At 53.0% G+C, this 57,671-nt stretch carries 54 protein-coding genes (2 of these 54 running past the window's edge); 45 read left to right on the plus strand and 9 right to left on the minus strand.

Translation table 11 applies throughout. From position 1 onward, the window contains the following. The 8 genes from citZ to coaE form a co-directional block, all read left to right on the plus strand. Positions 1–511, plus strand: partial view of a citrate synthase gene (gene citZ, locus KNP79_RS03435; protein WP_215191304.1) — the 3' end only. 602 nt of this gene lie to the left of the window's left edge; 511 of the gene's 1,113 nt are visible here — the last part of the coding sequence; its start codon lies off the left edge, out of view; its stop codon occupies positions 509–511. A 118-nt stretch (positions 512–629) separates the two neighbouring features. Beyond that, positions 630–1,898, plus strand: coding sequence for an NADP-dependent isocitrate dehydrogenase (gene icd / locus KNP79_RS03440; protein ID WP_215191430.1), 1,269 nt, complete (start codon positions 630–632; stop codon positions 1,896–1,898). Positions 1,899–1,928: 30 nt separating this feature from the next. Next, positions 1,929–2,864, plus strand: coding sequence for a malate dehydrogenase (mdh, locus tag KNP79_RS03445; RefSeq protein WP_215189953.1), 936 nt, complete (start codon positions 1,929–1,931; stop codon positions 2,862–2,864). Between the two features lie 195 nt (positions 2,865–3,059). After that, positions 3,060–3,764 carry a response regulator transcription factor gene (locus tag KNP79_RS03450; RefSeq protein ID WP_034778217.1) on the plus strand — a complete coding sequence of 235 codons (705 nt, stop codon included), beginning with the start codon at positions 3,060–3,062 and terminating at the stop codon, positions 3,762–3,764. Further along, positions 3,761–5,488, plus strand: coding sequence for a two-component system histidine kinase PnpS (pnpS, locus tag KNP79_RS03455; protein WP_215191305.1), 1,728 nt, complete (start codon positions 3,761–3,763; stop codon positions 5,486–5,488). The genes KNP79_RS03450 and pnpS overlap by 4 nt, the downstream gene beginning before the upstream one ends. A gap of 207 nt (positions 5,489–5,695) precedes the next feature. Beyond that, the gene (polA, locus tag KNP79_RS03460; protein ID WP_215191307.1) at positions 5,696–8,293 is read left to right on the plus strand and encodes a DNA polymerase I; all 2,598 of its coding nucleotides are present in this window, start codon (positions 5,696–5,698) and stop codon (positions 8,291–8,293) included. A 20-nt stretch (positions 8,294–8,313) separates the two neighbouring features. After that, positions 8,314–9,138 carry a DNA-formamidopyrimidine glycosylase gene (mutM, locus tag KNP79_RS03465; protein WP_215191309.1) on the plus strand — a complete coding sequence of 275 codons (825 nt, stop codon included), beginning with the start codon at positions 8,314–8,316 and terminating at the stop codon, positions 9,136–9,138. Between the two features lie 12 nt (positions 9,139–9,150). Continuing rightward, positions 9,151–9,756, plus strand: coding sequence for a dephospho-CoA kinase (coaE, locus tag KNP79_RS03470; protein ID WP_138859200.1), 606 nt, complete (start codon positions 9,151–9,153; stop codon positions 9,754–9,756). Positions 9,757–9,776: 20 nt separating this feature from the next. Here coaE and KNP79_RS03475 read toward each other — a convergent pair whose 3' ends face one another. Continuing rightward, positions 9,777–10,259, minus strand: coding sequence for a site-2 protease family protein (locus tag KNP79_RS03475; protein ID WP_138859201.1), 483 nt, complete (start codon positions 10,257–10,259; stop codon positions 9,777–9,779). Positions 10,260–10,415: 156 nt separating this feature from the next. Here KNP79_RS03475 and KNP79_RS03480 point away from each other — a divergent pair, with 156 nt between their 5' ends. From KNP79_RS03480 to KNP79_RS03515, 8 genes are all read left to right on the plus strand, one after another. Beyond that, entirely contained in the window at positions 10,416–11,447 is a 1,032-nt protein-coding gene (locus KNP79_RS03480; RefSeq protein ID WP_138859202.1) for a glyceraldehyde-3-phosphate dehydrogenase, read from the plus strand. A gap of 231 nt (positions 11,448–11,678) precedes the next feature. Beyond that, on the plus strand, positions 11,679–12,065 hold the full coding sequence (speD, locus tag KNP79_RS03485) for an adenosylmethionine decarboxylase (protein ID WP_029595188.1): 387 nt from the start codon (positions 11,679–11,681) through the stop codon (positions 12,063–12,065). 111 nt (positions 12,066–12,176) lie between these two features. After that, a complete protein-coding gene (locus KNP79_RS03490) occupies positions 12,177–12,548 on the plus strand; it encodes a hypothetical protein (protein ID WP_034778204.1) in 372 nt (123 codons plus the stop codon). Between the two features lie 12 nt (positions 12,549–12,560). Continuing rightward, positions 12,561–13,028, plus strand: a complete 468-nt coding sequence (nrdR, locus tag KNP79_RS03495; RefSeq protein WP_021065634.1) for a transcriptional regulator NrdR — start codon at positions 12,561–12,563, stop codon at positions 13,026–13,028. 42 nt (positions 13,029–13,070) lie between these two features. Then, positions 13,071–14,423 carry a DnaD domain protein gene (locus KNP79_RS03500; protein WP_215191311.1) on the plus strand — a complete coding sequence of 451 codons (1,353 nt, stop codon included), beginning with the start codon at positions 13,071–13,073 and terminating at the stop codon, positions 14,421–14,423. Between the two features lie 5 nt (positions 14,424–14,428). Continuing rightward, positions 14,429–15,343, plus strand: coding sequence for a primosomal protein DnaI (gene dnaI / locus KNP79_RS03505; RefSeq protein ID WP_021065636.1), 915 nt, complete (start codon positions 14,429–14,431; stop codon positions 15,341–15,343). A 312-nt stretch (positions 15,344–15,655) separates the two neighbouring features. After that, on the plus strand, positions 15,656–17,593 hold the full coding sequence (thrS, locus tag KNP79_RS03510) for a threonine--tRNA ligase (protein ID WP_215191313.1): 1,938 nt from the start codon (positions 15,656–15,658) through the stop codon (positions 17,591–17,593). Positions 17,594–17,706: 113 nt separating this feature from the next. Then, the gene (locus tag KNP79_RS03515) at positions 17,707–18,570 is read left to right on the plus strand and encodes a DUF1002 domain-containing protein (RefSeq protein ID WP_034779979.1); all 864 of its coding nucleotides are present in this window, start codon (positions 17,707–17,709) and stop codon (positions 18,568–18,570) included. Between the two features lie 53 nt (positions 18,571–18,623). Here KNP79_RS03515 and KNP79_RS03520 read toward each other — a convergent pair whose 3' ends face one another. Further along, positions 18,624–18,833 carry a hypothetical protein gene (locus tag KNP79_RS03520; protein ID WP_034778198.1) on the minus strand — a complete coding sequence of 70 codons (210 nt, stop codon included), beginning with the start codon at positions 18,831–18,833 and terminating at the stop codon, positions 18,624–18,626. Between the two features lie 338 nt (positions 18,834–19,171). Between KNP79_RS03520 and infC the strand changes: the two genes are divergently transcribed. From infC to pheT, 9 genes are all read left to right on the plus strand, one after another. Next, complete coding sequence (infC, locus tag KNP79_RS03525) at positions 19,172–19,702, plus strand: translation initiation factor IF-3 (RefSeq protein WP_021065640.1); 531 nt, start codon at positions 19,172–19,174, stop codon at positions 19,700–19,702. 30 nt (positions 19,703–19,732) lie between these two features. Next, a complete protein-coding gene (gene rpmI, locus KNP79_RS03530) occupies positions 19,733–19,927 on the plus strand; it encodes a 50S ribosomal protein L35 (RefSeq protein ID WP_021065641.1) in 195 nt (64 codons plus the stop codon). A 28-nt stretch (positions 19,928–19,955) separates the two neighbouring features. Further along, positions 19,956–20,315, plus strand: a complete 360-nt coding sequence (rplT, locus tag KNP79_RS03535) for a 50S ribosomal protein L20 (RefSeq protein ID WP_021065642.1) — start codon at positions 19,956–19,958, stop codon at positions 20,313–20,315. A gap of 86 nt (positions 20,316–20,401) precedes the next feature. Beyond that, positions 20,402–20,656 carry a hypothetical protein gene (locus KNP79_RS03540; protein ID WP_034778195.1) on the plus strand — a complete coding sequence of 85 codons (255 nt, stop codon included), beginning with the start codon at positions 20,402–20,404 and terminating at the stop codon, positions 20,654–20,656. Positions 20,657–20,679: 23 nt separating this feature from the next. Beyond that, entirely contained in the window at positions 20,680–21,162 is a 483-nt protein-coding gene (locus KNP79_RS03545; protein WP_138859204.1) for a dUTP diphosphatase, read from the plus strand. 25 nt (positions 21,163–21,187) lie between these two features. Continuing rightward, a complete protein-coding gene (locus KNP79_RS03550; protein WP_034778191.1) occupies positions 21,188–22,267 on the plus strand; it encodes a M42 family metallopeptidase in 1,080 nt (359 codons plus the stop codon). 1 nt (position 22,268) lies between these two features. Next, complete coding sequence (locus tag KNP79_RS03555; protein WP_214712737.1) at positions 22,269–23,015, plus strand: TrmH family RNA methyltransferase; 747 nt, start codon at positions 22,269–22,271, stop codon at positions 23,013–23,015. 301 nt (positions 23,016–23,316) lie between these two features. Continuing rightward, positions 23,317–24,339 carry a phenylalanine--tRNA ligase subunit alpha gene (gene pheS, locus KNP79_RS03560; protein ID WP_034778187.1) on the plus strand — a complete coding sequence of 341 codons (1,023 nt, stop codon included), beginning with the start codon at positions 23,317–23,319 and terminating at the stop codon, positions 24,337–24,339. A 12-nt stretch (positions 24,340–24,351) separates the two neighbouring features. Beyond that, complete coding sequence (pheT, locus tag KNP79_RS03565) at positions 24,352–26,727, plus strand: phenylalanine--tRNA ligase subunit beta (RefSeq protein ID WP_214763246.1); 2,376 nt, start codon at positions 24,352–24,354, stop codon at positions 26,725–26,727. A 42-nt stretch (positions 26,728–26,769) separates the two neighbouring features. Here the strand turns inward: pheT and KNP79_RS03570 are convergent, their stop codons facing one another. The 3 genes from KNP79_RS03570 to rnhC form a co-directional block, all read right to left on the minus strand. Next, entirely contained in the window at positions 26,770–27,792 is a 1,023-nt protein-coding gene (locus KNP79_RS03570; protein WP_034778182.1) for a PTS sugar transporter subunit IIC, read from the minus strand. 326 nt (positions 27,793–28,118) lie between these two features. Beyond that, entirely contained in the window at positions 28,119–28,931 is an 813-nt protein-coding gene (locus KNP79_RS03575; protein WP_138859206.1) for an alpha/beta fold hydrolase, read from the minus strand. Positions 28,932–29,003: 72 nt separating this feature from the next. Beyond that, positions 29,004–29,915 (minus strand): ribonuclease HIII, encoded by a 912-nt coding sequence (gene rnhC, locus KNP79_RS03580; RefSeq protein WP_138859207.1) that lies wholly within the window; start codon positions 29,913–29,915, stop codon positions 29,004–29,006. A 123-nt stretch (positions 29,916–30,038) separates the two neighbouring features. Between rnhC and KNP79_RS03585 the strand changes: the two genes are divergently transcribed. From KNP79_RS03585 to KNP79_RS03615, 7 genes are all read left to right on the plus strand, one after another. Then, positions 30,039–30,440, plus strand: a complete 402-nt coding sequence (locus tag KNP79_RS03585; protein ID WP_034778175.1) for a hypothetical protein — start codon at positions 30,039–30,041, stop codon at positions 30,438–30,440. Continuing rightward, positions 30,440–30,961: an NfeD family protein gene (locus tag KNP79_RS03590; RefSeq protein WP_034778172.1), complete on the plus strand. Its 522-nt coding sequence runs from the start codon at positions 30,440–30,442 to the stop codon at positions 30,959–30,961. The genes KNP79_RS03585 and KNP79_RS03590 overlap by 1 nt, the downstream gene beginning before the upstream one ends. A 3-nt stretch (positions 30,962–30,964) precedes the next feature. Further along, a complete protein-coding gene (locus KNP79_RS03595; protein ID WP_034778170.1) occupies positions 30,965–32,479 on the plus strand; it encodes a flotillin lipid rafts scaffold protein FloT in 1,515 nt (504 codons plus the stop codon). 138 nt (positions 32,480–32,617) lie between these two features. Continuing rightward, entirely contained in the window at positions 32,618–33,589 is a 972-nt protein-coding gene (locus tag KNP79_RS03600; RefSeq protein WP_034778167.1) for a BMP family lipoprotein, read from the plus strand. Beyond that, a complete protein-coding gene (locus KNP79_RS03605) occupies positions 33,586–35,229 on the plus strand; it encodes a methyl-accepting chemotaxis protein (protein WP_214712729.1) in 1,644 nt (547 codons plus the stop codon). The genes KNP79_RS03600 and KNP79_RS03605 overlap by 4 nt, the downstream gene beginning before the upstream one ends. A 155-nt stretch (positions 35,230–35,384) precedes the next feature. Beyond that, positions 35,385–35,954: a helix-hairpin-helix domain-containing protein gene (locus tag KNP79_RS03610; RefSeq protein WP_034778163.1), complete on the plus strand. Its 570-nt coding sequence runs from the start codon at positions 35,385–35,387 to the stop codon at positions 35,952–35,954. A gap of 1 nt (position 35,955) precedes the next feature. After that, entirely contained in the window at positions 35,956–38,106 is a 2,151-nt protein-coding gene (locus tag KNP79_RS03615; RefSeq protein ID WP_215191315.1) for a ComEC/Rec2 family competence protein, read from the plus strand. Between the two features lie 41 nt (positions 38,107–38,147). Here KNP79_RS03615 and KNP79_RS03620 read toward each other — a convergent pair whose 3' ends face one another. Further along, positions 38,148–38,312 (minus strand): YqzM family protein, encoded by a 165-nt coding sequence (locus tag KNP79_RS03620; protein ID WP_016508105.1) that lies wholly within the window; start codon positions 38,310–38,312, stop codon positions 38,148–38,150. Positions 38,313–38,402: 90 nt separating this feature from the next. On the opposite strand from KNP79_RS03620, the gene holA reads away from it, so the two are divergent. Next, positions 38,403–39,413 carry a DNA polymerase III subunit delta gene (gene holA / locus KNP79_RS03625; RefSeq protein WP_371743414.1) on the plus strand — a complete coding sequence of 337 codons (1,011 nt, stop codon included), beginning with the start codon at positions 38,403–38,405 and terminating at the stop codon, positions 39,411–39,413. Between the two features lie 9 nt (positions 39,414–39,422). Further along, positions 39,423–39,857, plus strand: coding sequence for a GNAT family N-acetyltransferase (locus KNP79_RS03630; protein WP_034778154.1), 435 nt, complete (start codon positions 39,423–39,425; stop codon positions 39,855–39,857). Between the two features lie 30 nt (positions 39,858–39,887). Here KNP79_RS03630 and rpsT read toward each other — a convergent pair whose 3' ends face one another. Further along, on the minus strand, positions 39,888–40,148 hold the full coding sequence (gene rpsT, locus KNP79_RS03635) for a 30S ribosomal protein S20 (protein ID WP_034778152.1): 261 nt from the start codon (positions 40,146–40,148) through the stop codon (positions 39,888–39,890). Positions 40,149–40,367: 219 nt separating this feature from the next. On the opposite strand from rpsT, the gene lepA reads away from it, so the two are divergent. From lepA to hemW, 5 genes are all read left to right on the plus strand, one after another. After that, entirely contained in the window at positions 40,368–42,191 is a 1,824-nt protein-coding gene (gene lepA / locus KNP79_RS03640) for a translation elongation factor 4 (RefSeq protein ID WP_215191319.1), read from the plus strand. Between the two features lie 108 nt (positions 42,192–42,299). Further along, positions 42,300–43,373, plus strand: a complete 1,074-nt coding sequence (gene serC / locus KNP79_RS03645; protein ID WP_214712723.1) for a 3-phosphoserine/phosphohydroxythreonine transaminase — start codon at positions 42,300–42,302, stop codon at positions 43,371–43,373. Beyond that, positions 43,351–44,514 carry a 3-phosphoglycerate dehydrogenase family protein gene (locus KNP79_RS03650; protein ID WP_214712722.1) on the plus strand — a complete coding sequence of 388 codons (1,164 nt, stop codon included), beginning with the start codon at positions 43,351–43,353 and terminating at the stop codon, positions 44,512–44,514. Before serC ends, KNP79_RS03650 begins: the two co-directional genes overlap by 23 nt. A 12-nt stretch (positions 44,515–44,526) precedes the next feature. Continuing rightward, positions 44,527–45,711 (plus strand): DUF1015 domain-containing protein, encoded by a 1,185-nt coding sequence (locus tag KNP79_RS03655; RefSeq protein WP_215191321.1) that lies wholly within the window; start codon positions 44,527–44,529, stop codon positions 45,709–45,711. Positions 45,712–45,776: 65 nt separating this feature from the next. After that, positions 45,777–46,946, plus strand: a complete 1,170-nt coding sequence (gene hemW, locus KNP79_RS03660) for a radical SAM family heme chaperone HemW (RefSeq protein WP_214753068.1) — start codon at positions 45,777–45,779, stop codon at positions 46,944–46,946. 41 nt (positions 46,947–46,987) lie between these two features. On the opposite strand, the gene KNP79_RS03665 is transcribed toward hemW, so the two are convergent. Further along, positions 46,988–47,593 (minus strand): DUF1054 domain-containing protein, encoded by a 606-nt coding sequence (locus KNP79_RS03665; protein WP_034778142.1) that lies wholly within the window; start codon positions 47,591–47,593, stop codon positions 46,988–46,990. Positions 47,594–47,784: 191 nt separating this feature from the next. Here KNP79_RS03665 and hrcA point away from each other — a divergent pair, with 191 nt between their 5' ends. The 6 genes from hrcA to KNP79_RS03695 all read left to right on the plus strand — a co-directional run bounded on the left by hrcA (position 47,785) and on the right by KNP79_RS03695 (position 54,172). Then, on the plus strand, positions 47,785–48,807 hold the full coding sequence (hrcA, locus tag KNP79_RS03670; RefSeq protein ID WP_034778141.1) for a heat-inducible transcriptional repressor HrcA: 1,023 nt from the start codon (positions 47,785–47,787) through the stop codon (positions 48,805–48,807). Positions 48,808–48,824: 17 nt separating this feature from the next. Then, complete coding sequence (gene grpE / locus KNP79_RS03675) at positions 48,825–49,397, plus strand: nucleotide exchange factor GrpE (RefSeq protein WP_214753070.1); 573 nt, start codon at positions 48,825–48,827, stop codon at positions 49,395–49,397. Positions 49,398–49,426: 29 nt separating this feature from the next. Continuing rightward, the gene (dnaK, locus tag KNP79_RS03680) at positions 49,427–51,250 is read left to right on the plus strand and encodes a molecular chaperone DnaK (RefSeq protein ID WP_138859216.1); all 1,824 of its coding nucleotides are present in this window, start codon (positions 49,427–49,429) and stop codon (positions 51,248–51,250) included. A 109-nt stretch (positions 51,251–51,359) separates the two neighbouring features. Beyond that, positions 51,360–52,466: a molecular chaperone DnaJ gene (dnaJ, locus tag KNP79_RS03685; RefSeq protein WP_034778138.1), complete on the plus strand. Its 1,107-nt coding sequence runs from the start codon at positions 51,360–51,362 to the stop codon at positions 52,464–52,466. A 17-nt stretch (positions 52,467–52,483) separates the two neighbouring features. Beyond that, positions 52,484–53,422: a 50S ribosomal protein L11 methyltransferase gene (prmA, locus tag KNP79_RS03690; protein WP_034778137.1), complete on the plus strand. Its 939-nt coding sequence runs from the start codon at positions 52,484–52,486 to the stop codon at positions 53,420–53,422. Between the two features lie 3 nt (positions 53,423–53,425). Then, positions 53,426–54,172: a 16S rRNA (uracil(1498)-N(3))-methyltransferase gene (locus KNP79_RS03695; protein ID WP_215191323.1), complete on the plus strand. Its 747-nt coding sequence runs from the start codon at positions 53,426–53,428 to the stop codon at positions 54,170–54,172. A gap of 87 nt (positions 54,173–54,259) precedes the next feature. On the opposite strand, the gene KNP79_RS03700 is transcribed toward KNP79_RS03695, so the two are convergent. Further along, positions 54,260–57,671 carry the 3' portion of a S8 family serine peptidase gene (locus KNP79_RS03700; RefSeq protein ID WP_215191325.1) on the minus strand. It continues 254 nt past the right edge of the window, so the window shows 3,412 of its 3,666 coding nt (coding positions 255–3,666); its start codon lies off the right edge, out of view; its stop codon occupies positions 54,260–54,262.

A 57,671-nucleotide genomic window follows, 5' to 3' on the forward strand; every position in this document is an offset into this window, starting at 1 on the left:
TTACTCAGGCGTGACGGCAGCGATGGGAGCGCTCAAAGGCCCGCTTCACGGCGGTGCGAATGAGGCGGTCATGAAAATGCTCCACGAGATTGGTTCGGTCGACAAAGCCGAAGACTACGTTCGCGGCAAGTTCGAGCGTCGTGAGAAAATCATGGGCTTCGGTCACCGTGTCTATAAGGACGGCGACCCGCGTGCGAAACATTTGAAAGAGATGAGCCGCCAACTGACGGCCCAAATCGGCGAGCCGGAATGGTACGAGATGTCTGAGAAGATCGATCACCTCGTCGAGACAGAGAAAGGCTTGAAGCCGAACGTTGATTTCTATTCAGCATCGACTTATTATGCGCTCGGTCTCGATGAAGAGTTGTTCACACCGATTTTCGCCGTCTCACGCATGTCAGGCTGGATCGCCCACATTCTCGAACAGTATGCGGACAACCGCTTGATTCGTCCGCGCGCCGAGTACGTTGGCGAGACGAACCGGTCATACGTCCCTGTGAATGAGCGTTAATTGACGCGACACGAGAAGATCGAGTCACAATTTAGACATAAACTTTGGTAAACTAACAATTGACGTAGGTCGGCGTTCGCGTCGGCCTACATAAATGTACTTAGGGGGATTCATTATGTTGACACAAAACGAAAAAATCACAGTTGAAAACGGTGTATTAAACGTACCGAACGTACCGACGATTCCATTTATCATCGGTGACGGCACAGGACCAGACATCTGGAACGCATCGGTGCGCGTCTTTGATGCGGCTGTCGAAAAAGCATACGGCGGCGAGAAGAAAATCGAATGGATGGAAGTGTACGCTGGGGAGAAGGCATTCAACCAAAAAGGCGAATGGCTTCCAAACGAGACACTCGATCAAATCCGTGAATATTTGATTGCCATCAAAGGTCCATTGACGACACCGGTCGGCGGCGGAATCCGTTCACTCAACGTAGCACTCCGTCAAGAACTTGACTTGTACACGTGCTTGCGTCCGGTCCGTTACTTCACAGGCGTCCCATCACCGGTCAAGCGCCCAGAAGATACAGACATGGTCATTTTCCGTGAGAACACAGAAGATATCTACGCTGGGATTGAGTACGCGTCAGGCAGCGACGAAGTGAAAAAACTGATCTCATTCTTAAAAGACGAGATGAACGTCAACAAAATCCGTTTCCCAGAAACGTCTGGAATCGGCATCAAACCGATCTCGTCTGAAGGAACAAAACGCCTTGTTCGCGCGGCTCTCGAGTACGCGATTGCGAACAACCGTAAATCGCTCACGCTCGTCCATAAAGGGAACATCATGAAGTTCACAGAAGGCGCCTTCAAAAACTGGGGTTATGAGCTCGCAGAAGAAGAATACGGCGACAAAGTCTTCACATGGGCACAGTACGACCGCATCAAAGAAGAGTCAGGCGAAGCGGCTGCAAACGAAGCTCAATCGAAAGCAGAAGCGGAAGGCAAAATCATCGTAAAAGATTCGATCGCCGATATCTTCTTGCAACAGATTTTGACACGTCCACGTGAATTCGATGTCGTGGCAACGATGAACTTGAACGGGGACTACATCTCGGATGCACTCGCTGCCCAAGTCGGCGGAATCGGGATCGCGCCAGGAGCGAACATCAACTACGTGACGGGCCATGCGATCTTTGAAGCGACACACGGTACGGCACCAAAATATGCAGGTCTTGACAAGGTCAACCCGTCATCAGTCATCTTGTCAGGTGAGATGATGCTTCGTCATATGAACTGGAACGAAGCGGCTGACCTCATCATCAACTCGATGGAGAAGACGATTGCCTCGAAAGTCGTCACATACGATTTCGCTCGCCTTATGGACGGCGCGACAGAAGTGAAGTGTTCAGAGTTTGCAGATGAACTAATCAAAAACATGTAATTCATCAGTTAAACCAAGGGGGAGAGCACAATGATTCGTCGCAATAAAATTTCGGTGATCGGTAGCGGATTCACGGGAGCCACGACTGCACTGTATCTGGCTCAAAAAGAGCTCGGTAACGTCGTCCTGCTCGATATCAAAGAAAACGAGAGCCCGACGAAAGGGAAAGCGCTCGATATGCAAGAGACGGCGCCGATTCAAGGGTTTGACTCGTGGATCACGGGGACGTCGGATTACGCCGACACGGCGGATTCGGATATCGTCGTTATCACGGCCGGGATTGCCCGGAAACCTGGCATGAGCCGGGACGACCTCGTCTCGACGAACGCCAAAGTGATGCGGGCCGTCACGAAAGAAGTGGCCCGCTATTCACCCGATGCGATTTTAATCGTCTTGACGAACCCGGTCGATGCGATGACATATGCCGCCTTCAAAGAGTCAGGCTTCCCGAAAGAGCGCGTGATCGGTCAATCCGGTGTGCTCGATACGGCTCGGTTCCGGACGTTCGTCGCTGCGGAGTTGAATATCTCCGTGAAGGACGTCTCTGGATTCGTGCTCGGCGGGCACGGGGATGACATGGTCCCGCTCATTCGTTACTCGTACGCGGGAGGCATCCCACTCGAGAAGCTATTGCCGAGCGACCGAATCGATGCGATCGTCAATCGGACCCGTAAAGGTGGCGGCGAAATCGTCCAGCTGCTCGGGAACGGATCGGCCTACTATGCGCCGGCAGCGGCCATCGTCGAGATGGTCGAAGCGATCTTGAAAGATCAACGACGTATTTTACCGGCCATCGCGTATCTCGACGGTGAGTACGGCTTCCACGACTTGTATCTCGGTGTCCCGACGATACTTGGCGCGAACGGGATTGAACGTGTGCTCGAACTTGAATTGACGGAAGAGGAGACGGCCGCGCTTGAGCGCTCGGCTGAATCGGTCCGCTCCGTCTTGAACGTCCTTAACTGATTCGTCACCTCGTCTGCTGAGCAGGCGAGGTTTTTTGTACGCTTGGTTTTTGAGGGTCGCGTGCTACACTGAAAGAAGAACGTGGATTTGTTTTGTTTTTGTAAAGATTTGCTTTGATGTTGGTCGGACGTGGCATTGATTTGTAAAATAGGTAGTGTACGTGACAGAACAGATAGATTAGAGGAGGAACTAAGCGTGGCCGAAAAAGTGATTGTTGTCGATGACGAGGTGTCGATTGCGACGTTATTGAAATTCAATTTGGAGCAAGCCGGTTTTGAGGTTGAGACGGCCCATGATGGGAAGACCGGTCTCGAACTCGCCGAGAAGCAGGATGCGGTATTGATCGTCCTCGATTTGATGTTGCCCGAGATGGATGGTCTCGAAGTTTGTAAGCGACTCCGCCAACAGAAAGTGAACACGCCGATCCTGATGTTGACGGCAAAAGACGATGAGTTCGATAAAGTGCTCGGTCTCGAACTAGGGGCGGATGATTATTTGACGAAACCGTTCAGTCCGCGTGAAGTCGTGGCCCGGGTCAAAGCAATCTTACGGCGTTCAGCTCCACAAGAGGTGCCGGCGGTGGACGCGGACGTCATTGAAATCGGTGACGTGAAAATTATCGCTTCGAACTATGAAGTGTTCAAAAACGGGGAGCGGCTTGAGTTGACCCCAAAAGAGTTCGAACTGTTGGCTTATCTTGCTAAAAACAAAGGCCGTGTCTTGACGCGTGATCAACTCTTATCGGCTATTTGGAATTACGATTTCGTCGGCGATACGCGCATCGTCGATGTCCATATTAGCCACCTTCGGGAAAAGATTGAACCGGTGACGAAAAAACCGACATATATCAAAACGATTCGCGGTCTCGGCTATAAGATGGAAGAGCCGATGCCCGAATGAAGACGTACCGCTCGCGTTTTTTGACGACGCTCATCCTGCTCGTGACGGGCGTCTTGTTGACCCTCGGGATCGTGCTTGGTCAATTGTTCAAAGACTTCTATTTGGACTCCGAACGCGATCGTTTGAAAGAGGACACGGAGCTCGCCGCCTTATATTTAGAAGGGGGCGACCTCGAGGCGATTCAAGACTATGTCCGGCAAATCGATGACGAGAGTAGTTTCGACATTCTGCTCCTCAATCGCCGGATGGAAGTGATTGCCGGGACACCGTTTCGGGTCGGTTCGTTCGATTTTCGGATGGACGCTGCTTCAATCCCAGACGACGGGACGTTTGGGAACGAGACGCGTGAGGATTTGATTCAGTTCACAAAACCGATCGAACTCTCCTCGGGTGATACGGTGTATCTCAGTTTCATCCGCTACGTCTCCGATCTAGAAGGGGTGTATGACCGGATTTGGCTGACGATTGCCTTGGCCTTGATTTTCTCATTCTTCTTGATTTTGTTCGTGTTGCATAATTTGACGAATCAGTTTATCCGACCGATCGATGAGGCGACAATCGTGTTACGTGAACTTGCCGACGGAAACTATCGGGCCCGTGTGTACGAATTGCGCAATGATGAAGAAACGGGCAGTCTGGCCGGGTCGATCAACGTTCTCGCCCGTAACTTGGAGACGATCTCACTTGGTGAATCCGTGCAACGGGCAAGGCTCGAGTCACTCATCGAATACATGGGGGCAGGGTTGCTTTTGGTCGACGAACGTGGCATCGTGACGCTCGTCAACCGCTCATATCGTGACATGTTCCAATACGACGACTTGATGATTGGTCAATTTTATCACGGCATTTTACCGAGTCCGGACGTCGAGACGTTGATCGAGGACGTCTATTTGACCGAAGAGCCCCACCGCCGTCAATTGTCGATTCGAACTGGATTCAACCAAAAGACGTATATGGTGTCGGCCGCACCAATCTTCAGTGATACAGGCATGTTGCGCGGGACGACGCTCCTGTTTAACGATATTTCTGAATTGAAACGACTCGAGAAGATGCGGAAAGATTTCGTCGCGAACGTCAGCCATGAGTTGAAGACGCCGCTCACATCGATCCGAGGTTTCAGTGAGACACTCCTTGACGGGGCAAAAGAAGTGCCCGAGTTGCGCGATCAATTTTTGGATATCATTCAAAAAGAAGCGACGCGCATGCAAATGCTCGTTGAGGACTTACTCGAGCTGTCACGGCTTGAACGTGAAGATTTCCATTTGGACTTCACCCCGGTCCAGCTCAATCATCTCGTTGAGGAAGTGTGTCTCGTGTTGAGCCAGAAAGCGGAGCAGAAATCGATTCATTTGGAGTCGCGCCACGACGGGGAAGTCATCTTGCAGGCGGACATGAACCGAATCAAGCAAGTCATCTTGAACCTTGTCGCCAACGCCATCAACTACTCGCCGGAAGACAGCCGTGTCGAAATCGCGGTCGAAAAGAGAACGGACGGATCATATTTGATTGTCAAAGACAACGGGATTGGCATCGCGCCGAAAGAAGTGAGCCGAATCTTTGAACGATTCTACCGGGTCGATAAAGCGCGGAGCCGGAACTCCGGCGGGACAGGTCTCGGTCTTGCCATCGTCAAACATATCATCGACCTTCATCACGCGACGATTCACGTGGATAGTGTCGAAGGTGCTGGGACAACGTTCACAATCAAATTCCCAATCGCTTAACATGGAATTCATGTCGGGTTCATACCGACTTTACAAAGCGATGCTACTCTATAGATGAGACCTCTTCATCATCTCGTGTCCCGGCCGGTGCTCATCTCCACTCGGTCAGGAAGATTGACCCTTTTCTAGCTACTAGAAAAGGGTCTTTTTTTTCGAACGCATGTGCCCGTATGATATGATGGAATCAGATAGAATGGAGGTTGACCAATGAATAAACTACTACTTCTTGATGGAAACTCACTCACATATCGTGCGTTTTTCGCGCTGCCTCCGATGACGGATGCGAGCGGTCGAAATACGAATGCCGTGTACGGGTTCACCATGATGTTGTTAAAACTGATGGAAGATGAGCAACCGACGCATTTCGCGGTCGCATTTGATGCGTCGAAGAAGACGTTCCGGCACGACACGTATGCTGACTATAAGGGGGGACGGCAGAAGACCCCAGGGGAACTCCGCGAGCAATTCCCGATTGTCCGCGAGGTTTGTGAGGCGTTCGGGATCAAAGTGCTCGAACTCGACCAGTACGAGGCCGACGATATTATCGGGACGCTCTCAAAAAATGAGGCGTTCGATCAAGTGACGGTCGTCACTGGGGATAAAGATTTACTGCAACTGATTGACGATCGCGTCACCGTCTATTTGACGAAGCGTGGGATCACCGATGTGGAGACGATGGACGCGAAGGCGTTCAAAGAGCGCTATGACGGTCTCACCCCGCTCCAAATGATCGATTTGAAAGGCTTAATGGGGGATAAGTCCGATAATATCCCCGGAATCCCGGGGGTTGGTGAGAAGACGGCGCTTAAACTGCTCACGGCTTACGGATCTGTCGAAGGACTATATGAACATACGCATGAATTAAAAGGGAAACAAAAAGAGAAAGTCGAGGCGAACGAGCGGGAAGCACTCATGTCGAAACAATTGGCGACGATCTATACGGATGTCCCAATCGATATAAGCACGGACGACCTTACGTTCCATCCGTATGACGCTGGAAAAGTGAAGTCGTTGTTCATGAGCCTTCAGTTCAAATCGCTTCTGAGCAAACTGAACCTTGAAGCGTCGAGCGAGGAAGCGGTCGAAGCGCGTGAGGTGAATCATATCGCGATCGACAAGCAAGATTTGACAGAAGCGGTCCTCATCCTCGAGCAACTCCGTGACGACTATTTCGAAGAACCGGTCATCGGTGTGGCCATCGCCTCGAAAGCCGGCGTGACGGTCGGCGATGTGTCGCTTTTAGACGTCCCGGCAGTACGAGACTGGTTGGCCGACGAGAACCGAGCCACGATTTGTCTCGATGCGAAACAGACGATCGTCCAATTGAAGCGACATGCTGTGACGCTCCGAGGCTATGACGATTTGCTCGTCGCCGGATATTTGCTGAACCTGTCGGGCGGGACGACACTCGATTCGATTGCCGCTCATTTCGATTACACGTTACCGGAAGACGAGGCGGTTTATGGCAAGGGTGCGAAGCTGCACGTCCCGGAACAGGACGTGCTCGAGCAACATCTCGGCGAGAAGGCGATGGCGATCTTGACGCTGTTCGTAAACGTCGGCAAAGAACTCGACCAAAACGAACAGACGTCGCTCTATGAAGATTTGGAACGTCCGCTCGCCTCGGTGCTTGCAGAGATGGAGTGGGCCGGGATTCACGTCGACGTGGCGACGCTGAAAGTGATGGAAGACGATTTGCGGGAACGGTTGCTTCAACTCGAGGCGGAGATTCATAGTCTCGCCGGTGAGACGTTCAATATCAACTCGCCGAAACAGCTCGGCGTCATTCTATTCGAGAAGTTGGCGTTGCCACCGGTCAAAAAGACGAAGACCGGTTACTCGACGGCAGCGGACGTGCTCGAGAAACTCGCGCCGCTGCATCCGATCGTCGAACATATTATGCATTACCGTGAGCTCGGCAAGTTGCAATCGACATATGTCGAAGGCTTGCAAAAAGTCATCAAAGACGACGGGAAGATCCATACCCGCTATACGCAGACGTTGACGCAGACCGGACGGTTGTCCTCGGTCAACCCGAACTTACAGAACATCCCGATCCGCTTGGAAGAAGGGCGGCGCATTCGCAAGGCGTTCACCGCGAGTGAGGCCGACTGGATGCTGTATGCGGTCGACTATTCGCAAATCGAGCTTCGGATCATGGCCCACATGTCGCAAGATGAGAAGATGCTCGAGGCGTTCCTCCATGATGAGGATATCCATACGTCGACGGCTGCCAACGTGTTCCGAGTCGCGAAAGAAGAAGTGACATCGCTCATGCGTCGCCAAGCCAAGGCCGTCAACTTCGGCATCATTTACGGCATTAGCGACTATGGGCTGTCGCAAAACCTCGGCATTAGCCGAAAAGAAGCACAGACGTTCATCGATACGTATTTCGAGCAGTTCCCGGGTGTGAAACGGTTCATGGATGCCGCGATCGAACGAGCGCGGGAACACGGCTATGTTGAAACGATGCTGAAGCGTCGCCGCAATATCCCGGACATCCATTCTCGAAACTTCAACTTGCGCGGTTTTGCGGAACGCACAGCGATCAACACGCCGATTCAAGGGACGGCCGCCGATATTATCAAAAAAGCGATGATTGATGTCGACGTGGCACTCCGTGAGTCAGGACTTCAGTCGAAGTTATTGCTTCAAGTCCACGACGAACTTATCTTTGAAGGACCTAAAGAAGAAATGGACTCGCTCGAGACGATCGTCAAACAAGCGATGGAACACACGGTCACCTTGGACGTGCCGCTTCGCGCGGACGGTTCGTTCGGTGAGACATGGTTTGATACGAAATAAAGACGAGAAAGGAACTTGATATGCCAGAATTACCAGAAGTGGAGACGGTCTGTCGCCGATTGCGGCCATTCGTCTCGGGAAAAACAATTGCAAATGTCGAGGTGCTCGACGCAAAAATCATTCGAGGTCACGAACCGGAGATTTTGAAACAACAGTTGCTCGACGAGACGATTCAAGACGTGGAGCGACGCGGCAAGTTCATTTTGTTCAAATTGACGAACTGCTATCTCGTTTCGCATCTGCGAATGGAAGGAAAATTCTTCCCGCATGACGAAATGGTCAGTCCGGTCAAGCATACGCATGTCGTCTTCACCTTCACGGACGGGACTACGCTTCATTATAACGATGTCAGGAAGTTCGGGACGATGGAGTTGAAGACGAATGAAGAGTTGTTTGTGACACCGCCATTGTCGCTGCTCGCCCTCGAACCGTTCGATCCTGAAGTGACAGCGGAGACGCTTCACAGCCGTCTGAAGCGGATGAACGTTCGTGCAATCAAGACGGCGCTGCTCGATCAATCGATTTTCGTCGGGCTCGGCAATATTTATGTCGATGAGACGTTATATCGGTCCGGTGTCCATCCGACCCGTCCGGCAGCGACACTCTCGCTTGACGAGGTCCGTCGGGTGCATCAAGAGGCTGTGGCCGTATTGACGGAAGCGATTGAACGAGGCGGAAGCACGATTCGGAGCTATACGAATCCGGATGGGGCGAGCGGGACGTATCAAGAGACACTGTACGTATATGGACAGACCGGGGAGCCGTGTAAGCGATGCGGCCGACCGATTGAAAAGATGAAATTAGGCGGACGGGGCACACATTACTGTCCGCACTGCCAACAGTAAGAGGTGGACATGATGTTGAAAATTGGTTTGACAGGTGGGATTGCGACAGGGAAGTCGACCGTATCCAGACTGTTTCGAAAGCAGGGCATCCCGATCATCGACGCCGACAAGATGGCACGGATCGTCATCGAGCCTGGCGGCAAAGCGTTCGCGGGCGTCCGCGAGGCGTTCCCGCAATGTTTCACGGGCGACGAGTTGAACCGGCAGGCGCTCGGACGAGAAATCTTTCATGATGACACAAAACGTCAGTTACTGAATCAGCTCATGCATCCGGCCATCCGAGAAGAGATGCTCGAGGAGATGCACGGATACGAGGCTGCAGGGGAGACGGTCGTCATATTCGATATCCCGCTCTTGTTCGAGGGAACGATGCGGGACCTCGTCGATTATACGGTCGTCGTCTATTGCCGTGAAGAGATTCAGCTGATGCGTCTCATGGAGCGCAACGGGTTGACGAAAGAAGAAGCGCTCGCTCGGATTCATGCGCAAATGCCAATCGAGGAGAAGAAACAACAGGCTGATTTTTTAATCAACAACAACGGTGCGTTAGGCGACTTGTCGGCCCAAGTGATCCGCCTCGTCGAACAATTTGAAGACATGAAAAAAGAAGGCGACTGACGACGCCTTCTTTTTTTTGTTCAGTTGAGTGGGTCTGAGTCAGGCTTCCCTTTTTTCCACGTGTCGAAGATGGCGCGTCCGTCGCTCGGATGGCCGTTCGAATAGTAAATCGGATAGAGTGAGAAGAAGACATAATAGAACGAGAAGTATGCAAACTGATACGTGTAAATTGTCGGCTCGATCTCTCGCATCAAGATGAAGGCGTTCACGAGCAAGATGCTCGATAAGTTAAAAATTGAACCGCCCGCGTAGACGAGACTCCGCGTCAGGCGATTGCTGTACTTCAAGTCACTGAATTGGCACCAGGCGTCATAAAAATAAACGCGGTTAAATTGAAGGCGTCCGATTTTAAACAATTTTTTCCCGGTCCCAATCTCCATGTCGAGCGAACCCCCAAATAGTTTCGCGAAGAAGAAATGACCGAATTGATGGATAATCGTCACAATCGGTAAGATGATGAAAAATGAGATGACAAATTTATCTAGGTCTGTCCAATCAAACATATAGTCTTAGCTCCTTTCCAAGCTCTACACCAAATTTCCCTCTTTTTCAAATCTGAAACTGTAAAAAAAGTGAAAAAAATGTGACGATTCATAGTGAAAACGCTTCCATTTTTCCGTTATAATGGTGTCGTAACGCAGAAAAAAGGGGGATTCAGAATGGGGACGAAAGTTGCAATCAATGGATTTGGTCGAATCGGCAGAATGGTATTTCGGAAGTTGATGCTCGAAGGGCGTCACGACGTGGTCGCCATCAATGCGAGTTATCCGGCGGAAACGCTCGCGCACTTGATCAAACACGACACGGTCCACGGACCGTTCACACTGACGGTCCGAGCGCATGGGGATGCACTCGAAGTCGATGGTAAACGCATCATGATCGTATCCGAGCGAGACCCGGAGCGGTTGCCGTGGGCTGAACTCGGTGTCGAGATCGTCATCGAGGCGACGGGGAAATTCAATTCTGATGTCGGGGCGAAAAAACATTTGACGGCCGGTGCGAAAAAAGTCATTTTGACGGCACCGGGAAAAGGCGAGTTGCGGACGATTGTCATGGGGGTGAACGATCGGGATTATTTACCGGAGCACGATCACGTCATTTCGAACGCCTCGTGTACGACGAACTGTCTCGGCCCGGTCGTCAAAGTATTGGATTCGACGTTCGGGATTGAAACGGGGCTCGTGACGACGGTGCATGCCTATACGAACGATCAAAACAATATCGACAATCCGCATAAAGATTTGCGTCGTGCCCGTGCTTGTGGCAGTTCCATTATACCGACTTCGACTGGTGCTGCGAAAGCCATCGGGCTCGTCTTGCCGGAACTTCAGGGCAAATTGAACGGGATGGCGCTACGAGTGCCGACGCCGAACGTCTCGCTCGTCGATCTCGTCGTCGAGTTGCGTCGAGATGTGACGGTCGATGAAGTGAATCAGGCGTTCGAGCGTGCTGCACACGGGGAAATGACGGGCGTTCTCGGCGTCTCGAACGAACCGCTCGTCTCGATCGACTTCAATGGAGATGAGCGTTCGTCAATCATCGATGCCGATTCGACGATGGTGCTCGGGGGCAACCATGTCAAAGTGCTCGCTTGGTACGACAACGAATGGGGCTATTCGTGCCGCGTCGTCGACTTGTTGGACATGGTCGCGAGCTACCTGCAAATCGGACAACAAGAAACCCACGTCTGAAAAAATATATTTATCTAAAAATATTTTTAAAGAATTGAAACAAATGTCTTGTAACGACGTCCTAAACAAGATACACTCTAACTCGTGAACTTCAATTGGTCTGACAAACGCAACTTAAAGGGTTAGGACCTCTTAGGACTAACTTGCCCCCGTGGTTGTGGGCGATTCAGGCACAAAGTGAGTGATCATCAACTACTTTGAGACCATTGATGTAAAGGGGGATCCACTAATATGGATACTATGGGACGTCACATTATTACAGAACTTTGGGAGTGCAATCCCGACAAATTAAACGATATCGACTACATCGAGCGCTTGTTCGTCGATGCAGCACTTCGTTCGGGCGCTGAAGTCCGCGAAGTCGCTTTCCACAAATTTGCGCCGCACGGTGTAAGTGGAGTCGTTATCATTTCAGAATCACACTTAACGATTCACAGTTTCCCAGAGCATGGCTACGCATCAGTCGATGTGTTCACATGTGGGGATCGAATCGATCCAGCTACAGCCTCTCAATACATTGCAGAAGGCTTGGAAGCAAAAGTTCGTGAAGATGTGAAACTTGACCGTGGGATGGGACCGATTCGTGTTCCTGAAGCGCAAGTGGCAATCAGCAAATAATCAGATTGACCTTATGAGGCTGGCCGATTTTCGGTCAGCCCTTTTAATTGTTTTGTTAACCGCTTAATTTTGATATGCTTAACCTATATAAATAAGGTGTCGAGGTGGATAATGGGATTATTTGATAAGTTTCAAACACATGTCCAAACGGACGATTCGCATAAAAATGAGGCGTTACGGACGCGTTACGTGGCGGCATCGCCAAGCGCCGTGCTCACATGGCTCCGCGAACGGATTCAAGCAGAAGGTCAAACGGTTCGCCGGGTCGATGCAGACCGGGGCGAAGTGGCGTTTCATGGAGACGGATGGGACGCATTGGCAACCATCGTCCAAGTGGACGGCGGACGCACGGCCGTCGATTTTACATTGAACCGTGACCAGATGCTCGGACCAGACCTCGGTCAAATCGTCACCACATATTATGAGGCGCTATCCGTGAAGTTCCCGCTCCGCGCCATCGGGAATCAATCTGTCGAACGATAAGGAGGGCTGAGCATGCGTTGTCCTAAATGCGATCATAATGGAACGAGAGTGCTCGACTCCCGGCCAGTACAAGATTTCTATTCGATTCGTCGCCGTCGCGAATGCGAGGAGTGCGGCTATCGCTTCACCACGTTTGAAACGGTCGAACAGACACCGCTCATCATCGTCAAAAAAGACGGGAATCGGGAAGAGTTCAGCCGTGAGAAAGTGCTTCGCGGGATTATTCGGGCGTGCGAGAAACGTCCGGTCACGCTGGAGCAACTTGAAGGTGTGGTCACGAAAGTCGAACAACAGTTACGCGCCCTCGGCCAGTCCGAGATTCCGAGTGAACAAGTTGGGGAGCTCGTCATGAACGAGCTCGCGCGGGTCGACGAAGTGGCATACGTCCGCTTCGCGTCTGTCTATCGCCAGTTCAAAGATATCTCTGTGTTCTTTAAAGAACTAGAAGATTTAATGAAGCAAGAAAAATCGACCAACTAAACGGGCGGCCTGCTGGTCGCCTTTTTTCAAGGGAGACCTACCATGGAAAAAGAACGCATCCTGTACGGAACTGACGAACTGTTGATCATGAGCACCGGACTCATCGATCGCGAGTCGTATCAGTCGCTGTACCATTTATATCAGCCGGTCATCGGAGTGAAGGCGCTCGCAATGTATCAGACGCTTTGGAGCGAGCTGAAGCCCGGGAAAATGAAATCGAACTATATGTCACACAGCGCGCTTTGTGAGATGCTCGATTACTCGATCAACGAGCTGACGGACTGTCTGTTCCGGCTCGAAGCGATCGGTCTCGTCCGGACGTATAAGACGAAAGACGAGCGCTTGACCCAGTACGTGTATCAACTGCGGGTCCCGCTCGCACCCCATACGTTCTTGAACGACGGACTATTGTCGAGTTTTCTCTTCTATAAAGTCGGAGAAGTCCGCTTCAAACAGTTACAAGGTCGATTCACGATTGATCCGTTGCCGGCCGGAATCATTGAAGTGACGAAAGACTTTAATGAAGTGTTCGACGTCAAAGGGGTCAATCATATGGCGTTCACACAAAAGAACTACGAGAAACCTGACCGCGCCAAAATCGAGATCAACTATACGTTCGATATGGAAATCGTCAAAAAGTTGACGAACTTCCCCGTCGGCTTCTTCACGAAGAAGCTCGATGAGACGATCACGAAGCTTGCCTACGTCTCCCAAATCGATGAAGAGACGATGGCCGAGATGTTGAAGGAGTACTTCGTCCACGAGGCGTATCTACCGCTCAGCGAGCAAGAGAAGCGCGACGGCTGCCGTCAGATGGTGTTGCAGTTGAAGAAAAAACAGACGCGCCATCGGAAAGTGAAGTCGGATGAGACGGAGAAGGCGGAAATCGGTGATTTGCATGACGTGACAGTCATGGAAGCAGCGCATCCGCATCAGTACGTGTCGACGTTACGGAAGACGCCACAGTTGTCGAAGAGCGACGAGCAACTCATCATCGACCTCGTCGATACGCTCGGACTCGCGCCAAGTGTCATTAACGCATTGTTCTATTACTGTATCGAAGTGAAGAAGCAGACCCGGCTCAGTGAGAACTACGTCATGCGGATCGCGACGAGTTGGAAGACGGCAGGCTATTTGAACGCCAAAGACGCGTTGGAACAAGAAGCGACACAAGACGCGCTCATCGAGAAGAAACAGCAGAAGCGGGAGAACGTGCAACAGCGGACGACCGTCGGCTCGAGACGCAAAGACAAGACCGAGATGCCAAAATGGCTCGAGGACGAGGCGAAAGAGCAACGGACGTACGATCAAAAACGAAAACAAGAGCTCGAGGCATCGGTTCCAGACGACGCGGAACTCGTCAAGTTGTTAAATGAATTGAAAGAGAAAGGATGAGGGACATGGAACGCATCAATCAAACGCTCGCCCAAATGATGAACCGGAAAGAAGTGCGGGAAGCGTACGAATCGATTCGCCGGCGCACCCTCGAACATCCAGAAGTCGTCGCCTTTTTAAAGGCGCATCCGGAGTTAGACGAGACGGCGGTCGAGGTCGGCTTTACGAAGCTCAGTGAATATGCAGAACAGATGGACGGCAAGAAGCTCGTCGAGGAGCAAGCCGTCATCCCGGGCCATCAGCCGGTACTCTATGTCGACCTCGGTCAAATCGCGATCCGTTATGAAGAGACGGTCAAGCATCGTCAAGCACGGCGCCAAAAAGAGATGGACCGGAAGTTTAAGAGCTTATTCTTGCCGGAAGAAGTGCGAGAGGCGAGCTTTGAATCGTTCGACTGGTCGGATGACGCCCGTAAAATCGCACTCCGTGAATCGATGCGATTCGTCTCGGGCATGAAGACCCGCCAAAAAGTGAACGGCCTGTACTTACACGGCAGCTTCGGGGTCGGGAAGACGTATTTACTTGCGGCGATCGCCAACGAACTGAAAGTGGCGGACATCGAGACGATTCTCGTCCACGCCCCGGGATTCGTCTCGGAAGCGAAACGGAAGATCCGGACCGATTCGTTCGACTCATTTTTGACGTCGTTCCAACACGTACCGGTGTTACTGATCGATGACATCGGTGCCGAGGCAATCAGTCCGTGGGTACGCGACGAGCTGTTCGGGATCATCTTGCAATATCGCATGATGCATCGCTTACCGACGCTTTACAGTTCGAACTTCAGCGGTGAAGAGCTCGAGACGCACTTCTCGATCGACGGTTCGCCGCAGAACAAAATGAAAGCCCAGCGGCTCATGCAGCGCATCTCGACGACGACGACACAAATCGAATTAAAAGGTGAGAACCGACGTCGGTAAAGGGATTGTATTTCTTGAACGAGTTGACTATACTAATAATCATATAACCGATGCATCGAAGAGGACATGAGACGTCGTCACGGGTTTCAAAGCGAGGGAAGACTGGTGAGAGCTTCCTAAACACGCCGATCGCCTTACTCCCTCAGAGCACCGTACGGGCCAATCGTGCGGCGATTCACACTCGTTATCGTGTGTTCGAGCCAAGCGTTACGCTTGGGAACGAGGGTGGTACCACGAGAATCAAAGCTCGTCCCTTTCATAGGGATGGGCTTTTTTTATTTATTTTTAAATGTAGAGAGGGGAAGTTGACACATGATTCAATTGACATTTCCAGATGGGGCCGTCAAAGAGTTTGAGGCCGGCATCACAGCAGAAGAAGTAGCAGGTTCGATTAGTCCAGGACTCCGAAAAAAAGCAATCGCCGCCAAAATCGATGGTGAGATGATCGATTATCGTCGTCCGATTGAACAGGACGGTAAAATCGAGCTCGTCATGCCGGATTCGGAAGAGGGCATCGATTTGATGCGCCATTCGTCAGCCCACTTGATGGCCCAAGCCATCAAACGGTTATACGGGAAAGAAGGCAGCATCTACCTCGGGATCGGACCGACAATCGAGAACGGTTTTTATTATGATATCGAGATGGATCGCCGCATCAACGAAGAAGATCTCCCTGAAATCGAGAAAATGATGAAGCGGATCGTCGACGAGAACTTGGACATCACACGTGAAGTCGTGTCGCGCGACGAGGCGCTCGAACGCTACAAGGCGCTCGGAGACCCGCTCAAAATCGAATTGATTGAAGATATCCCGTCGAGCGAGACGCTCACGATTTACCATCAAGGCGAATTTTTCGACTTATGCCGTGGGCCGCACGTCCCGTCGACATCGAAGTTGAAAGTGTTCAAGTTGATGAGCGTGGCCGGGGCATACTGGCGCGGCGACTCGGACAATAAGATGCTCCAACGCATTTACGGAACGGCGTTCGCGACGAAAGAACAACTCGCGGAACACTTGCGTCTATTGGAAGAAGCGAAAGAGCGCGATCACCGCAAGCTCGGGAAAGAACTCGATCTCTTCTTCGTGTCGCAAGAAGTCGGCCAAGGTTTGCCGATGTGGCTCCCGAAAGGTGCCTCGATCCGTCGGACGGTCGAACGTTATATCGTCGACAAAGAGCTTGAGCTCGGGTATCAGCACGTCTACACACCGGTCCTCGGTTCGGTCGACTTGTATAAGACGTCTGGTCACTGGGATCACTATCAAGACGACATGTTCCCGAAAATGGAGATGGACAACGAGGAACTCGTTCTTCGTCCGATGAACTGTCCGCACCACATGACGATTTATAAACATGAGCCGCGCTCATATCGCGAACTCCCGCTTCGCATCGCCGAGCTCGGCGGTATGCACCGTTACGAGATGTCAGGTGCGCTCACAGGCCTCCAACGCGTCCGTTACATGGTGTTGAACGACGGGCACACGTTCGTCACACCGGAACAGATGAAGCAAGAATTCAAAGATATCGTCCACTTGATTCAAGAAGTGTACGCTGACTTCGGCATTAAAGACTATCGTTTCCGCTTGTCGTACCGTGACCCGGCCGACAAAGAGAAATACTTCGACAACGACGCAATTTGGGAAACAGCCCAACGCCAGTTGAAAGAGACGATGGATGAGCTCGGTCTCCCGTATTTCGAAGCGGAAGGTGAAGCGGCATTTTACGGACCGAAACTCGACGTCCAAGTCCGGACGGCGCTCGGCAAAGAAGAGACGTTGTCGACGGTCCAACTCGACTTCTTGCTCCCTGAGCGGTTCGACTTGACGTACACAGGACCAGACGGCAAAGACCATCGCCCAATCGTCCTTCACCGTGGGGTCGTCTCGACGATGGAGCGTTTCGTCGCATACTTGATTGAAGAATATAAAGGCGCGTTCCCGACATGGCTCGCACCGGTCCAAGTCAAATTGATCCCGGTCTCACACGTCCACGACGAATACGTCGCGGAAGTGAAAGCAGAGCTCGTCAAGCGCGGTGTCCGCGTCGAAACGGACCTTCGGGACGAGAAACTCGGCTACAAGATTCGGGAAGCACAGATGAAGAAGATCCCGATGACGCTCGTCCTCGGAGATAAAGAACGTGATGAGCGTGCAGTCAACATCCGTCGTTATGGACAACAAGAACAAGTATCGGCCACGCTCGATGAATTCTTGTCGTCACTTACAGCAGAGATCGCCAACCGTTCACGTTAATATGTCGACCATCCTTCATTGGAAGGGTGGTCGTTTTTTCGGTCTTGAGACGGATGCGGAAGACTTCATCAAACACGTATGGTAGAAGAAAGGAGTGATTCATTTTGAATTATATGAAACCATTAGTGGCGTTGACGATCGGTTCGGTCGTCGCGACAAGCATGATTCCAAAAGTAAACGCAGAAGCCATCGTCGATGATACGATTGTCACACTCGGAGAGTCGTTATCGGCGAGCCAACGGGACTGGGTGCTCGAACGGGTTGAGGCACCGGCGGGGATTGAGCCGATCATCACGACCGCAGCCGATGAAGATAAATACTTAGGGGATGCCGTCCCGCAAGCGCAGCGCGGCGGGGGGATGTATTCATCAGCCCGCATCAAACTGACCGACGGGACCGGGCTCGATATCAAAACGGAGAATGTCACATGGGTGACCGAAGATATGTATGCGAATGCTCTCGTGACGGCAGGCGTCACGGATGCCGATATTTATATCACGTCGCCGATTCGCGTCACCGGGACGTCGGCTTTGACGGGCATCATGAAAGCCTATGATCAGACGGCCGCGGAGACGGGCATTCAATTGAGCGAGGAACGGAAAGACTTGGCGCAAGAAGAGCTCGCGGTCACCTCTGAGATCGGGAAGACGGTCGGGCAAGAAGATGTGGCCGGACTCATGAACGAGATCAAAGCGGAAATTGCGAATAAGGCACCGGAGACGAACATCGAGATTCGAGATATCGTCATCCAAGTGTTGAATCAAAACAACGTCCAACTGTCTGATACGCAGTTGACGCAATTGACGACGTTGTTCGAGAACATGCAGCAGGCGAACCTCGACTGGGGTGCAATCAGCAATGGGTTACAAGGGGCCGGTCAAGACGTTCAGGCGTTTCTCGAGACCGAGGAAGTCCAAGGCTTCTTCGCCCGTTTGTTCGAAGCGCTCAGCAACTTCTTCAAGTCGTTGACGAATTGAACGGGCTTTGAGTACATCACAAATGGTATTGAAAAAAGGGCCTCGGCCCTTTTTCAATACCATCGTTTATGGATATAGTCGCGAGCAGACTCGTGGTCGTCCACAATCTTCAACGTGATTCGGTTCATCTCTTCTAAAAGGTCTGTCAATACCGCTTCGAGCTTGGCATCACTCACGTCATGGTGGCGCATCGTCTCTTGTACGATGTGTTTGATTTGGTCGTGATAATCATGGTCACCTTTCACTTGCTGTCTCCAAGACACGGCCCATCCCTCCTTTTTTATTTTATTCCCTCGGAAAAGGTATTGCGAAACAACGAAATGACTGTTATCATCATAAAAGTGTGAGCTACCAATTATTCATGCGCGAATTCTTGACATCTTAATCCTATTGGTGTTAAGATGACATAGTGATTAAATACAACAAAGCAGAAGCGCCCGCTTCTCACCTCGTCCGAACAGCTTCGGTCAGGTCCATCATGTACGTGAAGCAGTCGAGCCTTGGTCTCTGCTGACTCCGAAATGATGTGTGGGCGGGAAACTGCCGACGCTTTTTTTATTGCCATGTTGTCTTATCAATCTAAAACTCGTGCAATCGCACGATGGAGGTGCTAACCATTAGCAAAGAGCTCTTTATCAACGAAAACATTCGTGCCCGTGAAGTTCGCTTAATTGGAGCGGACGGTGCACAACTCGGTGTGCAATCGCGTAATGAAGCATTACGTTTAGCAGAAGAGGCTGAACTCGATCTCGTCTTGGTCGCCGATAAAGCTAACCCACCGGTCGCTAAAATCATGGACTATGGGAAATACCGTTTCGAACTCCAAAAAAAGGAGAAAGAAGCGCGTAAAAACCAAAAAGTCATCCAATTGAAAGAAGTACGCCTCAGCCCGACAATCGAGGAAAACGATTTCCAAACGAAATTGCGTAACGCTCGCAAATTCCTTGAAAATGGAAACAAAGTGAAAGCGTCGATCCGTTTCCGCGGACGCGCCATCACACACTCGGAAATCGGCCGACGCGTTATGGAAAAATTGGCGGCGGAATGTGCCGACTTGGCAACAGTTGAGCAAAAGCCGAAGATGGAAGGACGCAGCATGTTCTTAGTGCTGGCTCCGAAGAAAGAAGATTAATCATCGAGTCATAGTGGGGAGGAAATACTCATGCCGAAAATGAAATCGCACCGTGGTGCTTCTAAACGTTTCAAACGTACTGCATCAGGTAAACTCAAGCGTTCACACGCTTACACAAGTCACTTGTTTGGTAACAAATCGACTAAAGCGAAACGTAAGCTCCGTAAAGGTGCTATCGTATCAGCTGGAGACTTCAAACGCATTCGCAACATGATCGCGAAGTAATACAGAAAGAATTTAGGAGGGAAACCATATGCCACGCGTAAAAGGCGGTTATACGACTCGTCAACGTCGTAAAAAGCAAATCAAGCTTGCCAAAGGTTATTTTGGCTCGAAACACATTCTATTTAAAGTAGCAAAACAACAAGTCATGAAGTCACTCATGTACGCTTACCGTGACCGTCGTCAAAAGAAACGTGATTTCCGTCGTCTTTGGATCACACGTATCAATGCGGCAGCACGCACAAACGGCCTCTCATACAGCCGTATGATGCACGGACTCAAGCTCGCAGGGATCGACATCAACCGTAAGATGCTTGCTGAGCTTGCTGTGACAGATGCACAAGCATTCGCGTCACTTGCTGATACAGCTAAATCAAAATTGAACGCGTAATCGTTCAATCGACAGCGCCGAGACCTTATCTCGGCGCTTTCTTTTTTCTGATTTATTCCTTAAACTTAAGATAAGGAGGACGTCCCATGGATCAATCAGTCTTAGCCATCGTCGCATTGGCGCTCATCGTCTTGAACGTCTACACCTATTTGCAGGCGAAACGTTATACGCTCGGAGAAGGTGATTTTAACGTCTTGTACGCGTACGCAGGCGGTGCGATCGGTGCTCTGTTCGGACTTCATTTGACGCGTAAAAAGGCGGTTCATGCCCCAAAACGTGTTCAAATACAAGTATTGATTTTGGCAGTCGGCTGGTCTTTAATGATTTTAGTACTGCTTTGAATGGAGAATAGGAGGAGCAACCGGTGAACTGGACAACATTGTTTGATCGGCAGCGTGAATTAGATGAGCGGATCAAAGAAGAACATCAATTATCCGGGAACCAATTTGATGAGCGTTTGCTTGCTTTGCTCGTCGAGCTTGGTGAACTCGCCAATGAGACCCGTAGTTTTAAATTTTGGTCAACGAAGGGCCCGTCGCCTCAAGACGTGATCTTAGAAGAGTATGTCGACGGCATTCATTTCTTATTGTCGCTCGGACTTGCCCTCGGGTATGAACGTGATTCGTTCCCGGCAGGTAGCTCGTATCTTGACGCGACTGACGCTTTTTTAGACGTGTTCCGCAAAGTGACGAACTTTGGTTTGTCGAAAACGGAACCGATGTACGAGACGCTGATGGCGGCTTATCTCGAACTTGGCTATACGCTCGGGATCAATGAAGAGTTGATGGCGATGGCGTATATGGCGAAAAATGAAAAGAACCATGAGCGACAAAATCAAGGTTACTAATCAAAAATCGAAGGAGCGATGCCCCATGAACGAATCATTACATATGTTGAAACGCTTGACGGATGCCACAGGTGTCCCTGGAAATGAAGGTGAAGTCCGCTCACTCATGCGTGAGTATTTAGAACCTCACGTCGAAACGTTCGAACAGGATGGGCTCGGCAGTCTGTTTGGTCGAGTGACGGGCGATGCGGAAGGTCCGCGTGTCATGATTGCCGGTCATATGGACGAAGTCGGGTTCATGGTCACGCGCGTTGAAGAGGGCGGTTTCCTCCGCTTCCAAGCACTCGGCGGCTGGTGGAACCAAGTTCTCCTCGCACAGCGCATGGACGTCGTCACACGCTCGGGAGAGAAAATCCCAGGCGTCATCGGTGCCAAACCACCTCACGTCCTTCCGGTCGAGGCACGCAAGAAGCCGGTTGAGATCAAAGACATGTTCCTTGATATCGGTGCAACGTCGAAAGAACAAGTGGCCGAGTGGGGCATTCGTCCGGGCGATACGGTCGTCCCGCATTGTGAGTTCACGGTCATGAAGAACGAAGATTTCTTGATGGCGAAAGCATGGGATAACCGAATCGGTTGTGCCATCGCGATCGAGGCGGCGAAACGTTTGAAGAACGAACAAGTACCAGGTGTCGTCTACACAGGAGCGACGGTCCAAGAAGAAGTCGGGTTGCGTGGCGCCGTCACGGCCGCCAACTTGGTCAAACCAGACGTCGCCATCGCCGTCGATACAGGCATTCCTGGAGATACGCCAGGAATGACACCGGCAGAAGGATTGTCGAAACTCGGGGAAGGGGTCCAAGTCATCTTCTTTGATGCGACGACCGTCACGAACCCACGCCTCATCGATTTGATTGTCGACGTGGCCAAAGAGAACGACATCAAGTACCAATTGGATTTGACGCCGGGCGGCGGGACAGACGCAGGTCGGTTCCATTTGTCTGGAGTCGGGATGCCGGCCGTCGCGCTCACGGTGCCGGTCCGTTATTTGCATACGAATGTCTCGATCATTCACAAAGCAGATTATGAAGCAGCCGTCGATTTGGTCGTAGCGCTCACGAAACGACTCGACCAAGAAACGGTTCAATGGTTGAAAGAGGGATAATATGACGAAAATCACGTCTACGAAAAGTGAGACGATCAAACGCTTAAAGCGATTGATGACAAAAAAAGGCAGACAAGAGTCCGGGCAATTTTTAGTCGAAGGGGAGCATTTGGTCGACGAGGCGATTCGTGCCGGACGACTCGTTCAGCTGATTATGGGGGAATCGTATACCCCGAAAGGATCGTGGCGCCTCGATGAGATGCCGGTCCTCGAACTATCGGACCATGTGGCCGACCTGTTATCTGAAACGGAGAAGACGCAAGGCGTCTTCGCCGTCGTCAAGATGGCCCCGGTCGAACGGAAGATGAAGCACGTCCTCGTCCTCGACCGGATTCAAGACCCAGGTAACCTCGGGACGATGATTCGTACGGCCGATGCGGCCGGATTTGACACGGTCCTCCTCGGCAAAGGGACGGTCGACCCGTTCAACGCCAAGGTCGTCCGGGCGACGCAAGGTTCGTTGTTCCACGTGAACGTGCGCTCGGTCGATTTGCTCGAGACGCTGCCAGAACTGAAGAGCGCAGGCTTCCATGTGTATGGGACCGCACTCGCGAAAGCGACGTCTTACGAACAAGTCGACTTCAAGGACAAAGTCGCGCTCGTCATCGGCAATGAGGCGCAAGGCGTCCATAACGACGTACTTGATTTATGTGACACGCGCGTTCATATCCCGGTTCTCGGCGATGCCGAATCATTGAACGCGGCTGTTGCGGCGGGCATCCTCATGTACCGGATCGCATTACAATAATCTTGTCAGCACTGAAAAATCGTGATAGGTTTATAACATCGAACAACATACCGAATAGACGTTGAAAGAGCATAGTACGCGAACTACCGAATGAGTACAGGGAGCATGGGCCGAGACTGCGAGCCGATGCCTTGGTCGGCGCCGAATTCACTCTCGAGTCGTGTTGGAGACAACACCGGGGTAGCATCCCGATATCGATGCTCTCAAGTGGGCCGATTTCGGCCAAGTAGGGTGGTACCGCGATTATTCGTCCCTTCAGTCATCGACTGGAGGGACTTTTTTTGTAGAGGAGGAAATAAGGATGAAAGAACAGTTAGAACAATTACAGCAAGAGGCATTGCATGAGATTCAGGCGGCTTCGTCGCAAAAAGAATTGAACGATGTCCGCATCAAATATTTAGGGAAGAAAGGTCCGATGACCGAGGTGCTTCGTGGGATGGGGAAACTTTCTCCTGAAGAACGTCCGGTCGTCGGAGAGTTGGTCAACACGGTCCGGACGACGATCCAAGACACGTTAGAGGCACGGATCGAGGAAGTGAAGGCGGTCGAACTTGAAGCGAAACTCGCGGCTGAGACAATCGACGTCACACTACCGGGTCGGACGGCGCTGCCGGGCCATACCCATTTACTTCAACAAATCGTCGATGAGATGGAAGACTTGTTCGTCGGGCTCGGCTATACAATCGCCGAAGGCCCGGAAGTCGAGACAGACCTGTACAACTTTGAGATGCTCAACTTGCCGAAAGACCATCCGGCACGTGATATGCAAGACTCGTTCTATATCACGGATGAGACGCTTCTCCGGACACACACGTCACCAGTTCAGGCCCGGACGATGCTCCAAGCCGACGGGAAACCGATTCGAATCATCTGCCCGGGGAAAGTGTACCGCCGCGACGAAGACGACGCGACACACTCACACCAGTTCATGCAAATCGAGGGGCTTGTCGTCGATGAGCACATCTCGATGGCTGATTTGAAAGGCACACTCGAAGTGTTCGTCAAGCAATTGTTCGGTGAGACGCGTGAAATTCGTCTTCGCCCGAGCTTCTTCCCGTTCACGGAACCATCAGTCGAAGTTGATATCTCTTGCTTCAAATGCGGAGGCAAAGGCTGCAACGTCTGTAAGGGAACAGGCTGGATCGAGATTCTCGGAGGCGGCATGGTCCATCCACGCGTTCTCGAGATGGCTGGCTATGACGCCACGAAGATGTCTGGATTCGCATTCGGGATCGGCGTCGAACGGATGGCGATGTTAAAACATGGAGTAGACGATATCCGTCACTTCTATACAAACGATCTACGTTTCATCGAGCAATTCTAAGGGGGAACACATATGTTATTATCGAAAAAATGGTTGAATCAATATATTGATGTATCAGACTTGAGCGGGCAAGAACTCGGAGACTTGATCACGAAGAACGGAATCGAAGTCGAGAGCGTCATCAGCCGCGCTGAAGGATTGTCAGGACTCGTCGTCGGTCACGTCCTCTCGTGCGAGAAGCATCCCGAAGCGGACAAGTTGAACGTGACGACGGTCGATATCGGTGCGGACAGCCCGGTGCAAATCGTCTGCGGCGCACCGAACGTCGCGACCGGACAGCACGTCATCGTGGCGACGGTCGGAGCTCGTCTCCCAGGACTCAAAATTAAGAAAGCGAAACTTCGTGGTGTCGAGTCACAAGGCATGATCTGCTCACTCGAGGAACTCGGTTTTGAGAAGAAGCAGATTCGTGAAGATGAACAGGACGGCATCCATACGTTCCGTGAATCGGTCGAGGTCGGTGCGGACGTCATCAGCTTACTCGACCTTGACGACGAAGTGATCGAGCTCGGGTTGACACCGAACCGCTCGGATTGCTTGAGCCTATACGGAATCATCCATGAAGTCGCGGCCATTCTCGAGCGCCCTTACACGCTTCCGTCGGCAGATGTGACGACTGACGCACCAAACGCGGTCAGTGTCCGTCTCGAGACAGACAACTGCCCGTACTACGCGACACGTTGCGTCGATGGTGTCACAATCGGAGATTCGCCACAATGGCTGAAGAACGTCTTGATTGCCGAAGGTGTCCGGCCAATCAACAACGTCGTCGATGTGACGAACTATGTCATGCTCGAGCTCGGCCAGCCGCTACATGCGTTCGATACGGCAAAACTCGGGACGACGATTGCTGTCCGTCAAGCGCATGACGGCGAAGAAATCGTCACGCTCGATGACGTGACGCGCACGCTCGATGCCTCGATGATGGTCATCACGGACGGTGAACGTCCTGTCGCCATTGCCGGCGTCATGGGCGGTGCGAACACAGAAGTCGATGCGACGACGTCGAGTATCATCCTCGAGTCGGCCTACTTCGCACCGGCATCGGTCCGGAAGACGAGCCGTACGCTCGGATTGCGTTCGGATTCGAGTGCCCGCTTTGAAAAAGGAGTCGACCCGGAACGGTTGCAACTGGCCCTCGACCGTGCCGCCGAGCTCATCGTCGAAGTGAGCGGTGGCACGATCAGCGACATCGTCGTCGCTGGGGACAAAGCTTCAGCGGCCCGGACGATCGATGTCTCGGTCGCCTATATCAACCATCGCCTCGGGATGGACCTTGAACAAGCGACGATCGTCCGCATTTTGGAGCGGCTCGGTCTCGACGTGACCGGAGACGAGACGTTGACGGTCCACGTACCGTCACGCCGGCCTGACTTGGAACTACCGGCCGACATCACGGAAGAAGTGGCGCGCCTCTATGGGTATGACAGTCTGCCGTCGACACTCCCGGCGTCGCGTTCAAAAGGGTACCTCCCACGAGAGAACGTGTTACGTCGCCGAGTTCGTCGTGTCCTTCAAGGGACAGGATTGTCGCAAGCGATCACGTACTCGCTCACGAGCGTCGGACACGCCGCACGCTTCAGTGGGGAAGGCTCGGACAAAGTTAACTTGGCGATGCCGATGAGCGAAGAGCGCTCAGTGCTCCGGACCTCACTCGTCCCAGGTCTCCTCGAAGCGGCGCGATACAACACGTCACGCCAACAAGCGAATGTGCGCTTGTATGAAACAGGGCGCGTCTACGTGGAAGAAGGCGAGACGTTACCACGCGAAACGGAACGCGTCGCCGGTGTATTGACGGGGCTTTGGTACGACCATCGCTCGCAAGGCACACGTGTCCCGGTCGACTATTTTGTCGCCAAAGGCATCGTCGATACGCTGTTGCATGCACTTCGCATCGACGCGACGTATGAGGCGGCGACGATTGCGGATATGCATCCGGGCCGGACTGCGAACGTCCTCGTGGACGGACGTGTCATCGGCTATGTCGGACAAGTCCATCCGGGCGTGTCAAAAGAAGCGTACGGTTTGAAAGAAGTGTACGTATTCGAGCTCGACTTGGATGTGTTGCATCAGACGGCACAACTCGTCTACGAAGATGTGCCACGTTTCCCATCGATCTCACGCGACTTGGCACTCGTCTTGAAGCGGGATATCCCGGCGGGGCAAGTCGAAGCAACGATCAAACAGGCTGCCGGACCGCTCTTGATCGACCTCGCCGTGTTCGATGTCTATGTCGGGGAGAACGTAGGAGACGATGAAAAATCGATCGCCTTCTCGCTCAAATATCAAGACCCGACGCGCACGCTTCAGGATGAAGAAGTGACCGCGTCGTATGAAGCAATCCTTGCGGCCGTTCAAGCGGCCCACGGCGCAGAAGTTCGCGCCTAACCTAAAAAAGGTGTCCACCCCGTGTGGACACCTTTTTTGAGTTTACTGGACCTCGAGAGCCAAGTCGCCGAACTTCGTCCAACCGACGAGGCATGTCACTTTATACAACAGGAGCGTGATGACGGCCGGGAGGACGACACCCGTTCCGACGAAGATGAGGAACGCGTCCATTCCTTGCGCGGCAAGGATGTTGAGCGGGGCGATCAACGAGTTGAGGCCGAGCCCTGCGATCTCATATGGGACCTCGAGCGAGAAGACGAGCGTCGCGATCGGAGCGCTGATCATCGCCGCGATAAAAGGTGGCATGACGACGCGAGGGTTTTTGACGACGTTCGGGAACTGCACTTTCGGTGTGACGAAAAACGAGGCGACCAACCCGCCCGGATCCGTTTGGCGATACGCCATGAGGGTGAAGCCGACGAACTGGGCCGTACATCCAATCAACGCGGCGGCGCTGGCGACCGGGTCGAGCTGGAGCGCGATGGCGAGTGCGGCCGATGAAGCCGGAGACATGAGCATGACACTGAAGACGAGCGCGATGACGAGCGATGTCGCGATTGGCGATGTATTGACCGAAGCGGTGATGCTCGCACTAATCGAGTTAATGAGCGGTGTCGTGACGGCTGCTGCCCCGACCCCGACGATCCCGCCGCCGAGGACGGCTGTGACCGGGACGACCATCATGTCGAACTTCGTCTTGCCGAGGACACGTTTACCAAGCCAAACTGCAGCCGCGGCCGCGATTAAAGCACTGATCGGTTGACCAGGTACGAGCACGAGCCCGCTCTCGGTCGGTTGGAGCGCCGCACCACCGACGGTTGCCGCAATCATCGCACTGAACAAAACGAGGGTATTGCCGCCGAGCTGGTAGGCGACACCGGCACCGAGTGCCGGGGCGAGCAACGATTTCGCGACTTGGCCGATCAAGACGAGTGTCTCGATTCCGGCCATCTTCCCAATCGTTTCAATCAAGAGGCCGACCCCGAGCGTGACGAGGACGGCGCTTGCCATTCCTGCTGATATTTTGATCATCCGATCCATTGCGTACTGTTTCACTTCCATCATCTCCTCTATGTGTATCGTTCCAATAAAAAAACCTATCCAGATTGGATAGGCGCGTCGGTCAAACCATGAGCGCCTCGTCCGAAACCATCGAAACAAGGGCCCAAAAATTCGTCTCGGTCATCGAGTCGATTTTCAGTCCCTCAGTCGAATAATAATCAGTAGGCCGTGTTGTGCATTGGTTTTCATCAGTGCCAGCTCCTCCGTTTGTTAAGATTTGTCTAAGAGTAACACGATATTTTTCAATAATCAATATTTTCTGAAAATTTATTTGAAAAAATTGAAAACCGCTCAAAAAGAAAGACGGCCCCGTGCAGGACCGTCTTTCTTTAAGATGTGCTGGCGGCGAGTGAGCCGACTTGTTGATCGATGAACGCCATCGAGATCGAATTGAAGTGATCGGGTTGGTCGACGTTGACGACGTGACCCGAGTCCGAGACGACCTGGACGCGAGCCGTCGGTTGATGTTTCGCGGTCCGTTCGACAGCTTCAAGGAACATGTAGTCCTCATCACCCATAATATAGAGAATCGGTACGTTCGTCTCGATTGATGAGAAGTGACGAAGCAACGGATTCATATTCTCGGTCATCTTGAACCAGCGGATGAACTCGCGCTGGCATAGGTTGGCCGCGTCGCGGACGAACATCATCCGTGATTTTTTATGACGTTTTTTTGGTAGCAAGATCCACGCGAACAACTGATACAGCCACATGTACGGCACGAAGCTCTGCACGAGACTGCCAAGTCGAATCAACAACGTCGAGCGGACGTTGAACTTGACAATGGCCCCACCGAGCACGACGGAAGCGATTCGTTCCGGATGGTGCTCGAACATCGCCTGGATGACGATTGTCCCGAGCGACAGGCCAACCATATGTCCTTTTTCAATCTTCAAATGATCCATGACTTCGACGACGTCTTCGACGACGACGTCGAGCGTATATGCGTTCAGCGGTTGGTTCAACGACTGTTCTTCGTTGTACGAGCCGCCGTGTCCACGGAGATCGAGCAAGAGCACGTTATATTTTTTTTTGAACGGCCGAATTTGACGATACCAATGCGACAGACTTCCACCGGCGCCATGGATGAAGATGACCCAAGGATGGTCGTCGCTTAAAGTGTACGTTTTATAATGCAACATGAACGCTATCCTCCAAAAATTTTTAAGTTCATTAAACCCTAAAATTAATATACCATATCTTCGAAGTGAGGACTATCGTTTCAGCTCACTCAAACGGATCGCTTTCTTCGTGTTGGCGAAGTGGACTTTCGCCACTTCGTTTAAACGTTCTTGACCGTAACGGATGATCAACTCGGCAGCGACTTGATCGACTTTGGCACCGGCCCCTTTCGGTAACGTGACCCCGAGTGTCGCGCTTAACTTGTCCATTTCTTTTAAGAACAAGGCCCGGGCGAGAATCGAGGCAGCGGCCACGGCGACGTGCAGTCCTTCCGCTTTCGTCGAGAAATAGACGTCGTCTTTGACGACCGCCTTTTCAGATCGCAAATGGTTGTAATAGACGTTCTTTTCAGCGAACTGATCGATTAAAATCGCGTCCGGTGTCGCATCGAGCTTCTGTAATAAGGCCGACAAGGCGGCATTATGAGCGATGGCCGTCATTTTACCTTGCGTCATCGTTCGCTGCATCTTATTATACGCCGGATTGTGCAGCGTCGCTTTCTGATAGGTGATGGTAACATGTAAATCTTTGGCGATGCGGACGATCTCTGTATCGGACAACAGTTTTGAGTCTTTGACCCCGAGCTCTTTGACAAGGGCGATTTTCTCTTTCGGCACATAGGCGGCGACGACGACGAGCGGTCCGAAATAATCTCCTTTTCCGACTTCATCGCTCCCGATGACAGACCAGTCCGAAAAGCCTTCCGGTAGAACGGTTTTAGGCACACTTGGTTCTTTCTTTATACTCGTTCCCCATTTTGCGGCCTCGCTGTCGGCATCGCGTCCTTGGAACATGACTTTACCCGAATTGTAGACCGTAATTACACACTGAGGTGTTTTGGCACTGAATCGTGCATGGGGCGGTGGATTGACCGCGTGGGCCCGATAACTCGCGATAAGTTCTTCTTGGGCCGCGGTCGACAATTTGATGACTTGATTGCCCAACGTGAGCACTTCCTTTCTAACTCTAGCAAATCAATCTTACATTTTTTTTAGATATTTTGAAACCAAAGTTTCGCTCTAAACGTATAGACAAGTGAGTAAAGAAAGAAGTGAGGTGAGTCGGAGATGTGGTGGCGCGATGACACGGATGAAGATGAGGCGGGATCTCTCTATAAACATATTCTCGAGCTAGAGGCTAGGATTGCGAAGCTGATCGCCCATCAAGTCAGGGTGCGTCGCCTGCTGATGCAAGAATCGTCGGCCGCGGCGACCGAACAAATCATTGCGCTGCAAGCGGAAGTCGATCATTTTTTATCGCTATTGCGACAAGAGCGAGCGGAAGCGGTCGATCGCTACGACCGCTTGCGTCTCGAACAGACGTTAGGACGTGTGCGGCAGGTGGTCGATCAACCGACCCGGCCTTTGTCCGAATGGGACACGATCGAGCAAGCACTTGCACTCGAAGTCGAACATTTGCGTCGTGTTCTTTCCTATGAACGACAGCGTCGCGCCGAGGAGGAGTGGTAATGGAATCGTTAGATCAGCTGTATTGGTGGGTACTCATCATCGCCGGTCTCGGTACATTTTTGTACATGTTATTTTCAGATGCGTTTGATTTATTCGATGGTTGGTTCAATCCAGCGGTCATCCTGTCATTTTTAGCACTCGGTGCGGGCATCGGCCTCATTTTGAACGCGCTCGCCCATGTGTCCCCGATGATCGGGCTCGCCGTCGCACTCGTCGGATCGTTCGCGCTCACGACGCTCCTGTACTTATTCGTCCTCTTGCCGTTATCGAACGCGGAAGAATCGATCGGGATGACCGATGAATCACTCGTCGGACTTGTCGGACGGTTGACCGTCCCCGTTCCGGAAGGCGGTTACGGGGAAGTACTCGTCGAATCGGTCATCGGTTCGATTTTAAAGACGGCTCAAAGTGTGGACGGCAAAGCGATTCCGAGTGATCGACGGGTCATCATCATCGAAGTCGAACGAAACATTGCGGTCGTCATGGAATATGACGAGCCGACAATCCGAAAGGAGTTTTAACTTATGAGCACAGCCATATTAGCCAGTATTATCGTCGGGGTGATTTTGCTCGCCTTGATTTTCGTCTTCGTGTTGAAGTATCGCACGGTCGGACCAGATGAGGCGCTCATCGTCACCGGCAGTTACTTAGGGAAAAAGAACGTCCATAGCGACGCGTCGGGCAACCGTGTAAAGATTATCCGCGGGGGCGGAACGTTCGTCTTGCCGGTGTTCCAGCAAGCGGAACCGCTCAGCCTTCTTTCGAGCAAACTTGAAGTGACGACGCCGGAAGTGTACACCGAGCAAGGCGTACCGGTCATGGCGGACGGTACGGCCATCATCAAAATCGGTGGCTCGATCAGCGAGATCGCCACGGCGGCCGAGCAGTTCCTCGGCAAACCGAAAATCGAACGCGAGAACGAGGCGAAAGAAGTGCTCGAAGGTCACCTCCGTTCCATCCTCGGTTCGATGACAGTTGAAGAGATTTATAAGAACCGCGATAAGTTCTCACAAGAAGTCCAACGCGTCGCCTCACAAGACTTGGCGAAAATGGGGCTCGTCATCGTGTCGTTCACGATTAAAGATGTTCGTGACAAGAACGGCTATCTCGAATCACTCGGGAAACCACGAATCGCGCAAGTGAAACGCGATGCTGATATCGCAACGGCCGAAGCGGACAAAGAGACACGCATCAAACAAGCAGAAGCGATGAAAGACGCGAAGAAAGCTGAACTCGAACGGGCTTCGGAAATCGCAGAAGCCGAGAAAGAGAACCAGCTCCGCATCGCCGCCTATCGTCGTGAGCAAGACGTCGCCAAGGCCCGGGCCGACCAAGCGTATGAACTTGAAGAAGCCCGCGCCAAACAAGAAGTCACCGAGCAACAGATGCAAGTCCAAATCATCGAGCGTCAAAAGCAAATCGAGCTCGAAGAGAAAGAAATCATGCGTCGTGAGAAACAATACGATTCAGAAGTGAAGAAAAAGGCCGACGCCGACCGCTATGCCATCGAACAGTCAGCGGAAGCCGACAAGGCGCGTCAAATCGCCTCGGCCGATGCCGAGAAATATCGTATCGAAGCGGAAGCGAAAGCTGACGCCGAACGCGTTCGTCTCGCCGGTGTGGCCGAAGCGGACTCGGAACGGGCCAAAGGGGAAGCCGAAGCCGAGATTATCCGCTTGACGGGTCTCGCCGAAGCCGAAGCGAAACAAAAAATCGCCGAAGCGTTCGAACAGTATGGACAGGCTGCCATTCTCGACATGGTCGTCAAGATGCTTCCGGACTATGCGAAACAGATTGCAGCACCGCTTGGCAATATCGACAAGATCACGGTCGTCGATACGGGCAGCGGGAAAGATGGGGGTGCCGGCAAAGTCACAGGCTACGCTACAGACTTGATGGCATCGCTCCAACAGACGCTCAAAGCGTCGTCAGGAATCGACATGAAAGATTTACTCGACAATTTTGCCGGGAAAGGCAACGTCCAGCCGAGCGCGAATCGCGAATTGAGCGAATCGACGTTCGCCGCGACCGAAGAGTGAGCCGAGAGCCACAGACAATAGTCTGTGGCTTTTTTGTTTCGTGCGGATTCCTCTAAATTTGATAGGAAAGACTTCAAACTCGATCGGTTTCTGACGATAAGGGAGATGTCAGACCATTAGAGAGAGGAAGTAGCTATTATGAAGAAATCACTCATCATCGGCTTGTTGGCCGCATGTGTGACTTGGTTGCCCGGTTGTCAGTCTGTCATCGACCAACCGGAACAAACCGTGGAAACACGTCAATCGATGGGCGTCGTCTTGTCCGATGTTGGTCTCGGGGACCAATCGTTCAGCGACGCGGCGATGCGCGGCATGGGGCAACTCCGGGAGACAGGGAAATGGTTCGTCGACTATCGCGAGCTTGCCGAGACGGAGACATATAAAGCGGGGTTCGAACAGCTCGTCGCGGACGGACATGATGTTATCATCGGTCTTGGTTTCGCATGTCAGACGGATCTTGAAGCGGTGGCGGCCGAACATCCAGAGCAACAGTTCGCGTTGATTGATGCCGTATCGACGTTACCGAACGTCATCTCGGTGACGTTCCAAGAGACGGAAGGCAGTGCACTCGCCGGGGCAGTCGCGGGGCTCGAGACGGAATCGAATAAAATCGGTTTCATCGGGGGTGTCGACAACGAGCTGATTCAAAAATTCGGGACCGGCTTCGAGCTCGGTGCAAAAGGCGTGAATGAAGACGTAACGATGCTCGTCGATTACGCCAACGATTTTGCCTCGCCTGAAATCGGACGTAAGTTGGCAGAGAAACAGATTGAAGCCGGAGCGGACGTGCTGTACGCCGCTGCAGGACTGACAGGGGTCGGTGTCTTAGAAGCAGCGGAACGGAACGGCGTGAAAGCGATTGGCGTCGATAGCGACCAATCGATGATCGCACCGGACGCGGTCATCACGTCGATGTTGAAACAAGTCGATTTGGCCATCGTCGAAATCGCGGATCGGGTCGAAGCGAAGGCGTTCAACGCTCACGTCGAACTCGGGATCGATCAAGGCGGTGTCGGTTTGGCCGCTCTTCGTCGTGTCCAATGGGATGACGACGAGACAAAACGGTTCGAGGCGTTTCAGAAACAGTTGATGGAGGGGACGCTGAAATGAGCTTACGGAAACGGTTCATCTTTTCGACCGTGTTCACGGTCTTATTGATTGTCTTGATGATGAGTTATGTCTTGTCGACGTTGAATCGTCTGCAAACTTATAACGAGCAGTACGGCACCCAGATGATTGAGTTGTCCCAACTCGAGACGTCGCTCTTGCAGGAGCAGTCCCTTTGGACCTCGCTCGGTGAGCAGATGAGCCAATCGACGCTCACGCAGCTCGAGCGGATTCGGACGACAAACACGGAGACGTTTACGACATTGAAACAGACGTATCTTATTCCTGAATTTGCGAACCACCTCGAACGTGCGACGATGAAGTACGAGCGAATCGGAGCGGAGGTCGAGGCGGCCGAGGCCGGCGGAATCGCCGCCCGGATTCAAGCGGCGAAGCTTGAAGGGGTATTGAACGATGTGAATACGCTCCTCTTGAAAAATGGAACATTCTACGAGGCGTTACAAGCCGAGGCGGCGAGTGAGACAAAACGTCTCCTGCTCGTGTCCGTATTGTTGACGGTCTTTGTCATCGTCGCACTCAGTGTATACAACTTCTTCTTCGCCCGCTCGATCACCCACCCACTCGAACGCAACGTCGAGGCGGCGGAAGCGATCGCGGCCGGACGATTGATCACGCTGCCGGATTCGACGAGACGTGATGAAATCGGACGCTTAGAACGAGCGATGCGGGAAATGACGATGTCGCTCCAGACGGTCATCGGTTCCATCCGTGTCACGTCGATGAAAGTGAACGATATGACAGAGACGGCGGCTGCTGAGAACGAGGCCGTGGTCAGTACGACATCGAACATCACGAATGCGGTCGATGAGATGGCGAACGGGGCCCAGTCGATTGCGACCGAACTGCAAGAGACACTTGAATCGGTCGGCATCATGGCGACCTCGTTCGAGACAAGTTTGAACCAGACGAAGCAGACGACCGAACAGACGTCTGAGATGACACGCGAAGTCGCAGCCGGCATCGAGACGTTGACGGACCAGGAAGCGATTTTAGCACGTTCGAGCGAACGTAACGCATCGCTCGTCAACCGGATGGATGATTTCGCCCGGAAAACAGAAGAAATCGAAAAAATGGCGAAGCTCGTGGAAGATGTCGCCGCCCAGACGAACTTGCTCGCCTTGAATGCGGCCATCGAGGCTGCACGGGCAGGGGAGGCAGGACGAGGTTTTGCAGTCGTCGCCAGCGAAGTGAAGAAATTGGCCGAGGAGAGCAACGTGGCGACACGTTCTATCTTTGGTGTCGTCCAGACGATCCGGGACGAGGTCGTCCGCTTGACGGACATGGTCGAAGAGTCGAGTCGGGAACAGACGGCACAGCTCGAGGCGTTCGGAATGACGAAGCAGGCGTTCAACCGAATCCATGACCGCACGGACCACGTCGCCTCGTTTGTCAGTACGATTGAACGCGAGATGGTCGCGTCGAGTTCGGAAGTGACGAACGTCTTGAAACGGGTTGAAGAAGTGAGCGGTGTAACCGAGGAACTTGCGGCGGGGAACGAAGAAGTCGCAGCCTCGATGAAAGAGCAGCAAGCGAGCTTCGATCAGATTTTCGCTTTGATGCAAGAGTTAGAAGGGCAAGCCGCGGCACTCGCGAGCCAAGTCCAACATTTTGAAGAGCACTGAGACAAGTTTCGGCTTGTCTCTTTTTTGTCGTCTCGTTATGTACGGGAAGCGGATGCCTTCGTCCGATAGGCGCGTGGAAAACGACGAGTTCGGCCTCGGCACAGATGACAACGTTTCTTCATACTATAGAAAAGACTCGCTCGAGGAGGGGACGTATGGAGAAGTGGAAACGATATGTCGTCGTGCTGCTGATTGGACTGTTTATCGGGGTGGGCTATATGTTTTATTCGAAAGAACCGGAGACGCCGATGGTCGAACAGTTCGTGGCGACACCCGAACCGGAAGTCGAGCCGAGCGTCCCGACCGAAATCGTCGTCTATGTGACCGGGGCGGTCGAGGCACCGGACATGTATACGATGCCACAAGGGGCGCGTGTCGGTGACGTGTTGTCACTCGCTGTCTTGACGGATGAGGCCGACCCTGAGCAATTGAACTTGGCCCAACTGCTCGTCGATGGGACGAAAGTGAGCGTCCCGAAAAAAGGAGAGACGGTCGTTGTGCCGGCCGCTGAAGAAGCGAGCGGGGGGACGAACGGGGTCCATGTCAACAGTGCGACGAAGGACGAACTGATGACCGTACCGGGCATCGGCCCGGCCAAAGCCGAGGCGATTCTCAATCATTTGAAACAACATGGGCCGTTCAAGTCATACGAAGAGATTGGCAACGTCAAAGGATTCGGGGAGAAGACGTTAGAAAGCATGGAAGGCTATTTATTGGTCCCGTGACATGCCGCTGTATCCACTATTGCCGATCAGCCTATTCATTGCCGGGATGTACGGGTCGGTCGCCCTCTGCCTCCTGTTGTCTGTCGCCATCGCGTTCACCTGTCGCGGTCAATCCGTCTATGCGCATATCGGCGCCGTCCTGCTCGTCCTGTTCGTGTTCGTACGTCCTGACGCCGAACCGTTGCCGGAGGCCGGGCCCTATCTGTTCGCCATCGAGAGCCGGCGGGACAACGGACTATCAGCGCGGCTGTATGGACAAATCGACGGGACGGAAGGTGTGTTGACCGGTCGTGACCTCGCACTCGGTCGTCCCGGAGAGACGTGCCTCGTCACGTTCACGCACATCCCGTTCGCACCGCTGCGTAATACGGGCGGATTCAATGAGTCGGCGTGGGCGCTCGGAGCCGGTCTGACGTTCAAAGGGAGTGACGTCGCCATCGAGGCGTGTCGTCCGAGTGACGGGATAGCTGGGCGGATGCTCCGCTGGAAAGAACGGCAGCTCGCGAGAATCGAGGCAACGTATCGACCAGATGTGGCGCTATACATGGAGGCGTTATTGTTTGGGGAGAGCCGATTGCTCGATGAAGACACCTCGTTCTCTTACCGGGTCACGGGTCTGCTTCATCTGCTCGTTATCTCCGGGTCACATATCGCGCTCCTCGTTTTGGCGTTCCGTTGGCTGATGCGCGGTTTGCCGTTTCGTCAGGAGACGAAGACGCAACTCATCATCGCCGCGGTCACGCTGTTCGGCTGGCTGACCGGGTTTTCGCCACCGGTCGCACGGGCCGTTCTCGTCGCCGATCTGTTGCTCGGGTTGTCGCTGTTCGGCTACCGTGTCCGTGACCCGATTCGGTTACTGAGTTGGTGTGCCGCGATGCTACTCGCCGTGCAACCTTATCTGTTCTGGAATCTAGGGTTTCAATTGACGGTCGCGATGACGATATTTTTGCTCGTGACCCGGTCGATTTGGAAGGGGCCGTTCGGATTGGCCATCTATGCGCAATGGTTCGGTCTCATCTTCCTATGGCCCGTGCAACCAATTCTATCGATGTTGGCACCGGTATATAACGTGCTCGTCGGGCTGTTGATCTCTTGGTTCATCATCCCGATCACACTGCTCTCGTACCTCGTACCGACGGCCGAACCACTCCTCTATCCGGTCCTCGACGGGTTGAACGGGACGTTCCAACTGCACCATGACTGGCAGCCGTGGCTCCCGTTGCACGAGTTCACGTTTTGGCACGCTGTAACGCTCGCTGCCGTGCTGTGGGGTGGGTTGATCTTACTCGAATGGAAGCGCTGGACGGGCTGGGCGCTGGCCGTCAGTTCCCTTTTCTTCCTTCACGTCTCGTTGGAATGGACCGAACAGCCACGCGTCACGTTTCTAGATGTCGGGCAGGGCGATGCCATCGTCGTCGAGTATGGGGGTGTGACCGGGGTCATCGATGTCGGCGGAGTGTTTCAAGACCCGAAGGAATCGAAACGGTCCACGTATGATCCGGGAGCGGATGTCGTCGCCCCGTACATATGGAAGCGAGGGGAGACGCGTCTCGATTTCTTGCTGCTTACCCATGCCGATCATGATCATGTCGGCGGACTGTCCGGTTTGCTCTCGTCCATCGAAGTCGATGAGGTGTGGCTCTCGGCGGAAGTAGCGGATCAAGGCAAACGAGACGAGTTACTGGCCGAGCTGGCGGCTTATCAAGTCCCGGTCCGGCTCCTGTCGAGCGGGGACAGGCCGTACCCGTGGATGTGGGTCGTCGCCCCGGACGAGTCAGGAGAGGATGAGAATGCGAACTCGGTGTCACTGTTCATGAAAGTCGGGGACCTCACTTATTTATTGACCGGAGACTTACCGGACACACGGGAAGGGATGATCCCGACCGTCGACGTCGATGTATTCAAGCTCGGACATCACGGGGCGGACTCATCCTCGAGTCGTGAGTTGATTGAGCGGGTCGATCCGGAATGGATTGTCGTCAGCGTCGGGGCGAACAATCGCTACGGTCACCCCCACCCCGATACGTTAGAGCGAATCGAAGGAAGACGGTTATTGCGGACGGACGAGGACGGGATGGTCGTCTGTGAACGAAATCGCTGTCGCGGGATCGTAACGAGGGGGGGTCACTCCAAGAAATCTATGATAAACTAAAAAAGCGATTGCTCCCCCGGGGCAATCGCTTTCTGACAGACTTATAAGCTCAAGAACTTGATGAGGACACCGATCGCGAAGATGGTGAAGAAAAAGCCGAACGGGACGATGAAGCCGATTGCTGAATCGATGGCATCGTTACGTTTGCACTGCACGTCGTTCTCGAACGGGTTTTCGCTTTGTGGGCGAACAGAGTTAATATGCATAGTGAGTCCCTCCTTGAAATGGTTCCGTCCTAAGTATAGCGAATCAGTGAAGGATAATCTATGTTTAGATAAGAATAAATTGTGAAAGTGGTGTGTGTTTTGAATGAACCGTGGCTGCATAACGGAAAGTTGTCGAACGTGTATGTCCTATTTGGGACAGAGAAATATTTACTAGAGACGTGGGAACGGTCGATCATCAAAGCCGCCAACCCGTCTGGTGATCAATTTGATGTCATGCAGCTCGACTTGCACGAGACGTCACTCGATACGGCGCTTGATGAAGCGGAGACGGTACCTTTTTTCAGTGAGTATCGGACCGTCATCGTCAAACATGCCCAGTTTTTGACGGGGGCGAAAGAAAAGCAGAAACAAAACGTCGAGCGCTTGACGGATTACGTCTTACAACCGGCTCCTTACTCTGTGCTCGTCTTTGTCATTGAAGCGGAAAAACTCGATGAACGAAAAAAAGTTGTCAAACGCCTGAAAGAACGGGCCATCGTCCTCGAAGCGAAAAAACCGAGCCAATCCGAATTAATGCGTTACGTCGGCGACGAATTGAATCGTCGTGGTCAAAAGATGGAGCGGGCGACCGTCGAGCGTCTGTTGTTCCTCTGTCAGGACGATTGGGGAAAACTCGTGCGCGAGCTTGAGAAATTACAACTCTATGCGAGTGAAGGCGCCGACATCCCGATGGAGATCGTCAACGACTTGGTCCCGCGGACGCTCGAGGATAACGTATTCCAGCTATCCGAGTTTTTAGTGGCCCGACGTGCGGATGCTGCGCTTCGGCTTGTACGGGACTTGGAGAAACAGGGGCAGGAATTGATCGGTCTGTTGTCGCTCCTCGCCCGGCAGTACCGGAATATGTATCTGGCCAAACAGTTGACCGAGAAAGGTTATGGCGAGAAGCAGATCGCCTCGAAAATCGGGGCGCATCCATATACGGTAAAACTCGCCTCACAAGCGAGCCGGAATTTCTCAGAGGCCCAGCTCGCCCGGGCGCTGACGATGATTGCCGATGCGGACGAGGCGATGAAGACGGGACGGGGCGACAAGCAACTCGTCTTTGACACACTCGTCTGCCAATTAACGTTACTGTGAGGTGAAGACATGGGATTACAGGAAGTGAGACTCGTGGACGTGATTCCGCTCCGGCATGAAGTGTTACGGCCGGGACAGGCAGTCGAGACATGTTATTTTGAAGGGGATGACGCCGAGACGACACGCCACTATGCCTGGGTCGAAGACGGTCGTGTCGTGTCGATTGCGACCGTGATGGAAGTGGGGCGTGACTTCGACGGTCAGACGGTGCCGTATCAGCTCAGAGGGATGGCAACGGACCCGGCATTTGCTGGCCAAGGAATTGGCTCGTCCTTTTTACAGGCGTTGCATGAAGCGGTCAGTGATTCGTGGTGGTGCAACGCTCGAGCGATCGCCGTCCGGTTCTATGAACGGAACGGATTGGTGACGGTCGGTGACGCGTTCGACATTCCAGGGATTGGACCCCATTATGTGATGAAGTACGAAAAAACAGCCGGCTCCTAATGGAGGCGGCTGTTTCGTTTTAGTCTCTAATTAGAGAGCTGCGATGCGAGCTGCGAGACGTGATTTGTCACGACCTGCTTTGTTTTGGTGGATTAGACCTTTTGCTGCAGCCTTGTCGATTTTCTTCGTAGCGAGGACGAAAGCTTCTTGAGCCGCTTCTTTGTTACCTTCTACAACGAGAGTATCAACACGTTTTACTGCTGTACGCATTGCTGCTTTCTCTTGCGAGTTCGCTACGCGACGCTTTTCAGAAGTTTTTGCACGTTTGATTGCTGATTTGATATTTGCCATGTTATTTCACCTCCTGAAACAAGAAAGTGTATGTTCTCATTACTTCAAGTAATCATTCAACAGAACAAGCACAATTGTAGCAAACGGTTATTCGAAAAGCAACCACTTGATGATTATTCTGAAAACTATATGTGGTATTGTTGTAGTAGGTCGTACACATTAACTTAGGATTTTGATATAATGACACGGTATGTATGAGAAGGACAGGTGAACCCATATATGAACAAACAAGAATTAGAGAATCGTCAAAAGAAGATTCGTAACTTTTCCATCATCGCTCACATCGACCATGGGAAGTCGACACTCGCTGACCGGATTCTCGAGAGAACTGGTGCGCTTACAGCACGTGAAATGAAAGAACAGACACTTGACGCCATGGACCTTGAACGGGAGCGTGGCATCACGATCAAGTTGAACGCTGTTAAGTTGAACTATACCGCAAAAGACGGTGAAGAGTATATTCTTCACTTGATCGATACACCGGGACACGTCGACTTCACATATGAAGTATCCCGTTCACTTGCGGCTTGCGAAGGCGCAGTGCTTGTCGTTGATGCGGCGCAAGGAATCGAAGCTCAAACGCTTGCAAACGTTTATCTTGCGCTCGATAACGACCTTGAAATCATCCCGGTCATCAACAAAATTGATTTGCCGTCGGCCGATGTCGAACGTGTCCGTCAAGAGATCGAAGATGTAATCGGGCTCGACGCAAGTGATGCTGTGCCAGCTTCTGCTAAAGCGGGGATCGGGATTGAAGAGATTCTCGAGCAAGTCGTTGAACTCGTTCCGCCGCCGACTGGTGACCCGTCAGCACCACTTCAAGCGTTAATTTTCGACTCGTATTATGACGCCTACCGTGGTGTTGTCGCTTCGATCCGAATTGTCAACGGTTCAGTCAAAGTCGGTGACAAGGTTCAAATGATGTCGACTGGTAAATCATTTGAAGTAACGGATCTTGGTGTCTCAACACCGAAACCGGTCTCGGTGAAGGAATTGAACGTCGGAGACGTTGGTACGCTATCGGCATCGATTAAAACGGTCGGTGATGTGCGCGTCGGTGATACGATCACCCTTGCGAAAAATCCATCGACGGAACAGCTCCCGGGTTACCGGAAGATGAACCCAATGGTGTATTGTGGTCTGTATCCAATCGATGCCGCCAAATATAACGACTTGCGCGAAGCGCTCGAACGACTCCAGTTGTCGGATGCGGCACTCGAATTCGAGCCGGAGACGTCACAAGCACTCGGCTTTGGCTTCCGTAGCGGATTCCTCGGCATGCTCCACATGGAGATCATCCAAGAGCGAATCGAGCGTGAGTTCGGGATCGACTTGATCACGACGGCACCGTCGGTAATCTATCACGTCACGACGACGGCGGGCGACGTTATCCATGTCGATAACCCGTCGAAAATGCCGGAACAACAAAAAGTCGAGTCGATTGAAGAGCCGTACGTCAAAGCGGCCATCATGACACCGAATGACTATGTCGGCGCCATCATGGAGCTCTGTCAGAAGAAGCGCGGCAGTTTCATCGACATGCAGTATATCGATACGACGCGTGTCAAAATCACGTATGACATCCCGCTCAGTGAAATCGTCTATGACTTCTTCGACCAGTTGAAGTCGAGCACGAAAGGATATGCGTCGCTTGATTACGACTTGATTGGTTACCGCCCGTCACGCCTCGTCAAGATGGATATCCTCCTCAACAACGAACTTGTCGATGCGCTCAGCTTCATCGTGCACCGCGATTTTGCCTACGAACGTGGGAAGGTCATCGTTGAGAAATTGAAGGCGCTCATTCCGCGTATGCAGTTCGAAGTGCCGATTCAGGCAGCGGTCGGAACGAAGATCGTGGCCCGTTCGACGATCAAGGCGCTCCGTAAAAACGTCCTCGCCAAATGTTACGGCGGCGATATCTCACGGAAACGTAAATTGCTCGAGAAACAAAAAGAAGGTAAAAAGCGCATGAAGATGGTTGGTTCTGTCGAAGTGCCGCAAGAAGCGTTCATGTCCGTCTTGTCGATGGACGAAGAATAATCGTTCGCCCTTATCTACGGATGAGGGCGTTTTTTTCGTATTTGGCAGGATTCGGTGGGCCAGGTACGGAATAGTACCCACTTACAGATAAATAGAGGAGGAGTGGCGGTGTCGATATATAATTTTTCAGCAGGGCCGGGCGTATTGCCAGAACCTGTCTTACGAGAAGTGCAAGCCGAGTTTCTTTCCTATAAACAAGGGGTGTCCATCGTCGAGATGAGTCACCGCTCCGACACGTTCGCGACAATCGTCGAGCAGCTCGAGACGAGACTGCGGCGATTGATGCAGATTCCAGACGATTACGCCGTCCTGTTCCTTCAAGGTGGGGCGACGCTTCAATTTTCAATGGTGCCGATGAACCTGCGGGAATCGGGTCGCTTCGCCTATCTCGACAGTGGAACATGGTCGAAGAAAGCGATCAATGACGCAAAACACTTCGGTGACGTCATCGTCGCCGGTAGTTCAGCGTCATCCAACTACGACGCAATCCCGGAGTGGCCGGAACATATTCAGGATGTGGATTATCTTCACGTGACGTTGAACAATACGATCGAAGGTACGCGCTACACGACGTTGCCGGATACGAACGTCCCGCTCGTCGCCGACATCTCGTCGAACATTTTAGCGGAAGCGATCGATGTACAGCGCTATGGTCTCTTGTACGCCGGTGCCCAAAAAAATATCGGTCCGGCCGGATTGACGATTGTCGTCATTCGTCGTGACTTGGTCACCGAGCGCGATTTGCCGTCGTATCTGGCTTACAGCAAGCATGTCGACACGCTACTTAACACCCCGTCGACGTTCAGTTTATATGTCGCTGAGCGGGTTCTCGCCTGGGTCGAGTCCGAAGGGGGCGTCGACGAGATGGAACGTCGCAACGAAAAGAAGAGCAAGCTGTTATATGACGCCTTGGATACGTCACCGGTATTTCGCGCGCTCGTCTCCGGCAAGGAACGGTCGCTGACGAATATCCCGTTCACGAGCGGAAATGACGCGACGGATGAAGCGTTCCGGCAGTTCGCGGAGATGCGCGGGTTGATCGAGCTCGGGGGTCATCGGTCGGTCGGGGGTCTTCGAGCGAGCCTTTATAATGCGATGCCACTTGAAGGTGTGACGCGTCTCATTGACGTGATGCACGAGTTTGAACAGGAGGGACAAGATGTTTCATATAAAAACGTATAACCAAATCGCCCAAGACGGGCTAAGACGCTTCGAACCGAGCGAGTACGCCGTCAATGATGCGGAGCAAGCCGACGCCTGGGTCATTCGGAGTCATGACGTCCATCAGGCGGACATCCCGCCCTATTTGCTGGCCATCGCCCGGGCCGGTGCCGGTGTGAACAACATTCCGCTCGAACGGTTGGCTCGTCAAGGGGTCGTCGTGTTCCATACACCGGGCGCGAATGCGAACGCCGTCAAGGAACTCGTGCTCGCCAGCATGCTGTTGTCGGTCCGACCGATTTTAGAAGGGACGAACTGGGTCAACGGTCATACGTTTTCCGATCAGGCGTCGCTCGAGCAGGCGATGGAAGACGAGAAGCGGCGCTTTGTCGGGTCTGAGCTAAGAGGCAAGCGAGTCGGGATCATCGGTCTCGGTGCGATCGGTGCGTCGCTCGCCAACGACTTGCTCCACCTCGGCATCGACGTCGTCGGCTACGACCCGCATTTATCGGTCGACGCGGCGTGGAACATCTCGCAACAAGTGAAGCGGGCGAAGCAGTTGAGCGAATTGCTCGCCGATGTCGATATCCTGTCGATTCATATGCCGCTCACCGATGACACGCGTCACATGATCGACGCGACGTGGTTCAAACAGATGAAACCGGGCGCCACCATCTTGAATTTCGCCCGCGGTGAGCTCGTGAACGATTCCGATTTGCTCGAGGCGCTCGATGAGAACGTGGCGACGTACATCACTGACTTCCCGAAACAGGCGCTGCTCGGTCATCCACAAGTCGTCGCCTTCCCGCATCTCGGGGCGTCGACGCACGAGTCTGAGGTGAACTGTGCGATTCAAGCCGTCGATACGCTCAAACTGTACTTAGAGACCGGTAACATTCGTAACTCGGCCAACTTCCCGAACGCGGAACTTCCGTATGTCGGGAAGCGGCGTTTGGCGGTACTTCATTTGAACGTCCCGAACATGGTCGGTCAAATCGCGAGCCGGCTCGCCGAAAACGGAATCAATATCGATAACATGGTCAACCGGAGCCGCAACGATGTGGCCTATACATTGATCGACATCGACAACCATAAACATGAGACGTTATCCGTGCATGCCCTATATGACATCGAGGGTGTCATGCGCGTCCGCGAATTTTAAGGAGGAATGACCATGGTCGTATTTAAACCGTTTGCCCCGTATATGCCGAAACACCCCGAGGCGGTCGCTGCCGCCCCGTACGATATCGTCACTGTCGAACAGGCGCGTGAAGACGTCGAACAGCGTCCTGATTCTTTTCTTTCGGTCGATAAACCAGAACTGTTCACGGCGGACATGCCGCTCGACGCCTGGGGACGCAGAGCCCGTCATGAGCTCGAACGGCTCTATGAATCAGAATTGACCGAGCGGACACATGGGTTTTACGTCTACCGGCTCACCGACCATGGACATGTGCAGACCGGACTCGTCGCCACGTTCTCGGTGACCGATTATGAGACGGGGAGAATCAAAATCCACGAGCACACACGTGAGGTGAAAGAGCGCGAACGGGTCGAACACGTATCGGCGACGAAAGCGCACACCGGCCCGATTTTGATGAGTCACGTCCCGGACGAAGGATTGCGTCGCATCTTGGACGACGCGACGACAGGAGAGGCGTTGTTCGCCTTCACGGACAGTGAAGGTGTCATCCATGAAGGCTATGCCGTGCCATCCAAGCATCAAGCACGCGTCATCATGCTCGGGGCAAGTATCCCAGCCCTCTATATCGCCGATGGACATCACCGGGCCAAAGCCGCAGCTGTCGTCGCCCGGAGCCCGATCCATGAAGCGGAATCGAAACAAGAGCGGGACCACTTCCTCGGCGTCTTGTTCCCGAGCGATGAGCTGACGATTTTGCCGTACCATCGCATTTTGAACGATGTGGCGCCAGAAGAAGTCAGAGCGTTGCTTGACGGTTTAGCTTTCTCGTATGAGATTGAATCGGTGCCTGCCTTACACGTCCCGAACGAACGGGGCACGTTCGGTTTGTCTTACCGGGGCGAGCATTTCATGCTCAAAAAACGGCAGGCGACGACGGCGCTCGACGTCGCGACGTTGCAACGGGATGTGCTCGAGCCGTATTTCCATGTCAAAGACGTACGGACGGACAAACGAATCGATTTCATCGGCGGCAAAGATGCCCCGACGCGCCTCGCCGACTTGGCTGAACGTGATGACGTCGTCGTGTTGACGTGTCACGCCACGGCGATGGAAGAGCTGATGCGCGTCGCCGACGAGAGCGGTCAAATGCCGCCGAAATCAACGTGGTTCGAACCGAAATTAAAGAGCGGTCTGTTCATTCATCGGTTCGATTGAACGTGCAGAGTGGCGTCACGGCGTGAAAAGCGTTATAAATGGAAGAGAAGAAAGGGGTGGCCGCCATGGCTAAAGCCGTATATCTTCACATTCCATTTTGTGAACATATTTGTTATTACTGTGATTTCAACAAGGTGTTCTTGAAGAACCAACCGGTTGATGACTATTTAGATGCATTAGAACGAGAAATCAAACTCTCGCTCGAACAATACCCGACCGATACGATTGAGACGATTTTTATCGGCGGCGGGACACCGACCGCCCTCAATGAGGCGCAGATGAAACGACTCATGGACATGGTCGCGCGTCACTTGCTCCCGCTCGCGTCGCCGGACCTCGAATACTCTATCGAGGCAAATCCGAACTTCGTGAGCGCCGAGAAGCTCGATACGATGAAACAAGGAGGGGTCAACCGCGTCAGTTTCGGCGTCCAGACGTTCGATGACGGTGGACTCGAACGAATCGGACGGACACACCGGGCCGATGACGTGTTCGCGACCGTGACGGAAGCGGCGAAGCGATTCGATAACATCTCGATCGACTTGATGTTCGGCTTGCCGGAACAGACGCTCGAACAGATCGAGCGCGACCTCGATTTGGCGTTCAAGCTCCCAATCCAACACGTGTCTTCCTATTCGTTGATTCTCGAGCCGCACACCGTGTTCGCGATTCAAGAGCGGAAAGGGAAGTTGCGCCTCCCGGGCGAGGACATCGAAGTCGAGATGTACTTGAAAGTGATGGAGACGCTCGAACGTCGAGGCTTGAAACAGTATGAGATCTCGAACTATAGCCTCAAAGGACGGGAGAGCCGTCATAACCAAGTGTACTGGCGCAACGAAGAGTATTATGGCTTCGGGGCCGGGGCGCACAGTTATTTGAACGGGGAGCGTCGAGCGAACATCGCGCCGATTCCGCACTATATCAAGGCGGAAGGGCTGCCGGTTCGCAATACGACGATGCTCGAGACGGTCGAGAAGATGGAAGAGGAACTGTTCCTCGGACTCCGGATGCGTCAAGGCGTGTCGTTTGCGACGTTCGAGTCGAAGTATGGTGTGTCGATGCGTTCGGTATTCGGGCATGTCTTGTCGGAACTCGAGGCAAAACGGTTGATCGAGACGACGGACACACACGTCCGCTTGACCGAATCTGGGCTCCCGCTCGCCAACGAGGCGTTCGCTGCCTTCATCGGCGAGGCACGGATGAGCGACTCACCGGAACAGACATCGATGTCATAACAAACAAGGGCGAACCCGGATTGGGTTCGCCCTTGTTTTGGTTATAAGACAAGATCGCGGTAAATCGGCATGAGCCGGCTGAACGTATCCTCGACGAGCGCCAGGAACGCGGCTTCGTTTTGCAGAATCGACGCATCGGCCGGAAGTTGACGACCGATCAAGAAGTCCGCTTTCTTCACCGTCGCGAACCGTTCTGTGATCGCCTCGATCGATTCAGCTGACGACTCCTCGACTAAGAACGCGTCTTTTTTCATATGATCCCCGGCGATATGGAAGTCCGGGAACTCTGATTTGAAGTCGATCGTCATGAGTCGACGGCCGATCGCTTCTTTGTTCGGCATCTCATAGATGAACGCGAGCCAGATGAAGACCCGGTCGTCGAATAATCCGACTTGGAAATGGGGATGCTTCTTATAGCCGCGTTTGTCATGGCCGATCGCCATCCACGTGTCTTTCGGTGGATTGACCGTCCGACGGGCATGTTTGGCGACATGCAAGTAAAGCGGGACACCGACATCGGCCTCGAGTTGGGGACCGACCTCTTCATAGATACGATGGAACAGCGGTTGAATCTCAGAGCGGATGCCTGCCATGCGGGCATCGAGTCCGTCTTGCGTGAATACGTTAAATTGTTGTGTTGTAAACATCTAATCACCTCAATTCGTATCATACCGAAACTTGAAGAAACATGCATACCGGAAGGCTCTATGGGACTGGAAAAAATGATGCGAATGAATTGACAAATATGGAGAACATGATAATATTTGAAGTGTGATTAGCACTCAGTAAATATGAGTGCTAATAAAGCGAGGCCAATCCTTCAGAGAGGAGTGACGTTGTGCTGACAGAGAGACAATTGCTCATTTTACGAGCCATCATTGATGATTATATTCAAACGGCCCAACCAGTCGGTTCGCGGACGTTATCGAAGCGGGATGACTTGTCATTCAGTTCGGCGACGATTCGGAACGACATGGCTGATTTAGAAGATATGGGTCTGATTGAAAAGCCGCATACGTCGGCCGGACGCATCCCGTCCGAAGTCGGCTATCGGTATTATGTCGACCATCTCGTCGAGACGAAAATCATCGACGAGCGGGAGACGTATCGCCTTGGCGAGCGGCTACGTGCCTCGGCCCAAGAGTCGGAAGTGCTCATCCGTCAAGCCGCCGACCTACTCTCTGACCTGACCAATTATACGACGGTGGCGCTCGGTCCGAACAGCCAGATGAATCGGCTGGCCCGAATCGATTTGATGCCGCTCGACGAAAGGCGTGGCGTCGTCTTGATCGTGACCGATCAAGGCCACGTCGAACATCGGACGGTCGTATTCGACTCTCCGATGGCGCCGGACCTGGTCGAACAGACGATCCGCTTCTTGAACGATCGTCTGAAAGGAACTCCACTCGGTCAGCTGAAGTTCCGGATCGGAGAAGAAGTGTCCAAGCTTCGACTCGCGCATCAGGAACAATTCGAGTTCATGATGCAACTCATTCAATCGACCGTCGGCGTCCAACATCCTGCTTCGCTCTACTTAGGCGGGAAGAAGAACATCTTCAACCAACCTGAGTTCCAGACGCTTGATACGTTGCGTCCGTTCCTTGAATGGATCGACGAGCAGGAGCGGTTGACCGACTGGCTCGAATCGTTGCCAAACCGCGAGATTTATGTGAGCATTGGAAGCGAGAATGGCATCGTCGCGCTTCAAAATTGTAGCGTCATCACGTCCGACTATACGCTCGACGGTCAGACGTTCGGGACGATCGCGATGATCGGACCGACCCGGATGGATTATCGACACGGGGTTCAGATGATGGGACAAATCATTGAGGCGCTCAGGCGAACGAAATTAGAAGAGTGATGGAAAGGAGCCTCATTATGACAACTGACAAACAGAATGGGCCAGAGCCAGAAGAAGTGCTCGAAGAAAAAGATTTTGATCCGAAACAGACGGAAACAGTCGAAGCTGAAGAGGTTTCAAATGTTGAGTTTGTGGAACAAACTTCTGAGGGGACGGATTTACAAAAAGAAATCGACGCGCTCAAGGCGAGCGAGCTCCGCATCCGTGCGGATTTTGACAACTTCCGACGCCGGACGAACGAAGAGAACGCGAAACGCGTCAAATTCGCATCGCAGACGGTCGTCGAGAAATTGATCCCGCTCATCGACAACTTTGAGCGTGCGCTTCAAGTTGAAGCGAATTCGGACGACGCCAAGCAGATTCAAGCCGGTGTCGACATGATTCACCGCCAGTTGCTCGACGTCTTGAACGGTGAGAACGTCGAAGCGATCGAAGCGGTCGGACAACCGTTTGACCCGAACTATCATCAAGCGGTCATGCAAGAGCCGAGCGATGAGTTCGAATCAGGGATCGTGACGATGGAGCTTCAAAAAGGGTACACGATGCACGGGCGCGTCATTCGTCCGAGCATGGTAAAAGTTTCAGAATAACATTACTTAATTAGATGGAGGAATAGACAATGGGTAAAATTATCGGAATTGACTTAGGGACAACGAACTCATGTGTAGCAGTGATGGAAGGTGGCGAAGCAGTCGTCATCTCGAACGCGGAAGGGAACCGTACGACACCATCTGTCGTCGCCTTCAAAGGGGAAGAGCGTCAAGTCGGAGAAGTCGCGAAACGTCAAGCGATCACAAACCCGAACACGATCCAGTCGATCAAACGTCACATGGGTACGGCTCATACAGTAGAAGTCGATGGCAAGAAGTTCACGCCGCAAGAAATTTCGGCGATTATCTTACAAAAATTGAAAAAAGATGCAGAAGACTACCTCGGTGAGTCAGTAACAGAAGCGGTCATCACTGTTCCTGCCTACTTCAACGATGCCGAGCGTCAAGCGACGAAAGACGCAGGGAAAATCGCTGGACTTGATGTCAAGCGGATCATCAACGAGCCGACGGCAGCAGCACTCGCTTACGGACTCGACAAAGGTGAAGACCACACGATCTTGATTTATGACCTCGGTGGCGGTACGTTCGACGTGTCGATCCTCGAACTTGGCGATGGTGTCTTCGAAGTTGTGGCTACTGCAGGGGACAACCGTCTCGGTGGTGACGACTTTGACCAAAAAGTCATCGACTACCTCGTAGCTGAATTCAAAAAAGAGAATGGCATCGACCTCGCACAAGACAAGATGGCGCTCCAACGTCTAAAAGACGCAGCTGAAAAAGCGAAGAAAGACCTTTCAGGCGTGACAAGCGCACACATCAGCCTTCCGTTCATCACGGCCGGAGCTGCTGGTCCGCTTCACCTTGAAACGACGCTCACGCGTGCGAAATTCGATGAGTTGACAGCCGACCTCGTCGAGCGCACGATGGAACCGACACGCCGTGCCTTGAAAGACTCTGGGCTCACACCATCTGACCTCGACAAGATCATCCTCGTCGGTGGTTCGACACGTATCCCAGCGGTCCAAAAAGCAATTCACGACTTCACGAAAAAAGAGCCGTTCAAAGGTGTCAACCCGGATGAAGTTGTTGCTCTCGGTGCAGCCATCCAAGGTGGTGTCCTCGCTGGTGACGTCAAAGACGTCGTCCTTCTCGACGTGACTCCGCTCTCGCTCGGTATCGAGACGATGGGTGGCGTGATGACGAAGTTGATTGACCGTAACACGACGATCCCGACTTCGAAATCACAAGTCTTCTCGACGGCAGCTGACAACCAGCCGGCCGTAGACATCCACGTCCTCCAAGGGGAACGTCCGATGGCGCCGGATAACAAGACGCTCGGCCGCTTCCAATTGACGGACATCCCGCCGGCACCACGCGGTGTGCCGCAAATCGAAGTCAAATTCGACATCGATGCGAACGGAATCGTTCACGTATCGGCGAAAGACCTCGGTACGAACAAAGAGCAGTCGATCACGATCCAATCGTCTTCAGGTATCGATGAGGCTGAAATCGAGCGCATGGTAAAAGAAGCGGAAGCGAACGCAGAAGCGGACAAACAGCGTAAAGAAGAAGCCGAACTCCGCAACGAAACGGACCAACTCGTCTTCGCGACAGACAAAGCGATCAAAGACCTTGGCGACAAAGTCGATGCGGCTGACAAAGAGCGTGCTGAAGCGGCGAAAGAAAAAGCCAAGTCAGCACTCGAAGGCACAGACCTCGAAGCAATCCGTACGGCGAAAGACGAATTGTCAAACGTCGTTCAAGAATTGACGCAAAAAGTATATGCGAACATGGCTGAAGAGCAAGGTGCTGAAGGTGCCGAGACACAGACGGAAGCGAAAGACGACAACGTCGTCGACGCGGAGTTTGAAGACCTCGACGATCGTAAATAAGGCAACCGATAGATAGGAGAGCGCCAAAGCAGGTTTCTGCTTTGGCTCTTTCCATGTTAAGGTAGATTCGGTAGAATCTTAGTTTAGACAGTGTAGAGGAGAGAGTAACGTGGCGAAACGAGATTATTATGAAGTGCTTGGCCTGGATAAATCGGCCTCGGCACAAGACATCAAGCGGGCATATCGTAAGCTCGCACGACAATATCACCCAGACATCAACCAAGAGCCGGATGCGGCCGATAAATTTAAAGAGCTCGGAGAAGCGTATGAAGTGCTGTCAGACGAGCAGAAACGGGCCCAGTATGACCGCTTCGGTTTTGAAGGGGCCAGCCAGTTCGGTGGCGGTGGCGACTTCCAAGGTGGCTTCGGTGACATCTTTGACATGTTCTTTGGTGGCGGCGGACGTCGTCAAGACCCGAACGCTCCACGTCGCGGCGAAGATTATCAATACGTCGTCGATCTCGATTTCATGGAGAGCGTGACCGGCAAGACGGAAACAATCGACCTCGAGATCGAAGTGGAATGTGACACGTGCATGGGCAGCGGTGCCAAACCAGGGACGAAACCAGAGACGTGTGGCCGTTGTGGCGGTAGCGGCGTCGAGACGGTCGAACAGAACACGATTCTCGGGCGGATGGTCAACCAGCGGACGTGTAGCCAATGTCACGGCAGCGGGAAGACGATCAAAGAAAAATGTGAAACGTGCCATGGTTCTGGCCACGTCAAGAAACAGAAGCAAGTCGAAGTCAAGATTCCAGCCGGGATTGACAACGGCCAACAAATCCGTCTCTCCGGAAAAGGCGGCCCAGGTTATAACGGCGGACCAGCCGGTGACCTATATATCGTCGTCCGCGTCCGGGCCCACGAGATCTTTGAACGGGTCGACCAACACATCACGATGGAGATGCCGGTCACATACGCACAAGCAGCACTCGGTGCCGAGCTAGAAGTGCCAACCGTCCACGGCAAGGTGAGCCTAAAAGTACCAGCCGGCACGCAGACCGGGTCGAAATTCCGCTTGCGCGGCAAAGGGATGCCGAGCGTCCGCGGCGGCGGCAATGGCGACCAGTACGTCAATATCGTCGTCATGACACCGACGAACATGACCGACCGTCAAAAAGAACTGCTTCGTGAGTTCGAAGAGATTAGCGGGGAAGCAGGCGTCGAAGAACAGCACGGCCTGTTCCAAAAAATGAAGAAGTTTTTTAGTCAGTAAAAGGAGCGTGTGAAACGATGAAATGGTCTGAAATTTGTGTCCACACGACACAGCAGGCAGTCGAAGCCGTATCGAACTTATTACATGAAGTGGGGGCACAAGGGGTCGTCATCGAGGACGTCGAGGACTACGACCAGATGATGGCCGAAGACCATTTCGGAGAGATTTGGGACGTTTCCGGACGAGAATCGTATCCGACGTCCGGCGTCTACGTGAAAGCGTACGTCCCGGCGTCGGGTGATTTCCAAGACACCCTCGCCGCGTTCAAAAAAGAAGTGGACGGGTTGCGTCATATGCTCGACATCGGCACCGGCGAAGTGACGGTCGTCGAGATGGACGAAGAGGACTGGGCCCATTCGTGGAAGCAATACTACAAGCCCGTCAAAATCTCGCAACATCTCACGATCGTCCCGCTCTGGGAAGATTATGAGCCGCAACCTGAAGAGAACGTCATCTTGCTTGACCCGGGCATGGCGTTTGGCACCGGGACACATCCGACGACGATGCTGTGTATCCAAGCAATCGAGAATTATATCGAGCCGGGTGACCGCTTGATCGATGTCGGTACCGGATCCGGTGTACTCGCCATCGCCGCGGCGAAGCTTGGCGCCGAACGTGTCGAGGCGCTTGATTTGGATGCGGTCGCCGTCGAATCGGCGCGTCAAAACGTCGAGACGAACGATGCCCAAGACGTCGTCGACGTGAAGACGGGAGATCTGCTGAAAGGGATGACGGGCGAGTACGACCTCGTCGTCGCCAACATTTTGGCCGACGTCATCATGCTCTTCATCGATGATGCTTATGCGCGCGTCAAATCAGGCGGTTACTTCATCACGTCTGGAATCATCGGTCAGAAGCGGGCCGAAGTGACAGCTGCGCTCGAAGCGGCTGGATTCACGATTGAAGAGACGCGTGTCATGGAAGATTGGGTCGCCATCATCGCGAAGAAAGGGTAAGCCATGCAACGATACTTTTTACAACGTGAAGCGTTTGGAAGCGATCTCGTCGAATTGCCGGCCGACGTCGTGCATCACATCGGCACAGTGCTTCGGGGAGGTTCTGGGTATCAACTCGTGCTCTTGGACGGGACCGGATTTGAATACGTGGCCGAAGTGGTGACGCTCGATAAGAAGTCCGGTACGGCACGCGTCGTCGAGAAGCGGGAAGCGACGACCGAACTGCCGGTTGACGTGACGCTCGCCTACGCGATCCCGAAAGGGGATAAAGTCGAACTCGTTGCCCAAAAAGGGACCGAGCTCGGTATGCATCATCTGTTGGTGTTCGAGTCGAAGCGCTCGGTCGCCAAATGGGACGCCAAGAAGGTGCCGAAAAAGCTGGAACGGCTCCAAAAAATCATGCAGGAGGCGGCCGAACAGTCGTACCGCGCCGTCGTCCCGACATGTGCTTATCTCACCCCAAAAGAGCTAACGGCTCGTTTCAATGCGTATGATGCGGTCGTTCTCGCGTACGAAGAGGTGGCCAAACACGGAGAAGGTTCCGCGTTTGCGACGGTATTGACAGCCGCTCGACCGGGCTCGAAGCTCCTGCTTCTCGTTGGTCCAGAAGGCGGCTTCGATGAAGCGGAAGTGGCCGGTTGGATCGAGGCGGGTGCCGTACCTTGTGCCTTCGGTCCGCGTATCTTGCGTTCGGAAACGGCTCCGCTCTATGCGCTCTCAGCTATTTCCTACGCCCTTGAATTGAATTGATACACCACACAAATGGCTCTCGCACATGCGAGAGCCATTTTTTGTGGAAAGATAAAGGGCTCGCATCCAAGACGCGAGCCCTTCTACTTATTTTTTGACGAGTGTGATCGTCTTCGTCGTCACATTTCCGGCGAGGTCAGTCGCCTCGAACGTGAACGTGTTCTCACCTGTTGTCACAGGTAACGCGATTCGCTCGGTTTTAGTGAACGAACGCATCTCATACGGAGCCTTCAGCGTTTGGCTGAATTTCAAGTCACCGTTGACGAGAAGCTTCACTTCATCAAAGTTGTCTTTCACGGTCACGTCGACGTTGACCGTCGATTGTTTTTTACCGATTTTCTTCGGCAGTTTCCCGATTTCGATGACGGCTGGTGTCGTGTCCACGAAAATCGCACGTTGGAAGTTGGTCACGTTGCCGGCCGCGTCTTCCGCGACAAAACGTAATTTATGGACGCCGTCCACGAAACTGCGGGTCGTGTTGAAGACGTGTTCTTTCTTCGCATCATCCCATGTGAGTGGCACGTCAACGCCGTCAACTTGGAACGATTGGATCGCAGATGCATCTTGAATCGTTCCAGATACCGGGATGTCCGATGTCGCGTATGGCGTCAATGCGAGCGGGGCGTTCACGAACACGCCCGGCTTATCGGCGTCTGTCGAGTAGGCGACCGTCTTCGTCGTGCTGTTGCCGGCGTGATCGACGACGCGAACGCTGACTTGATCGGCGTCACTGACGCCTGCGAACGTGTATGCCGCTTTGTCGTCAGCCTGTTTGGCGACGGATTTCCCGTTCAAGAAATATTCGACCGAATGGATGCCTGAGAACTCATCTTTTGCTTGGACCGCCAAGCTGTCCCCTTGCCATTTCGTCGTGAACGTCGGGTCCGTGTAATCGACTTTGACCGGGAAGCGAAGCGTCTGGGCTTGTTTCTTCATGTAGTCGATGCTTCCTTCGATTTCATAGAAGTACTTGCCGGCAGGGGCTGGTTTGCCGTTCAACTGACCATCCCACGTGTAAGCGGCCGAGTAGTAGTAAGGCGTGTTGGCACCACCGTCAAAGTAGTTCTTACGAAGTTCTTCGTCTTGGAACAGCGTCCGGACGACGTTCCCTGACTCGTCGACGATGCGGTACTTGACGTCTTTGGCGTTACGGAGCAACGAGAACACCGGAACGGCAGCATCTTTCGAGCCATCTTTGTCTGGTGAGAAGGCGATCGCGTCGGCATCGACAGACTTGTCAAGGTTCGAACCGAGATAGTTTCCTGTCTGGTCGACCATGCCTGATACTTCATAGAACGAGCCGTCTTCATAAATCGAGGCATCGAAGATCGGTGCCTTGCCCCAGTCTCCTTCGAAACCGACGAACGGCACGACGAGTGACGGGTTGCCCTCAGGACCGTTGACGTCCGTCAAGCGGACGAATCCATCGACGAAGTAACCGTTCTCGAAGACGTCTTTCGCCGGTACGAGGCCGTCGAGTGTTTTCGGATTGAGCACTTTCGCTTTCGAGACGTCGAGCGCGATTTTCAATTCAACTTTTTGATTTGGTTTCACTTTGACCGTGCGAACTTTCTTGCCATTCACCGTCACTTTTGCATTCTCGAGTGCTTGCGCTTCCATCGCGTTCTGAACGAGTCCAGCTGTCTGCTCGATGGCGAGATCGGTCTGGAGTGACGAAGACACGTTATACGACACGGCCTTATCCGACAAGTTCTCGACGACGAGTGTGAACGTAGCTTTGCTGCGGTTCAATTCCTTGAGCGCGACTTTTGCTTCTTTCGTTTTCTTCTCGTACGCGATCGCTGGTGTCGAAACGGCAGCATGCAATTGCATGAGACCTGCTCCACCACGACGTGGCGTGTACGGAAGGTTTTGTTGCAACTGTTTGTTGAGTGGTCCGATATCCGTGACGGCTTTCGACGTGTTAATAAGCAAGTTCTTCGCCATCGTGACACGTGCCGTGCCTGTCAAGTTGAAGTCGCGGTCAACGCGTTCGAGGACGAGGGCGGCTCCACCGGCAACGTGTGGCGCAGCCATCGATGTACCGCTCATCAAGCCGTACTGGTTATCGTTCAACGTCGAGAAGATCTGTCCGCCTGGTGCCGAAATCTCTGGTTTGAAGTCAAGGTTTGGCGTCATGCCCCATGATGTGAAGTTCGAGAGCTGACCGGCCGCACCGTTGACGACGCTGAGTCGATCGCCGGCAAAGCCGATCGTCATCTGTTCGCCCGCAAGGAGACGTTGTTGCAAGGCGTTTCCGTCCTTGATGCTGAGCGAGGCCATCGGGACTTGCGGGTTTGACAAGGCCATGCTCACGTAGTCGCCGTGACCGACAGCACCGCGGACGATGACACCGGCCGCGCCGTTCGCTTCGGCCGTCTGCTGAATGTTCGAATAGAAGTAACTACCGTCACGGACGGCGAGGACGATTTTCCCTTTGACATCTTTTCCGACGTACTGGCTCGGTTGCCCGTCGCCGACGTAAACGAGTTCATAGTCTCCTTGTGTAAAGGCGGGACCGTCTTGTTTTTTCCAACCGATTTTATTGGTGTTGTCGCCTGACTTGATGGAGAACGCGTCCAATTGGATTTGATCGTTCTCAAGCGATGCAACCGATGTCGATGCCGAGCTGACACTCGGGGCACCGACGACGCCCGTGTCCGGGTTGTTGGCGTATGGAAGGTCATAACCGTTCCCGAAGTAGGCCGAGTTCCCTGCTGAAATGGACATGAAGACACCGTTGTCGACGGCACGTTGGACGGCTTGTTGTTCCGGTGAGTCGGCGTCGACGAATCCGGCCGTTGATCCGAGACTCATGTTGATGACGTCCGCCCCAAGTTTGATCGCATCATCGATGGCTTTGATGTAAATATCGCCATATGTCGAAGCGTAGTTCGGGTCGTTACTAAATACTTTGAGCCCGAGCACTTGTGCCTCAGGGGCAACGCCTTTCAATCCACCCGCGGCTTCATCACCGTTGGCGGCGACAGTACCCGAGACGTGCATCCCGTGCATCGAGGCGCCAGGCGAATCGTCACGGATGTCATCGTTCTCATCATAATAGTTATAAGCGTATGGGACTTTCTCGTTTATGTAAGCTCCAGGCATGCCGAACGTGCTGACGGCCGTCTCGACTTCTGTTTGAGATAACTCAGCCTTCGAATCATCGGTGAGACGGAAGTCGCGGTGGTCGGCGTCGACGCCTGTATCGATGACGGCGACGATCGTGCCTTCGCCCGTGAAGCCATAGTCGCCCCACGTCTGTTGCGATTGGACCATGCCGTTGCTCGTGACCATATCCGGTTTGACTTCTGGACGTTCGTACTCATTGACGACGTGGACGTGCGCAACTTCAGGTAACGCCTCGACTTTTTTGACATCTGTCGCTGTGAGCATCGTACTGAACCCGTTGAAGACGGTTGTGAACTCTTCAAGCGTCACGGCTTTAACGCCTTTTTTCGAGATGGCCGCTTTCGCTTTCTTTTGTTCGGCTTTGACG

Source organism: Exiguobacterium sp. s7 (genome assembly GCF_018618195.1).
Lineage (GTDB): Bacteria > Bacillota > Bacilli > Exiguobacteriales > Exiguobacteriaceae > Exiguobacterium > Exiguobacterium mexicanum_A.

What these genes read in the sequence shown, in the direction of transcription:
- mdh (WP_215189953.1), top strand. Translation starts at nt 1,929, where the DNA reads ATGATTCGTCGCAATAAAATTTCGGTGATCGGTAGCGGATTCACGGGA.
- rpsT (WP_034778152.1), bottom strand. Translation starts at nt 40,148, where the DNA reads ATGGCAAATATCAAATCAGCAATCAAACGTGCAAAAACTTCTGAAAAG.
- rpmI (WP_021065641.1), top strand. Translation starts at nt 19,733, where the DNA reads ATGCCGAAAATGAAATCGCACCGTGGTGCTTCTAAACGTTTCAAACGT.
- KNP79_RS03695 (WP_215191323.1), top strand. Translation starts at nt 53,426, where the DNA reads ATGCAACGATACTTTTTACAACGTGAAGCGTTTGGAAGCGATCTCGTC.
- KNP79_RS03605 (WP_214712729.1), top strand. Translation starts at nt 33,586, where the DNA reads ATGAGCTTACGGAAACGGTTCATCTTTTCGACCGTGTTCACGGTCTTA.
- hemW (WP_214753068.1), top strand. Translation starts at nt 45,777, where the DNA reads ATGGCTAAAGCCGTATATCTTCACATTCCATTTTGTGAACATATTTGT.
- KNP79_RS03655 (WP_215191321.1), top strand. Translation starts at nt 44,527, where the DNA reads ATGGTCGTATTTAAACCGTTTGCCCCGTATATGCCGAAACACCCCGAG.
- pheT (WP_214763246.1), top strand. Translation starts at nt 24,352, where the DNA reads ATGTTATTATCGAAAAAATGGTTGAATCAATATATTGATGTATCAGAC.
- KNP79_RS03555 (WP_214712737.1), top strand. Translation starts at nt 22,269, where the DNA reads ATGACGAAAATCACGTCTACGAAAAGTGAGACGATCAAACGCTTAAAG.
- rplT (WP_021065642.1), top strand. Translation starts at nt 19,956, where the DNA reads ATGCCACGCGTAAAAGGCGGTTATACGACTCGTCAACGTCGTAAAAAG.
- KNP79_RS03615 (WP_215191315.1), top strand. Translation starts at nt 35,956, where the DNA reads ATGCCGCTGTATCCACTATTGCCGATCAGCCTATTCATTGCCGGGATG.
- thrS (WP_215191313.1), top strand. Translation starts at nt 15,656, where the DNA reads ATGATTCAATTGACATTTCCAGATGGGGCCGTCAAAGAGTTTGAGGCC.
- KNP79_RS03515 (WP_034779979.1), top strand. Translation starts at nt 17,707, where the DNA reads ATGAAACCATTAGTGGCGTTGACGATCGGTTCGGTCGTCGCGACAAGC.
- KNP79_RS03540 (WP_034778195.1), top strand. Translation starts at nt 20,402, where the DNA reads ATGGATCAATCAGTCTTAGCCATCGTCGCATTGGCGCTCATCGTCTTG.
- KNP79_RS03475 (WP_138859201.1), bottom strand. Translation starts at nt 10,259, where the DNA reads ATGTTTGATTGGACAGACCTAGATAAATTTGTCATCTCATTTTTCATC.
- KNP79_RS03610 (WP_034778163.1), top strand. Translation starts at nt 35,385, where the DNA reads ATGGAGAAGTGGAAACGATATGTCGTCGTGCTGCTGATTGGACTGTTT.
- prmA (WP_034778137.1), top strand. Translation starts at nt 52,484, where the DNA reads ATGAAATGGTCTGAAATTTGTGTCCACACGACACAGCAGGCAGTCGAA.
- KNP79_RS03575 (WP_138859206.1), bottom strand. Translation starts at nt 28,931, where the DNA reads ATGTTGCATTATAAAACGTACACTTTAAGCGACGACCATCCTTGGGTC.
- pheS (WP_034778187.1), top strand. Translation starts at nt 23,317, where the DNA reads ATGAAAGAACAGTTAGAACAATTACAGCAAGAGGCATTGCATGAGATT.
- nrdR (WP_021065634.1), top strand. Translation starts at nt 12,561, where the DNA reads ATGCGTTGTCCTAAATGCGATCATAATGGAACGAGAGTGCTCGACTCC.
- KNP79_RS03550 (WP_034778191.1), top strand. Translation starts at nt 21,188, where the DNA reads ATGAACGAATCATTACATATGTTGAAACGCTTGACGGATGCCACAGGT.
- KNP79_RS03480 (WP_138859202.1), top strand. Translation starts at nt 10,416, where the DNA reads ATGGGGACGAAAGTTGCAATCAATGGATTTGGTCGAATCGGCAGAATG.
- KNP79_RS03590 (WP_034778172.1), top strand. Translation starts at nt 30,440, where the DNA reads ATGGAATCGTTAGATCAGCTGTATTGGTGGGTACTCATCATCGCCGGT.
- KNP79_RS03665 (WP_034778142.1), bottom strand. Translation starts at nt 47,593, where the DNA reads ATGTTTACAACACAACAATTTAACGTATTCACGCAAGACGGACTCGAT.
- KNP79_RS03500 (WP_215191311.1), top strand. Translation starts at nt 13,071, where the DNA reads ATGGAAAAAGAACGCATCCTGTACGGAACTGACGAACTGTTGATCATG.
- coaE (WP_138859200.1), top strand. Translation starts at nt 9,151, where the DNA reads ATGTTGAAAATTGGTTTGACAGGTGGGATTGCGACAGGGAAGTCGACC.
- speD (WP_029595188.1), top strand. Translation starts at nt 11,679, where the DNA reads ATGGATACTATGGGACGTCACATTATTACAGAACTTTGGGAGTGCAAT.
- mutM (WP_215191309.1), top strand. Translation starts at nt 8,314, where the DNA reads ATGCCAGAATTACCAGAAGTGGAGACGGTCTGTCGCCGATTGCGGCCA.
- KNP79_RS03585 (WP_034778175.1), top strand. Translation starts at nt 30,039, where the DNA reads ATGTGGTGGCGCGATGACACGGATGAAGATGAGGCGGGATCTCTCTAT.
- KNP79_RS03600 (WP_034778167.1), top strand. Translation starts at nt 32,618, where the DNA reads ATGAAGAAATCACTCATCATCGGCTTGTTGGCCGCATGTGTGACTTGG.
- lepA (WP_215191319.1), top strand. Translation starts at nt 40,368, where the DNA reads ATGAACAAACAAGAATTAGAGAATCGTCAAAAGAAGATTCGTAACTTT.
- KNP79_RS03650 (WP_214712722.1), top strand. Translation starts at nt 43,351, where the DNA reads ATGTTTCATATAAAAACGTATAACCAAATCGCCCAAGACGGGCTAAGA.
- dnaK (WP_138859216.1), top strand. Translation starts at nt 49,427, where the DNA reads ATGGGTAAAATTATCGGAATTGACTTAGGGACAACGAACTCATGTGTA.
- KNP79_RS03620 (WP_016508105.1), bottom strand. Translation starts at nt 38,312, where the DNA reads ATGCATATTAACTCTGTTCGCCCACAAAGCGAAAACCCGTTCGAGAAC.
- KNP79_RS03490 (WP_034778204.1), top strand. Translation starts at nt 12,177, where the DNA reads ATGGGATTATTTGATAAGTTTCAAACACATGTCCAAACGGACGATTCG.
- KNP79_RS03570 (WP_034778182.1), bottom strand. Translation starts at nt 27,792, where the DNA reads ATGATGGAAGTGAAACAGTACGCAATGGATCGGATGATCAAAATATCA.
- KNP79_RS03630 (WP_034778154.1), top strand. Translation starts at nt 39,423, where the DNA reads ATGGGATTACAGGAAGTGAGACTCGTGGACGTGATTCCGCTCCGGCAT.
- infC (WP_021065640.1), top strand. Translation starts at nt 19,172, where the DNA reads ATGGAGGTGCTAACCATTAGCAAAGAGCTCTTTATCAACGAAAACATT.
- dnaI (WP_021065636.1), top strand. Translation starts at nt 14,429, where the DNA reads ATGGAACGCATCAATCAAACGCTCGCCCAAATGATGAACCGGAAAGAA.
- grpE (WP_214753070.1), top strand. Translation starts at nt 48,825, where the DNA reads ATGACAACTGACAAACAGAATGGGCCAGAGCCAGAAGAAGTGCTCGAA.
- KNP79_RS03595 (WP_034778170.1), top strand. Translation starts at nt 30,965, where the DNA reads ATGAGCACAGCCATATTAGCCAGTATTATCGTCGGGGTGATTTTGCTC.
- polA (WP_215191307.1), top strand. Translation starts at nt 5,696, where the DNA reads ATGAATAAACTACTACTTCTTGATGGAAACTCACTCACATATCGTGCG.
- pnpS (WP_215191305.1), top strand. Translation starts at nt 3,761, where the DNA reads ATGAAGACGTACCGCTCGCGTTTTTTGACGACGCTCATCCTGCTCGTG.